This is a genomic window from Micromonospora gifhornensis, from assembly GCF_016863515.1.
Taxonomy (GTDB): Bacteria; Actinomycetota; Actinomycetes; order Mycobacteriales; family Micromonosporaceae; genus Micromonospora; species Micromonospora gifhornensis.
In genome coordinates this window covers 1-57,671 of record NZ_BOPA01000025.1, presented here as the reverse complement: position 1 = coordinate 57,671, position 57,671 = coordinate 1, and the positions used below count along the sequence as shown (strand labels likewise).

The window sequence follows — 57,671 nt, the reverse complement described above, 5'->3', positions numbered from 1 at the left end:
TCGCCGGGGTGACGAACGCGGCGCTGCTCGCCCGGTCCGTCGTGCCGGTGCCGTGGCCACCGACGCTCGCCCGGGTGCTTGTGGTCCTGGCCGTCGGGGCCGGAGCGGGGGCGCTGGCCGCTGCCGTCCTGCGGCTGCACACCGCCGCCCGCGCGGCCGCCGCATCGACCCCGGCACCCGCCGCGACTGTCACTTCCGAGCGGGACTGAACGGGTACGGCAGTTCGAGGCGGTGCCGGGCGAGCAGGTCGGTGTCGCCGAGCAGGTCGGCGGTGGGCCCGTCGGCCACGATCCGGCCGCCGTCGAGGATCACCGACCGGTCGCAGAGTTCGAACGCGTACGGCAGGTCGTGGGTGACCATCAACAGGGTCACCGGCAGGGCGCGCAGGATGGTGGCGAGTTCCCGGCGGGCCGCCGGGTCGAGGTTCGACGACGGCTCGTCGAGCACCAGGATCTCCGGGTGCATCGCCAGCACGGTGGCCACCGCCACCCGGCGGCGCTGGCCGAAGGAGAGGTGGTGCGGGGCGCGGTCACGATGCTCGGACATGCCCACCGCGGCCAGCGCCTCGTCCACCCGGGCGGCCAGTTCCGCCCCGCGTAGCCCCAGGTTGGCCGGCCCGAACGCCACATCCTCGGCGACGGTGGGCAGGAAGAGCTGGTCGTCGGGGTCCTGGAAGACGATGCCGACCCGCCGCCGGATCTCGGCCAGCCGCGCCCGGTCGCCTGTCACCGGCAGCCCGCCGACGGTGACGCTGCCCTCGGTGGCGCTCAGGATGCCGTTGAGGTGCAGCACCAGGGTGGTCTTGCCGGCGCCGTTGGGCCCGAGCAGGGCCACCCGTTCGCCCCGGGCCACTGTCAGGTCCACGCCGTGCAGGGCGACGTGCCCGTCCGGGTAGGCGTACCGGACGCCTCGGACGTCGAGGCTGGGTGCGGTCGATGCCACACCGTGAATCATGTCAGTACGGCGGCGGTGGCGGCGACGGTGCCGGCCAGCAGCGGCACGGTCGCCGCCACCAGCCACTGCCCGGTGGTGGCCGCCCCGGCGCCCTGCCACACCGCCGGCATCCGCCCGGTGTAGCCGCGCGACAGCATCGCCAGGTAGACCCGTTCCCCGCGTTCGAAGGCGCGCAGGAACAGCGCGCCGATGCCGGCGGCGAAGCCGCGCAGCTGCCACAGGAAGCGCGGGTCGTCGCCCCGGGAGATCCGCGCGACCCGCATCCGGCGGGCCTCGCCGACAAGCACGTCGAGGTAGCGCAGCATGAAGGTGGCGATCTGGGTGATGATCTGCGGGCAGCGCAGCCGGTCCAGCCCGACGATCAGGTCACGGGTGGTGGTGGTCGCGGCCAGCAGCAGCGACGCCCAGACCCCGAGGGTGCCCTTGGCGAGGATGTTCCACGCGCCGTAGAGGCCCTCGGTGGAGAGGCTGAGGCCGAGCACGTCGACCCGTTCGCCCGCACCGATGATCGGCAACGCGAACGCGAACAGCACGAACGGCACCTCGATCGCCGACCGGGTGAGCAGCCATCGAGGGCTCACCCGGGCCAGCGCCGCCACCACCGCGACCATCAGGGCGTACGCGCCGAAGGCCCAGAACGCCGCCCGGGGGGTGGCGACCACGGCGACGGTGAACGCCACCATCGCCGCGATCTTCACCTCCGGTGGCAACCGGTGCACCGGCGAGTCGGACTCCCGGTAGAGCACGTGGGCGTGCCCGGCACCCACCGGCGCTACCCCTGGCTCGACGCGGGTGTGCCCGACCGGTCCGCGTCGAGCGGTTCCTGAGTCGGGTCGACCTGTTGCGGGGTCGGGTCGGTGTCGCGCCGACGGAACAGCCAGAACGCGCCGCCGGCCAGGGCGAAGGTCAGCAGGACGCCCAGTACGCCGGACAGCCCGGTGGAGAGGACGTCGTTGTCGATGCCGGCGATGCCGTAGTCGGCGAGCGGCCCACCGATCTCGTGCTCCTTCTCCTGCTGGGCCGGGCAACTGCCGCCGGTGATCTCGCCGTCGGCGTCGACGGTGCAGCCCTCACGCAGCGAGGAGTCCAGCCCGTCCGGGTGCGGCGAGGCGAAGTTGCTGACCACGCCGGCCAGCAGCAGGGCCACCAGCAACCCGCCTGCGAGGAAACCCCAGAAACGCCTCACCGGACACCTCCGACGGCGGGGACGGACGCCGGGCTGACCGGCTTACGGGCGCGCAGCGCGTACACCAGATCGGGTCGGACCTTCGCCACGGTGACCACCGTGGTGGCGGTGATCAGGCCCTCGCCGATGCCGATGAACAGGTGGGACACGGCCATCGTCCCGGCCAGCCCGGCCAGGTTGCCGCCGAGGTCGGCGGTGCCGCCGAGCCAGTACTGCAGGACGAAGCCCATCGCCGCGACCACCACGCTTACCAGCGCGGCGACGAAGGCGGTGACGGCCAACCCGGCAGGGGTACGCGGCAGCACCCGCAGCAGCAGCGCGATCAGCAGGTACGCCACCGCGACCGCGATCACCCCCATGTTGGTGATGCTGAGCCCGAGCATGGCCACCCCGCCGTCGCCGAAGACGAGGGCCTGCACCACAAGCACCACGGCGATGCAGAGCGCGCCGACCCAGGGGCCGACAAGCATGGCGGCGAGCGCGCCACCGAGCAGGTGGCCGCTGACCCCGGCGGTGAAGATCGGGAAGTTGAGCATCTGCACGGCGAAGATGAAGGCGGCGACCAGGCCCGCCATCGGGGCCAGCCGGTCGTCCAAGTCCTGTCGTCCACGGTGGACGGCGAGCGCCATCGCGACCAGGGCGATCACCGCGAAGAGCGCGGCGACAGGACCGTTGATGATGCCGTTCGAGATGTGCATGGCCAGGTTTTCCACGTGACCTCCCACGGGACGGCGGGCCCACGCTCGCCGGCAGACCGAGCGTATTTCCCGTCTCACCTTGTTGCCTATAGATGGCAACAACACAGTTGTGTTAATTCCAGCGGAATGCCGAGCGTCGGGCTGTGCCCTCGGCCTGGGGGAGCCTTTGGCCCGGCCGAGCCCCTCGGCCCGGCTGAGCCCGGCCTGTCGGAGGGAGCCGTTGGCCCGGCTCAGCCCGGTCGGCCTGGCGGTCGGCGAGGTCGGCGCGGCCCGGCGGTATGGTCGGGCCATGACCGCACCCGCCCGCCTCTCCCCCGGTGACCCGGCGCCCGAGTTCACCCTCCCCACCGACACCGGTGACCAGGTCACCCTGGCCGACCTGCGCGGCCGCAAAGTCATCCTGTACGCCTACCCGGCGGCGATGACCCCCGGCTGCACCAAGCAGGCCTGCGACTTCCGTGACTCGCTCGCCTCGCTCCAGGCCGCAGGCTACGAGGTGATCGGCATCTCGCCGGACAAGCCGGAGAAGCTCGCCAAGTTCCGCGAGCGCGACGCGATCACCTTCCCGTTGGCTGCCGACACCGACAAGACGGTGCTGACCGCCTACGGGGCGTACGGCGAGAAGCAGTCGTACGGCCGTACCGTCACCGGTGTGATCCGCTCGACGTTCGTGATCGACGAGGACGGCAAGATCGAGCGGGCGCTCTACAACGTCAAGGCCACCGGCCACGTCGCCAAGCTGCGCCGCGACCTCGGCCTGGACTGATCTGGCGTGATCGACTCCGGCACGGCGCGGGGACTGGCCTAGTGTGATCGACTCCGTTACGGCGTAGTGGGGGTATCGGCCCGACCGGGAGACCGCCACTACGTCGAAACGGTGTCGATCACACCCTCGGAGGCCTCGACAGCGGGCCGGTGCGACGCCCTAGACTCTCAGTGCCGGCGGGAGTGGCGTAACGGCAGCCGCGGTAGGTTTAGGTCCTATTGTCCGAAAGGACGTGGGGGTTCGAATCCCCCCTCCCGCACCAACACCCTCTGCCCTGTCGGGCGCATCACGATCACGGGCGTCGGGCCGGCGACTTGGCGAGGATGTGCAGGTGACCCTGCGTTTCGTCCTCGACCCCGAACTCACGCCGCAACTGCGCGCCGACATCGTCGCGCTCTGGGTGGACGTCACAAACGCGGGCGGCGCGGTCGGCTTCGTGGCACCGGTCACCGCCGACAAGGTGCGGACGATCGCCGACCCGACCCTCGCGGGCATCGCCGACGGCCCAGACCGACTGCTGCTCGGGTACGACGACGACCGACTGGTCGCCATGGCGATCTTCACCGATCCACGGTTCCACCTGAAGCGGCACCTGCGGGTCCTCACCCGGGTGATGGTCCACCCGGACGTTCAGGGACGCGGTGTCGGCGACGCGCTGATGCGTACGGCCGCGCAGATCGGGCGGGACCTCGGGCTGGCGGCACTGCACGTGACGGTACGCGACGGGCTGGGGCTGGACCGGTTCTACCGGCGACTCGGCTACCGCGAGGTGGGCCGGTGGCCCGGCGCGATCCGGGTCGCCCCCGGCGACGACCGGGACGAGATCCTGATGTGGCTCGGTCTCAACGAGGATCAACCCCAGCAAACCACCGCGGACTCGACCCGCTGACCTGAGCATCCCGCCCGACCTGTGTAGAAGTAGCCTCCCGGCCGGGTCCTGACCCGCGCGGATCACCGCCCGGCGGGACCCCGACCACGCGGGTGTGAGATCGGAGAGCGTCCGTAAGCTCGCCGACCAGCGCGGTGCGCGGGCAGGCGGCCGCGGATACGAGCGCGGTCAGGCGCAACCTCGGGGTCCCGCGTCGGGCTGGATCGACGCGAGTGCCACCGCCTCCCGGTCCGGGGCTGCGATCACCGTCGGTGAGGCTGACGCGCCCACCGGTGCCAGCGTCGACGGGGACGGGCGTGCCGACGCGCGGGCGGTCGGCTTCGGGCTGGACGAGGGCGACCTGGGGGCGGTGGTCGAGGCGGGCGCGGTGGTCGACCCGCCCGAGGTGCCGCCGTACATCCGGACCGTGCTGCGCTGGACCTGGCCGGGGGCCATCCGGATGCCGGAGGCGGTGACCCGGTGGCCCCGGATGTCGGTGACCCGGATCTGGAACGGGCCGGGGCCGGCCCCGGAATCGATCAGCCAGTAGTTGTAGCTCTGCCGGCTCGCTGCCCGCCAGTTGCCCGAACTGCCTTGGCGTACCTCGACGGCACGCAACGGATTGCCGTGCCCGGCCACCAGGACCGCGAACCACCACTGCGACGCACCCTCCTTGATCCGGAAGGTGAGCGGGCCGGTCAGCGGCGGGTCGACGACCAGGCGGTAGCTGACGTCGACGACGCCGCGGACCGGGTCGGCGATGCGGGTGAACGCCTCCCTGGACAGGTCGAGGTGTCCGGGTGGGCACTCCGGGCACTGGTCGGCGACCATGACCCGTACGGTGCCCCTGGGTCCGGTGACGTCGAGATATCCGCCGCAGGCTGCGCCGTCGGCGTACTTGTCGGGGCCGAGTGCGACGTAGAGCCGGCCGGCGGGGGCCGTCGGATAGGAGCAGTTGCCGTCCGTACCCGTCGAGTCGTAGAAGGTCGCCTTGCCCTTGCCGACGCTGCCGGCAGCCCGCGGGGCGAGCAAGGCCGGCGGGGCGAGCATGGCCGGTGGGGCCAGCATGGCCGGCGGGGCGACCATGGCAGCCACCGGGGCGAGCGGCGCGGCGGCGTGCTGCGGTCGGATCGGCGCGGCGCAGGCGGGCGCGGCACCGGAGCGCAGCGCCAGGGTGAGGCCGAGGACCGTGGCGACGACGACCACGGCCCCGCCTGCCAGCCAGCGACCCTTGCGGGGACGGCTGGCTGTTGTCCGTGCGGCGGGGCCGTCGGTTCCGTCGGTCACGTGCACCGATGCTGCCCGACGACGGCCATATCGGACAAGCGACCTAAGCGAAAGCTAAGACGGGGTCGCCGACGCTGATCCGGCCGGACTCCAGCGGCACGAGGTTCAGCCCGAACAGCAACTGACGGTCGACGTTGCGGTGCCGCGCGAGGGTGCGCAGCGGCTCCCGGCCGCGTACCCCGGTCTCCTGGTCGGTGGTGGTGACCAGGCAGCGGGCCGACGGACCGGCGGCCCGGAACGCGACGCCGCCAATCCGCAGTTCCCGCCCCTCCCAGCCGTCCTCGGCCCAGGCGGGCGCCCCGTCGACGACCAGGTTGGGCCGGAACCGGGCCATCGGGACCGGGTCCGCGCCGGCCTCGGTGAGCCATTCGCCGAGGGCGGCCAGCGACGCGGTGCTGGTCAGCAGCACCGGGTACGCGTCGGCGAAGCTGACCTGGTCGCCCGGGTCGTGCTTCTTGCGGCCCGGTTCGATGTGCCGGGCCGGCTCGGCCAGCCAGACCAGACGGACCGGCCGGTCGAGCACCTGACCGAGCCAGGCGTCGGCGGTCGGGCCGGCGGGCAACGCGTCGACCCGCAGCACCCGGCGGCGGAACGTGCGCACCTGCACCGGAGGGACGCCGGCCGGCTCCGGGACCAGCAGGTCCGGGTGACCGGCGGCGCTCAGCCGCAGGCCACCGGCTTCGGGGCGGGCGTGCACCCGGACCAGCGCGGTGGTGTCCCGCTGGGTCACTCCGACACCGTCGGCGTCGACAAGCATCCACCGCCGGTCGCCGTCGAGCCCCCACGGCCGCACCTCGGACTCGTCGTGGGTCAGACCGCGACAGCCCTTGACCGGGTACGTGTTGATCTCACTGAGCCGCACCCGGTCACCATGCCACGCCGATGCCGTCCCCCGGGTACCAGTGGTTCGCCGGGGTCTCCCGGTAGGCGAGGAACTTCCGGCCGGTTCGCTCGGCGTGCCGGGCCAGCACGTTGGTGTGGGTGACGTTGTCGGTGAGCAGCATCGCCCCGGGGGCCAGCTTCGGCTCGACGGCCTCGAACTCGCGCTTCTCGTACGACCGGCTGTGGTCGCTGTCGTGCAGGAACAGGTCGACCGGCTTGTCCAACGCGCTTATCGACTCGACCGAGTCACCGATGACCAGGTCGATCACCTCGGACCAGGGCGCGACCCGGGCGAGGTAGCCGGCCTCGGGGTTGATGTCGATGGAACTGACCCGGCCGGGGTGGCCCTCGGCGGCGTTGCGCAACAGGGCGGCGGCCAGGACGCAGCTGCCCAGTCCCTTGTCGACACCGGTCTCCACGATGTGCGCGGGTCGGCGGGCGCGCACGATGGCGTACCACCCGATGCGCCGGGCGTACCGGACCTGCTTGTCGGCCAGGCCACGGCGCGCGGCGCTGCCGATGGTAGAGGCGATGTGCTGGCGCAGCGCGTCGTCCGACTCGATCTCGTCCAGGTACCCGCGGACCTGCGCGACCGGCATGTCACACACCACGCTCACGAACCAGGCCAGGTGGCTACGGCTGAGCTTGGTCAGCTCGTACGTGTAGTTGTGGTGTTCGCGGGAGGCGAGCAGCCATCGGGCCGAGGTGCGCAGCACCTTGGCGTCGTGGCGGGCCACCGTGACCAGCCGCTTCGGGAAAGCGGCAACGGGGGCGAGACGGGTCCGGGCGATGGCCCGACGCAGCTTGACGGCATCCACCGGTGGGTTGTACCAGACCGGCCGAAACATTGGGGTAACAACGGAGGCGAACATTTTCCCGCGCCGCGACAGATACCGGTCGGTCGACCTGATGCAATCTCGGCCCGAGTGTGAGCACGATCGAAAAGCCGGGGCATGCGAGTGGCTTGCACAAATCAGTAGCATCCCCACCATGCGTCAACACCACGGGGATCTCGAACCTGAAACTGCGTTCCTTGCCCGGCCGTCAGCGCCACCGCAGAGCACGGATGAGCAGCCCACGCCGGAGCCGGTGGGCGATCGCCCGAATCGTCGGCGTCGCCGGTGGAAGCGCGTCGGCCTCATCTGCTTTCTGGTGTTGATGCTCGTCGGCGGCGGCGGCCTGCTTGCCGGGGGTCTGTACTACCGCTCGATCGAATCCGGCATCGAACGGGTCGAGGCCTTCGACGGCATCCCCGAGGAGTCCCGCCCGCAGGCCGTGGCGGGGGACGCGATGAACATCATGCTCCTGGGCAGTGACTCACGCGATCCGGACAGCAGCTCAGGATCCCGTACCGACACGATCATCCTGGCCCACCTGCCCGCGGACCGGTCGAGCGCCCAGCTCATCTCGATCCCCCGGGACACCTGGGTGAGCGTGCCCAAGTCACGTGACGGGCGCGGCGGCCGGGACGCGAAGATCAACGCGGCGTACGCCTGGGGTGGCGTGCCGCTGATGGTCCAGACGGTGGAGAAGTTCACCGGGGTCCGCGTCGACCACGTGACGATGGTGGACTTCTCCGGCTTCAAGGAGATCGTCGACGCGCTCGGCGGCGTCGAGATCACCGTCGAGAAGGGCTTCACCTCACGACACTCGCTGAACCCGGGTGGTCGGCGTGAGTTCGTCGCCGGCCGGCAGACGATGGACGGCGCCGCCGCGTTGGACTACGCCCGCGAGCGGTACGCGTTCGCCGACGGCGACTTCACCCGCATCAAGCACCAGCAGCAGGTCATCAAGGCCATCCTGGACAAGGCCGCCTCCGGTGGCACGCTCACCAGTCCCACCAGGTTGAACTCCTTCGTCCGGGCCACTGCCGACTCGGTGGCGGTCGATGAGTCGATGTCCCTGCTGGACCTCGCGATGGAACTGCGCCATCTACGCGGCGGCAACCTCGACTTCTTCACCTGCCCGACGAAGGGCACGGGCCGGATCGGCAGTGAGAGCGTCGTGCTGGCGGACCGGGAGAAGGCGAAGGTCCTCTTCGACGCCGTTCGCCGCGACTCCGTGCCGGACATCGTCGCCGCCGCAAAGTAGGAGCAGGAACTGACGCGCTGACTTGTGGTAAACGGCCCATCCCGGTCGTATCCTGCGGTCGTCCCCTGTGACCTGGCGTCGGCAGGGGGCGCCACGGGGAGGTTTCAACCATGTCGAGCCAGCCGGCGACCCGCCGTTCTGCGCCCATGTCGCGGGTCGGTGACCCAGCCCAACATCGGACAGTCACCCAGCACCCGGGTGACGACCAGGACGAGGAGCTACCGAGCGACTTACCTGCCGCCTCGCAGGCAGCGGCAACGCGCGACCACGGGACGAGGGGGCAGAGCGACCGCACGGAGGTACCGCCCGGTCTGTTGACGACCGCCGTACTGCCCTATGCCCGGTCCCGGACGTCGCCGCGCACGCATTTCCTGCGCGCCTGGATGATGACGCTGCCAGTCGATGTCGCCGCCCTGCTCACCCCCCTGGTGCTCAGCCAGGACTACTGGCGCGGGACGTTGGCGAACGCCGTACTGACGGTGGCGATCTTCACGGCCGGCGGGCTCTACCGACCGCGCCGGCACCTGAGCATCCTTGACGAGTTGCCAAGTCTGTCCGGCCGGCTGCTGGCTTCGGCGGCGGTGGTCGCCATCATCGCGGCCGAACGGCACGAGTCGGTGACCTACGTCGGCGGATTCATGCGGGGCGTCGCCCTCTCGGCGGTACTTGTCATCGTCGGCCGCGCAGTGAGTCGGGCGTTCATCACGCTCGTCCGTCAACGGCGTTGGGTCGAGCACAACGCCATCATCGTCGGCAGCGGCCCGATCGGGCTCGAACTGGCCCGGTTGCTGCGCCGTCATCCTCGGTACGGCCTGCGTTACGTCGGCTGCGTGGACGCGCCCACCCGAGCCGACACCGGTGCCCTCACGGTGAGCGGCAACCTCGACGACCTCGAACATCTGGTACGGCTGCTGGAATGCGACGTCCTGGTCATCGCCGATCCGGACTGCTCTGAGTCGGAACTCATGGAGACCCTGCTCCGCCCCCGCAGCTCTCGCTGTGACCTCTGGGCGGTCCCCCGCCTGTGGGGTTCCCGCTCCCACGGCGGATACCCCGACCACATCGGGGCCATTCCGATCGAGAAGATCGGCGACATCACCTTCTCCGGGCCCAGATGGGCCGTCAAACGGGCCTCCGACATCCTGTTCTCCGCGACCGCGATGCTCGTGTTGAGCCCGCTGCTGCTGCTCTGCGCCCTGGCCACCTTCGCCGACGGCGGACGGGGCATCTTCTTCCGTCAGGAGCGGATCGGCCGCTACGGCAAGCCTTTCCGGGTCATCAAGTTCCGCTCGATGCGGCCAACCGACGACGCCGAGTCGCAGACGAACTGGTCCATCGCCCACGACCAGCGGGTCAGCCTGATCGGCCGGTTCCTGCGCCGCACCTCGCTCGACGAGCTGCCGCAGCTCTGGAACATCCTGCGCGGCGACATGAGCGTGGTCGGACCACGACCCGAGCGGCCGTACTTCGTCGAGAAGTTCTCCGCGGAGTATCCGAGCTACGCGATGCGCCATCGGGTTCCCGTCGGCCTCACCGGCCTCGCCCAGGTCAGCGGGCTGCGCGGGGACACCCCGATCTCCGACCGGGCCCGCTTCGACAACTACTACATCGAGAACTGGTCGCTCTGGCTCGACATCAAGATCGTGCTGCGTACGGTCAGGGAGGTGCTCCGCGCCGGTGGCCGTTGAGCGGTATCTACATGGCGCCGCGCTCCCGGCGGCCCTCGGCCGGTCGACACCGACCATGTCCGAGCCGGACGAGTCGGTTCTGTCGGGCGATTGCGGACGGGTGAGCGGTCGGGTAGAAAGTGCCAGCGGCGCGTAATTCATCGCGCTGCCGCAACTCACGGGGATCAAGTGGAAGAGCTGTCGGTAACCAACCCTGCGCGATCACGCCCGCCGGCGCACGACGAACTGCTCACTGGTTCGTCCGTGGCACTGGTACACGAATGGTTCGGTGTCACCGGCGGCTCGGAAAAGGTGTTCCGCCGGATCACCGATCTCGTGCCGCACGGTGAACGCTTCGTACTGTGGAAGGATCCCGGCGTCGCGGAGGCGAGCCTGCGAGAGTCGTGGCTGGCGCGGACTCCGCTGCGGCGCAGCAAGGCGGTGGCGCTGCCGCTGATGCCGCTCGCCTGGCGAACTCTCACCCGGCAGCGGTTCGACGTGGTCATCTCGTCCAGTCACGCCTTCGCCCACACGGTGAAGATCGGGCCGGAAGCCCGTCACCTGAGTTACGTCCACGCCCCGGCACGGTACCTCTGGAGCCCGGGACTTGACGGCCGGGGCGAGAACCCGCTGCTCGCCCTGCCACGACTGATGCTCCAATCGGTCGACGTACGCCTCAGCCGGCACGTGCACAGCTATGCGGCCAACTCTCGCGAGGTGCAGGGGCGGATCCGGCGCTACTGGGGTCGCGACGCCGTGGTGGTGAATCCCCCGGTCGAGACAGACTACTTCTCGTCCGCGCCGGCAGCCGACCGGGCACAGTCGAGGGACTACCTGCTCGGCGTGGGACGGTGGATCCCGTACAAGAGGTTCGACCTGATCATTCAGATCGCCGAGGCAGCCGGGCTACCCGTGGTGATCGCCGGTTCCGGGCCCGAGGAGGTCAACCTCCGCCGCCTCGCCGAACGCGTCACCGTCCCCGTCACGTTCGAGGTGATGCCGAGCAAGGACCGGCTGCGGCAGCTCTACTGGGGCGCCAAGGCGCTGCTGTTTCCCGTTCACGAGGATTTCGGCATCATCCCGGTCGAGGCACAGGCCTGCGGCACCCCCGTCATCGGCATCAACCGTGGCGGGCTGCTGGAGACGGTCGTCGACGGTGAGACCGGGATACTCACCGACTCGACCACGCCGGACGGGTTCTCGGGCCTGCTGACCCGCCTCGACGACCTGGACGAGAACGTGATCCGGGCCAACGCGTCACGATTCTCCGAGGCGGCCTTCGCCGCGAACTTCTCCGCCTGGGTCCGACATGCCGTTGTCTGACACGCCTACCGCGACCATGCCTACCGCGACGCTTCGATGAGCATGCTGGGCATCTCGATCGTCAACTATTTCGGCGCCGACGACGTGGCCGAGCTCGTGCACACGGTGCTGGCCCGACATGCTGGCTCCGACCTACCGGTCGCCGTGGCGATCGTTGACAACAGCGACCAGCGGCAGGAGCTCGACGAGGTCGCTGAGCAGGCCCGACGACACGGATTGACAAGTCGGGTGTTCCACGGCCACGGAAACGTGGGGTACGCCGCCGGGAACAACCTCGCCGCACGCTGGCTCCTGGAGATCGGCGCAGAGGTGATCTGGGTCCTCAATCCGGACACCCGTGTCGTCGGCGGCGCGCTCTCCTGCGCGCTCGACGTGCTCGACGTCGGCGATCGCGTGATCGCGGCGACGAGCAGCGGCACCGACCGTGCGGGCCCTGCCGATCTCGGCGCGTTGGACCTCTGGACCGGCCGGAGCGGACACCCGCCGTCGGACGGGCAGGTGTCCACCCGCAGGCTCTGCTACGTCGCCGGCCATTCGATGATCATCACGGCCAAGGCGTACGAGGAGTTGGCGGGCTTCTCGGAGGACTTCTTCCTCTTCTACGAGGAGGCGGACCTCGCCGTACGGGCCGCCCAGCTCGGCATACCGCTCACGGCGGTACCGGACCTGCGGGTGGCGCACGCCGGCGGTGCCGCTACCGGCGCGACCTCGGACCTCAGGGCCAAGTCGCTGGTCACGTACTTCCATGCCAGCCGAAGCTGCATGATCTTCTTCCGGAAGCACCACAGGCACCGCGTCCCGCTGGTCGCCGCCGCCCGCCTCGGCTATGCCGCCAAGGCACTGCTGGTGGCGGGTCCAGCGGCCGGGGCAGCGGTCGTCCGCGGGACAGTCGCGGGGCTGCGGGCATGACCCGATCACTGGGTGGCCCGGTCCGCCGGATGGCAGACAGCGCCACCATGATGTACGTCTCCGCGTTGGCGATGTCCGGTGTCGCCATCCTGCTGAGCGTGGCACTTCCGCCGTCCGAACGCGGCCTGCTGGTGGCGACGACGACGAGTGCCGCCATCGGCGTCGCGGTAGGCGGGCTGTCCCTGGAGACGTTCCTGCTGGCACAGGGCCGCCAGTGGCTGGACGAGACGGCGGGACGCCGCAGCCTTGCCGTGTACCTCGCGACCGTGCCACTCACGGCGGTGCTGGCCTGGATCTTCGCGCTCTACTCGGACGCGGCCGTGGCGAGCGTCGCCGCAGCGGGGGCTGCCTGTATCGCGGCCAGCAACGTCCCCGCCGCGGCCGGGCTGACGCTGGGCAGGTTCCTGAGCGTGTACCGGTATCGCGCGGTCTTCGCCGCCGTCGCCCCGGCGCTCTACGTCGTACTGATCCTCGGGTCCGTGCGGGATGCGCAACTGTGGCTGCTGGCCTGGCTCGGCTGTCAGACGCTGATGGCGGTGGCGCTGTGGACACGTTACGGACCCGCCCTGTTCCGGCTGGCCCGACGGCGGTCACCGCCGAGCGAACGACTGACCAGGCTGGGGCTCACCCACGCCGGTGCGGTGGCTCAGGTCTTCACCTACCGCTTCGATCAACTCGCCCTGGCCCGTCATCAGGGACCCGACGCGCTCGCCGTGTACTCGCTGGCGGTGGCGGCGATCGAGTTCACCCAGGCCGGTGCCGTCGTCGCAGCCCAGCGGACCCTCGGCGACCATGCCGACGGATCGGAACGACGGCTGTCCGGCGTCCTGCGTCGGGCGCTCTACCTGACGCTCGGCATGAGCGTCGCGGTCCTCGCAGGCCTGGCCGCGATCGGTGTGCTGACCAGCGGCTACGAGGCTGCGCTCCTGCTCGGCGCCATCCTGGTGGCGCGCAGTGTCGCGGTGACCGTCGGCAAGGTTCTCAGTGCCCGGCTGGTCAACCTCGGCGGGGAGCGGGCCACCGCGGTGGTCGCGGCGGGCACCGCGGTGATCGCGATCGCGGGTTACTCACTGGCTGCCCCCGCGTTCGGTGCCGTGGGCGTCGCGCTCACCTCGGTCGTGCTGTTCGCGCTGCACGCCACGGCCACCGCCGTCGCCCTCAAGCAGCGTCCGGTCACGCCGGTCGAGCCGGTGCCCCAGCCGGATGTCCCGTCCAAGGTAGGTAACAGTGGCTGACAGAGTCGTGGCAGTGATCCTGAACTGGAACTGCGCGGACGACACCCTCCGGTGCCTTCGGGCGGTCCTCGACGGTAGCCAGGTGCCGGACGTGATCGTCGTGGACAACGGTTCCGTCGACGACTCGATCGACCGGCTCGAATCGGCACCAGAGCCCTTCACGCTCGTCAAACTCGACCGGAACCTGGGTTACGCGGGCGGGATGAACGCCGGCCTCCGCAAGGCGCAGAGCATCGGGACGACCTGGGTCTGGCTGCTGAACGCGGACGCCGTGCCGCGACCGCACGCGCTGGCGGCCCTACTGTCACGGGCGGACCGGTTCGCCGTGTCGGCCTCGCTGCAAACCACCTCCGCCGAGCCGACCGACACCCAGGTGGAGCCGTACGTGGTGGCGGCCATGCTGCCGAAGGGCAAGGTCCGCCCGTTCCACTGCGGCGGTTGCGACGCGGGAGTACACGAGGTCGACATGGTCACCGGCGCCTCGCTGCTCCTGCGGCTGTCCCAGGTCGCGGCGATCGGCTTCTTCGACGAACGCTTCTTCCACTACAAGGAGGAGTTCGACCTGGTACGCCGGCTCAGCGACACAGGTGGCCGGGTCGGCTTCGTCTGCGCCTCCGAGGTCTGGCACAAGCGGGGCGGCAGCCTCAGCGGCGCCAGCCCACGAGCCCGCTACTACCACCACCGCAACGAGATCCTGTACATCCGCAAGCACTACGCCCGTCCGGTGCGGCGAATCATGCTCGGCGAACCGATCCACTACAAGAACCTGGCGCGATCGCTGCTGCGAATCGGTGTGGGCGGCCGGGAGCAGCGACGCGCAGCCCTGGCCGTGCTTGTCGGCTACTGGGACGGGATCCGCGGCGTGCATGGCCCCACCGATAGGTTCTGAGTTCGTGCACATCCTGTTCGTGAGCCACTCGTCGGACCTCATGGGCGCCGAGCGGTCACTTGTCGCTCTGGTGCGGGAGGCGGTCGAGGTCCGTGGCCACCGCGTGACAGTCACCGTGCCGGACGACGGTCCACTGCGCGCCGAACTCGTCGACGCGGGCGCGCAGGTGGTGGTCCTGCCGACCACTCTGTGGATGGGCAAGCGCCACAATCCGCTGGTCGGGCTGGTGCGGACAGGTCAGGCGGCGCTTTCCGTTCCCCGTTACCTTCGGTACATCAGGCAGGCGCGCCCCGATCTCGTGGTGACCAACTCGGCCGTGGTGCCGGCCGGCGCGTTCGCGGCCGGCATGGCGCGGGTTCGGCAGGTCTGGACGGTCCGGGAGAGCCTGCTCAGCAACCCGAGTCTGCGGTCGGTGCTGCCGAGACGGATGATCGCCCGGATCATCGCCGGTCGGGCCGACGGCGTGGTCGCGATCTCCCGGTATGTCGCCGGTCAGTTGCGGGACGCCGCCCCGGAAGCCGAGCGGAAACTACGGGTGATCGTGCCGTCGGTCGCGCGCCACACGGAGGTTCCGGTCCGCGAGCCGCGACCGCGCCCGGCAAGCCTGGGCCGGCTACTGCTGCTCGGGCGCTTCACCGCGGAGAAGGGCCAGGCCGACGCGATCAAGGCCCTCGGCCGCTGCGCCCGAGCCGGGCAGGCGTTCGAGATGCGGCTCGCGGGTGTCGGCGATGCCGACGCCGTACGGTCGGTCCGGGCACTTGCCGTGGAACACGAGGTCGGTCACCTTGTCGAGGTGACCGAGTGGGCCGACCAGCCCCACCTGCTCTACCAGTGGGCGGACGCCACCCTGATGCTGTCCCGCAACGAGGCGTACGGCCGGGTGACGGTGGAGTCGCTGATGTCGGGCACACCGGTGATCGGCTATCGTGCGGGCGGCACGATCGAGATCCTTGACGAGGGGGGCGGTCTGCTCGTCCCGCCGGACGCCGACGCACTGGCCGACGCCCTGTTGACACTGGCTGGGGACGAGGCGGCCATGCACCGGCTCCGGGACGAAGCACGGCAGCGCGCCGTCAGCTTGAGCAGCGCCCCCTCCTCGGCGCCGAGCTTCATCTCCTACCTCGAAGAACTTCAAGCGAACCGATCGTGACCAACCCCGCGAAGATATTCGTCCCGGCCGCGGCACTGGCTGTCACCGTCGGTGTGGTGGTGAGCTGGTGGCCCGCCCTGGTGGCCGTCATCGCACTCGTCGCCCTGCTCGGCTGGGGTCTCTGGACACCGTCGCGGCTGAACTATGCGCTCTTCGCGGTGCTGTTCCTCGTACCGGTGACCGCGGACCCGGGTTACCCCACCGAGCCGGTCTGGGTCATCCTGCTGGGCGCGACCCTCATCGCTGGGTTCGGACGCCTGCAAAGGTTCCACCCCGACACCCCGCTCGCCTCGCCCGGGATGCTCGCCTTCGTCGTTCCCGCTGTCGCCGTCCTGGCCGCCCTGGTGAGCTGGAGCGGACCCAAGGATCTCGTCATCTCGCTCGTGCCGTTCGTCTGCTACGCGCTCATCACCTGGCACGTGGTGGATGAGGCCCGGCGCGAGCCGGCAGGCCTGCTCCGGCTCGCCCGGGCCTTCGCCTGGGTCGGTGTTCCGGTCGCCGTCCTGGCGATGTACCAGCGGGTCTCCGGCACATGGCCGCTGCTGGACGGGTGGGCGGTCAGCAACGCGTTCACCTCGACCGCCGGCGAGGGACGCTCCGTGGGAACCGTCGGGCATCCCATCGTGTACGGCGCCTTCTGCCTGATGGCGATGTGCATCGCCATCGCGCTGCGGGGGCGGATGTGGCAGGTGCCGTTCGCGGCCAGTGCGATCGGGCTGCTGCTCTCCGGCTCCCGGAGCGCATGGATCGGGATGGCTTTCGCCCTGGTCGTCTGGTATTTGGGCCAGGAGCGGAAGGTGACCCGCCGAGGGCTCACGATCGTGTTCGCCTTCGCGGTTGCCGGGACGGCGCTGCTCGTCGTCAGGCCGGGCCCGGTACGCGGTGCGCTCGACATACTCACCGCCCGGCTCTCCAACGTCTCGGGGTCGTCGTCCGCCACCGCTCGTTACAGCCGCTACGACGTCGCCTGGTCAGGCCTGTCGGAACGTGTCGACACACTGCTGTTCGGCCTGGGGCCGGAGGCGCACGTCCGGTTCTTCCAGCAGGTGGGGATCGGCGATCATCTGGCCCAGACCTTCGACAACAGTTACCTGACCCTCTGGTACGACTTCGGGCTGATCACCGTCGCGGCCTTCGTCGCCCTCCTGATCGCCCTGTTCGCCACGTCCAGGTCGTTGGCCGCCCGGCTCCTCGTGGTCGGCATCGCCGCCCAGATCTTCTTCTTCGACGTCTACCTGTGGCCCTGTGCCGTCGCCGTACTGATCCTGGCCGCCGGGCTGGCGACCGCCGAGCGATCCGCGTCCGCCGCGGCGGCGCGGCCCTCGACCCGTCCCCACGACACCCTGCTGAGAAGTCCACTGGCGCCCTCTGGTGGGGCTGCCGGAGCGAGTGAGGAATGAACGTGCGGCTATCCAGGTCGTCATCCCCGGCCGAGGAGTCCCACCCGGCATCGGGCCTGTCCCGACACCTGTCCCGGCTCGGTGCCGCCGCCGACAGATCGCTTCTGGTGGCGCGGCAGTGGGCCCAGTTGACCCCCCGCCATCACCTGCGGGCCGTACGCGACTACCGGTTGCCGTTGGTCATCCTGGTCCTGCTCGGTGGTGCGGGCGGCGCGCTGGCGTCCCTGACGCAGACCCCGACGTACAAGGCGAGTGCGCAGTTGTTCTTCTCGCCCAACTTCGACAAGCCGGACGTCCACCAGCTCAACGCCGGGGGTAACTACATCCTCCAGCGGGTCCGGTCCTACAGCGAGATCGCGAACAGCCCGACGGTTGCGGCGGCGGTGACGGATCGGCTGGGGCTCGGCTACTCGCCCGAGGAACTGATGTCGAAGGTGACCGTGACGGGTAAGGCCAGCACGGCCGTACTGGACGTCGAGGTCCGTGACTCGGACCCGCAGCGGGCCCGGGACATCGCCAACACGATCGCGGACGAGTTGCCCGGCTTCATCACCCAGCTCGAACAGCCGACCGAGATCGAAACGCCGCCGATCAAGGTGTCCGTGGTCCGCGCGGCCACCACACCGTCGTCGCCGGAATCGCCTCGACCGCTGGTCAATGTCGGTCTTGGTCTTGCCGGCGGGCTGTTCGTCGGGGTGGGCGCGGCGATACTGCGCTACGCCGGCAATCGCACCGTACGCGACGAGCAGCACGCCGCCGAGGTCGCCGAGCTGACCCTGCTGGGTACCGTCGCGACCGGCCCGGATGTGTCACTCACCGCGCGCGAGGACTCCTCCGCCACCGTCGAGACGTTCCGGCAGATCCGGACGAACATCCGGCTCCAGCAGATCGGCCAGCAGCTGACCAGTCTGGCGGTCACGGGCTGCGGCGCTGATGACGGGCAGGCAGCGGTCGCAGGAGACCTCGCGCTCGCGTTCGCGCGGGCCGGGGAGACAGTGGTGCTCGTCGACGGAAATCTCCGTGAGCCGCAGATCCACAAGTTGTTCGCGGTGCCCAACGAGGCAGGGCTGGCAGCCATCCTGGCCGGTACCGCCGGCATCGACGATGTCATCGTCAAGTGGCGTCCAGATCTTCCCCTCTACGTGCTACCCGCCGGTGGCGTCGAGTCGTCCCCGCCGGAGCAGCTGTACCGGCCCGATCGGCTGGCCAACCTGCTGGAGTCCTTCCGGCTGGGGCGGGTTCTCGTCGTGGTCAGCACACCGCCGCCGCTGTCCGACGTGGAGGCGACGACGCTCGTCAGCGCCACCAGCGCCACCCTTGTCGTCTGCCGCGTCGGGGTGACCCCGGCCGAGCAGCTCAGCGCCACCGGCGGAGTGCTCCGCCGGGCCGAGGCGAACCTGCTCGGTGTGATAGTGACCCGGCCCGCCCGCTAGGCTCGGCGGTGCCGTGTGCCGCAGGCAGACCACCGGGAGGCGAACGCGCGACACCAATCCACTTCGGATCGGCCTGTGCAGGTCGTACGACCCGACATAAGTTGGCATGATGAGCGGTGACCTCGCGATGCTGTTGCGGCGGGCGGGCTTCGGCCCTACGGCTGCGGAGCTGGCGGCCGCCGAGCGGGTCGGCTACTCCGCGACGGTGGAGCGGTTGATGGCGCCCGTCGGGCCGGATCGGGGTGCCGCCAGGGCACCGATCCCCGTTCTCGGGCCGGACGCCTTCGACGATCTCCCGAACCCGACCGTCGAAGAACGGACGAGGGCGGAAGCCCTGCGGATCGAGCACTCCGATGCGATCATCCGATGGTGGCTGGACCGACTGACCGTCGCCGACCACCAGGCCAACGAAAAGCTGCTGTTCTTCTGGCACGGGCACTGGGCGACGTCGATGCGAAAGGTCGGCAGTCCGCAGTTCATGCTCGCCCAGCACATGAAGATCCGCAGCTCACCCAGCTTTCGTACGATGGCCAGGAAGCTGGTTTCCGACCCGGCGCTGGTCTACTGGCTCGACGGGCAGCTCAACACCAGGAGCGCACCGAACGAGAACCTCGCCCGGGAGTTGCTCGAACTGTTCACGCTCGGCATCGGCAACTACACCGAGCAGGATGTCAAGGCGGCGGGCCGGGCGCTGACCGGCTGGAAGACCGACCTGAGTCACCCGGAGAACGCCATCTTCTTTCCGGCCGATCACGACAGCGGGCGCAAGACGATCCTCGGCACCACCGCCCACTTCGACGCGTACTCCCTGGTCGACCACTTGACGGATCAACCGGCCTGCGCCCGCTTCATCGCCGAGCGCCTGTGGTTCCGGTACGTGTCCTCGACCGAACCGATCGCCGCCTCCACCCTGCGGAAGATGGTTGCCGCATATCCGGTCGGCATGCGGATGCTGCGGGTCCTCTTCGAGGACGAGGAGTTCCGGTCGGCGCGTCATCGCGTCGTGAAGCAGCCGGTGGAGTGGCTCGTCGGCGCGCTGCGTCAGTTGCGGATCCGGCCTGCGGACTTCTCCAAGCAGACCCTGCATCAGGTCGTGAGCGGTCTGTCCGGCCTGGGACAGGTGCCGTTCGCGCCGCTGAGCGTGGGTGGCTGGCCGAGTGGAGCCGCTTGGCTGACCTCGGCCGCGGCCCAGGCACGCCTGGGCTTCGCGGACCTGCTCGCCGGGCTCACGCAGATCGACCGGCTGAATCCGGAGGAGTTGGCGAACCTGCTGGCGGTCGAGACCTGGACGAACCGAACCTACCTGGTGTTGCAGCGGGCGAAGAATCCACGACAACTGCTGACCCTCGGCCTCGCCAGCCCGGAATACCTGGTGAACTGAGATGGACACGGTGACCCGACGCAGGTTCCTGCTGGCCTCCGCCGCGGCCGGTGGCGCCGCCGCACTCGCCACCGGCGGAATGGGCCTGGCCCGGCTGCTCGACACGGCCGGCGAGGACGACCCGGAGGCGGCCGGCGGGGGTGACAAGCTGGTCGTGATCACTCTCTACGGTGGCAATGACGGGCTGAACACCGTCGTCCCCTACGCTGACGCGGCCTACCACTCGGCACGACCGGAGCTGGCGTACGAGCCCGAGCGGGTGCTGGCACTCGACGACTCGCTCGGCCTGAATCCGGTGCTTCCCGGACTCAAGCGAATCTGGGACCGACAGCAGTTGGCGATCGTGCTCGGTGTCGGGTATCCCCGCCCGGATCGCAGTCACTTCCGTTCGATGGACATCTGGCAGACGGCCTCGCCACAGGCCCCCGTGGCGACCGGCTGGGTGGGCCGCTGGCTCGACGGTGTCGACGCCCCTCCCGAGGCAGCGGTGAGCTTCGAGCCGGTGCTGCCGCCCTTGCTCGTCGGCGAGACCCGGGTCGGCGCCTGCGTCTCGGTGGACGGGTTGCACCTGCCGCCCGGCATCGATGCCGACACCGTTGCCGCCCTCGGTCAGGCGCAGAGCGGTGAATCATCGCTGCACCTGCGCGCGGCCGAGTCCTACCGGGACTTCCTCCGCGCGGACGAGATCGTCCGCCAGGCCGCGCAGGCCGATCTGCCACCGGACGCGGCGGGACTCCCGCCTCTGCCGGCGACCGCGACAGGTGGTGCGAGTGCGCTGGCTGCCCAGCTCGCGCTCGTCACCCGGTGCGTCGAGGCAGGCGTCCCCACCCGGGTCTACTCGGTCAGCCTGGGCGGCTTCGACACCCACGCCGACGAGTTGGTCGGGCAGGAGTGGCTGTTGAAGCAGCTCGACGAGGCGCTGTCGGCCTTCGTGCAACGGCTGGCCGTGACGAAGGCCGGTCGACGGGTGACAGTCCTGGTGTACAGCGAGTTCGGTCGCAGGGTCAGGGCCAACGCCTCGGACGGCACCGACCACGGCACCGCCGGTCCCGTCTTCGTGCTGGGCCCCGCAGTGGCCGGCGGCCGGTACGGGGAACAGCCGAGCCTCACCGATCTCGACGATGGTGATCTGAAGGCGACGATGGACTTTCGAGACGTCGTCGGAACGCTCATCGGCTCCGTACTGCACGCTGATCCGGCGCAGTACCTCGGCGGCTACCAGCCGACACCACTGCCGCTGTTCCGCGTCAGCCTGTGATCCACAGCCGACTGCCACGGCTCCTCGCCCGGCGCTGCCAGTGATCGGTCGTCATCGACCGGTCACTACCGCATCCGTCTCCTCGCCACCATGATCAAGAAAAGGATGAGCGCGCCGACCAACGCCCCACCCAGGGCGGCGACCAGCCCCACCGTGCGGGCCGAGCCCCCGCCCTGCCCTTCGATCTGCTGCCGGTCGGCCGCCTTCTGGCGGTAGTCCTGAGCGATCAGTTTCGCGGGCGAGTCGTCGGGAACCGCGTCGAAGTGGGCGATGGCGTCCGCGTACCGGCCGCCGAAGTAGGCGTCGAGGCCACTCCGGTACCCCGTGTCGACCGGGCCGAGGGCGTTGCTGACGCCGGCGTCGGTGAGCATCCCGGCCAGGGTCGCCGCGGGTACGACCGCCCGGTTCGCCCCGTCGGGGAGTTCCCGGTCGTTGTCCAGGATTCCCGCCACCCGGCCGCCGGAGTCGATAACCATGCCGCCACGGGAGTGGATGCCGACATCGTCGGTGACCCGGTATCCGGAGACGGCGCCGACGCTGCCGGAGCCGAGCACCGTGACCGGCTTCGAGGCGATGGCGTACGAGGCGGTGAGCGGGTCACGCTCGCTCGTGGCGTAGCCGAGCGTGAACAACGATGCGCCCTGCTGGACATCGGCTGCCGCGTTCAGTTCGGCGACCGGCAGATCCTGCTTGGCGAACTTGACGAGGGCGACGTTACCCAGCTCGGGCTCCCACGTCCGGACGATCTCGCCTGGGATCGCCGGGCTCTCGGTGACGTTGCCCTTTGCCACGTTGAACTGGCCGAACAGCCGTACCTCCGGTTCCTGGTCGGCACCTACGCCGCCGAGAACCGTGGCGTTGAGCCGCTTCGCCACGAAGTCGTCGAGGTCGGCGGAGTCGAGCTCACCCTCCTCGATAAGCGTCCGACCCAGGGAGTACAGCGCGTTCTGTCGCGCGGTGTCCGCCGCCGGCCGTACGCAGAGACCGTTGGTGAACGCGTGCCCGTCGGCCTGGACGACGAATCCGCTGCAGCGCCGTTTGAAGGTGACGGGTGCCGCCCGCAGTGGCGTACCGGAACTCTTGTCCCGCAGGTACCCGGTCACCACGACCTCTACATAGACCAGAGCTGGAGCAGCGATCGCCACCGCTCGTTCCTCGTGGGTGTAGGGCGGCGGTGTGGCCTTGTCGCTGCCGGTCGAACCCACCCAGACGAACAGGCCGCCGGCGGCGGCGAGGACGACGAGCACCAGTGCGGCGATTCCGACCAGCAGCCCGACGGGACTCCGCCGGGTCTCCGAGGGCTTGATCCGGCGGGCCGGTGCCGCGAAGGGGTCTGCGGGCGCCGGCTCGTTCGGCGTGGACGGAAACGCCGACACCAGGGCACCGCTGGGCGGGGCGGAATCGGGCGCCGGGACGGGACTGCCCGACACCGGGTACGCGAGGAACGGCGCCTGCTGCCCGGGAAAGGACGTCGGTCCGACAGGCGTCGGCGACTGGGGCATGCCGGACACCGACGCAGGAGCACCGGAGACCGACGCAGGGACACCGGAGGTCGGCTGTGCAGGGGCGGGGAACTGTTGTGGGACGGCGGGAGAGGGTTCCGGGGTCGGCGGAGCGGAAACGGGCGGCCCGGACGTGGGTGCCGGCGTGTATTCCACGTTGAGCGCTCGGAACAGCTTCTCCGCCGCCGGGCCGGCTTCCGGGCCGTACGCGACCCACGGGGCGGCCGCCGAGAAGTCGGCGTACACGAAGGGGGTTCCGCCGGGGGTCTGGGCGAGGTGGTTGACGATCCCGGCGAAGGCCTCCCGCCAGCCGGGGGCGGCGGCCACAGTGGCGTCCAGGACGGCGACGGTCACGAACCGGCCCTGCTGGTCGAGGGCCGCCCAGGCTTTGCCGACCGGCGATCCACCCAGCAGATGGGTGTACCGGTAGGGGCCGTCCGGTTGCATGGCAACTCCTCTGCTCAACCGCCGTGCGGATCCTACCGAGCCATCGCACGTCAGCCTGGCCGCCGGTGACCGCACCCAGGGACATCGCCACGAATACGCAGCTCACCGGCGGGCAATGAGTTCGACCACTTGCCTGCTGAAAGTTTTGATGCATAGAGTCTCGGAATGAATGAAGGGGCTGCCATGGCGCCGACCGAGCGGGTGGTCGGCCTGTTCGACGGCGTCCGACTCACCCCGACCCAGCGACGCATCGCGCACTGCCTGGTGCAGCACGCCCCCGCCGTCGGCTACCTCTCCGCCGCCGAGGTCGCCGAGTTGGCCGGCGTCAGCCAGCCGTCGGTCACCCGCTTCGCCGTCGCGCTGGGCCACGACGGCTATCCCGCGCTGCGGCGGCGGCTGCGCGAACTCACCGCCGCCGCGCCCGGCCCGGCCACCGCCGGCAACGAACTCCAACAGGCGGTACGCGCCGAGATCGGCAACCTGGACCGGCTCGCCGAGCAGCTCACCGACCGGGAACGGTTGGCCGAGACCGGTCGACTCCTGGCCGCCAGTCGCCCCCTGCCGGTGCTCGGCCTGCGGGCCGCCGCCCCGCTGGCCGCGTACTTCGCGTACTTCGCCGCAAAGGTGCACCCGGACGTGCGGGTGCTCGACGACGGGGGCAGCCTGCTCACCGACCGCATCGAACAGGCCGCCGAGGCCGGGGCGAGCGCCCTGCTGGCCCTGGTGCTGCCCCGCTATCCCCGGGAGACCCTGGACGCGTTGCGCGAGGCGCGCGCCGCCGGGCTCACCGTCGTCGCGATCACCGACTCGCCGGTCAGCCCGGCGGCCGAACTCGCCGATGTGGTGCTGCCCGCCGCGGTCGGCACCCAACTCGTGTTCGACCTGCACACCGCCCCGATGACCCTGGCCATGGTGCTGCTCCAGGCGATCTGCGACGCCGCTCCGGCCGAAACCCAGCGGCGGTTGGAGGCGTTCGAAGCCTCCGCCGCCCGTCGCCAGTTGTTCCTCGGTTAGGAGGAGACACACCATGACCCACACAGCCCCCGGCCCTGTCCGGGCCGCCCGAGGCCAGAAACGCACCGCCCGTGGTTGGCCGCAGGAGGCGGCCCTGCGGATGCTGATGAACAACCTCGACCCGCAGGTCGCCGAGCGCCCGGACGACCTGGTCGTCTACGGCGGCACCGGGAAGGCCGCGCGGGACTGGCCGTCGTACCACGCCCTGGTGCGCACGCTTACCGACCTGCGTGACGACGAGACCATGCTTGTGCAGTCGGGCCGGCCGGTCGGGGTGATGCGGACCCACGAGTGGGCGCCCCGGGTGCTGCTGGCCAACTCGAACCTGGTCGGTGACTGGGCCACCTGGCCGGAGTTCCGCCGGCTGGAGCAGCTCGGGCTGACCATGTACGGCCAGATGACCGCCGGATCGTGGATCTACATCGGCACCCAGGGCATCCTCCAGGGCACCTACGAGACGTTCGCGGCGGTGGCCGCCAAGCGCTTCGACGACACCCTGGCCGGCACGCTGACCCTGACCGGCGGCTGCGGCGGGATGGGCGGCGCGCAGCCGCTGGCGGTGACCATGAACGGCGGCGTGTGCCTGATCGTGGACGTCGACCGCAGCCGGCTGGATCGCCGGGTGCACGACCGCTACCTGGACGAGGTCGCCGACGACCTGGACGACGCGGTGCAGCGGGTGCTCGCGGCGAAACGGGACCGTCGGGCGCTCAGCGTCGGCGTGGTCGGCAACGCCGCCACCGTCTTCCCCGAGCTGCTGCGTCGGGGCGTACCTGTCGACATCGTCACCGACCAGACAAGCGCCCACGACCCGCTGTCGTACCTGCCGGTGGGGGTGGAGTTGGACGACGCGCGGGACTACGCGGCGGCCAAGCCTGCCGAGTTCACCGACCGGGCTCGGGAGTCGATGGCCCGGCACGTCGAGGCGATGGTGGGCTTCCTCGACGCCGGTGCGGAGGTCTTCGACTACGGCAACTCGATCCGGGGCGAGGCCCGCCTCGGCGGGTACGAGCGGGCCTTCGACTTCCCCGGCTTCGTGCCGGCGTACATCCGGCCGTTGTTCTGCGAGGGCAAGGGACCGTTCCGGTGGGCGGCGCTCTCCGGCGACCCGGCCGACATCGCCGCCACCGACCGGGCCATCCTCGACCTGTTCCCGGAGAACGAGTCCCTCGCTCGGTGGATCCGGTTGGCCGGTGAGCGGGTGGCCTTCCAGGGCCTGCCGGCCCGGATCTGCTGGCTCGGCTACGGCGAACGCGACAAGGCGGGCGTACGGTTCAACGAGATGGTCGCCTCGGGTGAGCTGAGCGCCCCCGTGGTGATCGGCCGGGACCACCTGGACTGCGGCAGCGTCGCCAGCCCCTACCGGGAGACCGAGGCGATGGCCGACGGCTCGGACGCGATCGCCGACTGGCCGCTGCTCAACGCGCTCGTCAACACCGCCAGCGGCGCGTCCTGGGTGTCCATCCACCACGGCGGCGGGGTGGGCATCGGCCGCTCCATCCACGCCGGTCAGGTCTGTGTGGCCGACGGCAGCGCGCTGGCCGGGCAGAAGATCGAGCGGGTGCTCACCAACGACCCGGCGATGGGAGTGATCCGGCACGTCGACGCCGGCTACCCCACCCCGCACACCGACGTCCGCATCCCGATGGCGGAGCAAGGAGGGGCCCCTTGTTAACGCATACGGTAGAGGAAGGGCCCCTTCTTAACAGGTTCCGCACGCTGTGGGACGAGATCGCGCCGATCGGCCGTGACCCGCGCAGCGGCGGCTACCTGCGCTACGCCCTCACCGAGCCGGAGCTGCGGCTACGGGAGTGGTTCCGGACGCAGGCCGACGAGCGGGGCATGCCGGTCACCGAGGACGGCAACGGCAACCTGTTCGCCTGGTGGGGTGACCCGGACGCGGGTGACGCCGTGTTGACCGGCAGCCACTTCGACTCGGTGCCGCACGGCGGGGCGTACGACGGGCCGCTCGGCATCGTCAGCGCCTGGCTGGCCGTGGACGAGCTGCGCGCGGCCGGGGTCACCCCGTCCCGGCCGCTTGTCGTCGCCGCGTTCGTCGAGGAGGAGGGGGCCCGCTTCGGCGTACCCTGCCTGGGGTCGCGGCTGCTCACCGGGCAGATCGACGTCGAGCGGGCGGGCGCGTTGCGCGACGCGGCCGGGGTGAGCTTCGCCGAGGCGTTGGGTGCCCGGCCGACGGGCGGCGACCCGACGCTGCTGGGCCGCTTCGGCACCTTCGTGGAACTGCACGTGGAGCAGGGCCGCGCGCTCGTCGAGCAGGACGCGCCGGTCGCGGTGGCCACCGCGATCTGGCCGCACGGCCGCTGGCGCTTCGACGTCACCGGCGAGGGCAACCACGCCGGTACGACCCGGATGGCCGACCGCCGCGATCCCATGCTCACGTACGCGTTCACGGTGCTCGCCGCCAACAAGGAGGCCCGGCTGCGCGACGCGCACGCCACGGTCGGCCGGGTGACGGTCGAACCGAACGCCACGAACGCCATCCCGTCGCGGGTCACCGGCTGGCTGGACGCCCGCGCCGCCGAACCGGAGACGCTCACCGGCCTGGTCGAGGCGGTCCACACCAAGGCTGTCGAGCGGGCCCGCCGCGACGGCACCGAGATCACCCTGACCGAGGAGTCGGCGACCCCGCTGGTGTCCTTCGACAACGGGCTGACCGACCGGCTGGCCCGGCTGCTGGACGCCCCGGTGCTGCCCACCGGCGCGGGCCACGACGCGGGGGTGCTGGCGGCGCACGTACCGACGGCGATGCTCTTCGTACGCAACCCGACGGGGGTGTCGCACTCCCCCGCCGAGTCGGCCGACGACGTCGACTGCGCCGCCGGGGTGGCCGCCCTGGCTCGGGTGTTGAAGGAGCTGACCCGATGACGACGACGCGTTGGCTCGCCGAGTACGCCTGGTTGCCCGAGCGGGCCGCGCCGACCCCGGAGGTGTTGATCGAGACGGTCAACGGCCGGATCACCGCAGTCACGCCGCTGTCGCCGGGCGGCCCGCCGGACGCCGGGGTCGACGTGCTGGCCGACGCCGTCCGGCTGCCGGGGGTGACCCTGCCCGGACTGGCCAACACCCACTCGCACGCCTTCCACCGGGCACTGCGCGGGCACACCCACGGTGGGCGCGGTGACTTCTGGAGCTGGCGCGACCAGATGTACGCGGTGACCGCCCACCTGAACCCGGACTCCTACCTGGCGTTGGCGCGGGCGGTCTACGCCGAGATGGCCCTGGCCGGGATCACCTGCGTGGGCGAGTTCCACTACCTGCACCACGGTGCCGGCGGCACCCCGTACGACGATCCGAACGCGATGAGTGCGGCGCTGGTCGAGGCGGCGGCGCACGCCGGGATCCGGCTGACCCTGCTGGACACCTGCTACCTGACCGCCACAGTGGATGGTCAACCGTTGACCGGGTCGCAGCTGCGTTTCGGTGACGGTGACGCGTTGCGCTGGGCCGACCGGGTCTCCGCGTTCACCCCCGACGGCAGGCACGCCCGGCTCGGCGCGGCGATCCACTCGGTGCGCGCGGTGCCCGCCGAGCAGCTCGCCACGGTGGCCGGCTGGGCGCACCGACGGGACGCGCCGCTGCACGTGCACCTGTCGGAGCAGCCGGCGGAGAACGACGCCTGCCGGGCGGTGCACGGGCGTACCCCGACCGGGTTGCTGGCCGACCACGGCGTGCTCGGCCCCGCCACCACGGCGGTGCACGCCACCCACCCGACCAGCGGCGACGTCGGCCTGCTCGGGGAGAGCCGGACCGGGGTCTGCCTCTGCCCCACCACCGAACGGGACCTCGCCGACGGCATCGGCCCGGCCCGCCGGATGGCCGACGCCGGCATTCCGCTCAGCCTGGGCAGCGACAGTCACGCCGTGATCGACCCGTTCGAGGAGGCCCGCGCGGTCGAGTTGGACGAACGGCTGCGCACCCGCAAGCGGGGGCACTTCGCCCCGGCGGAGCTGTTGCACGCGGCGAGCGCGGCCGGACATGCCGCGCTGGGCTGGACCGACGCCGGGCGGATCGCCGTCGGTGGCCGCGCCGACCTGGTCACCGTGCGGCTGGACAGCGTACGCACCGCCGGGGTCGCCCCGGCCGGGCTCTGGTTCGCCGCCGGCGCCGCCGACGTCACCCAGGTGGTGGTGGACGGCCGGGTCCTGGTCCGCGACGGCCACCACCTCACCGTCGACGTCCCCCAGGAACTCGCTGACGCCATGGCGGAGGTGACTGGTGGTTAGTCTGCTGGTGTACAACATCGGTGAGCTGGTCACCAATGTGGCGGGCACGGGTGAGGGCGGGCCGCTGGGCATCCAGCGACGCGCGGCGGTGCTCGTCGAGCAGGGCGAGGTGGTCTGGGTCGGTCCGACCGGCGACGCTCCGGCCGCCGACCGACGCATCGACGCCGAGGGCGCGGCGGTGCTGCCCGGCTTCGTGGACAGCCACGCCCATCTGGTCTTCGCCGGGGACCGGGCCGCCGAATTCGCCGCCCGGATGGCCGGGCAGCCGTACACCGGCGGCGGCATCCGGACCACTGTGCGCGCCACCCGCGCCGCCTCCGACGACGAACTGCGCGCCACCGTGCGCCGGCTGCGCGCCGAGGCGTTGCGGCAGGGCACCACCACGATCGAGATCAAGAGTGGGTACGGCCTGACTGTCGCCGACGAGGCCCGCTCGCTGCGGATCGCCGCCGAGGTCAGCAGGGAGACCACATTCCTCGGCGCGCACGTGGTTCCCGCCGAGTACGCCGACCGTCCCGACGAGTACGTCGGGCTGGTGTGCGGGCCGATGCTTGTCGCCGCCGCGCCGTACGCCCGCTGGATCGACGTGTTCTGCGAACGGGGCGCCTTCGACGCCGACCACGCCCGCGCGATCCTCGCCTGTGGACAGGCCCTGGGGCTCGGCGTACGGGTGCACGCCAACCAGCTCGGCCCCGGCCCGGGGGTGCAGCTCGGGGTGGAGTTGGACGCGGCAAGCGTGGACCACTGCACCCACCTGACCGACGCCGACATCGACGCGCTGGCCTCGACCCGGTTCGACTGCATGTGCCACGACGGCGGACACACCACCACCGTCGCGACCCTGCTGCCGGGTGCCGAGTTCTCCACCCGGTCGCCCTACCCGGACGCCCGCCGACTGCTCGACGCCGGTGTCACGGTGGCGCTGGCCACCGACTGCAACCCCGGCTCGTCGTACACCTCCTCGATGCCGTTCTGCATCGCGCTTGCCGTACGCGAGATGCAGATGACCCCGGCGGAGGCGGTGTGGGCGGCGACCGCCGGTGGCGCGCGGGCGCTGCGCCGCGGCGACATCGGGGTGCTGCGGCCCGGCGCCCGGGCCGACCTGATCATCCTCGACGCCCCGTCCCACCTGCACCTGGCCTACCGGCCGGGGGTGCCACTGATCCGCCAGGTCCTGCACAACGGAGTACCGCGATGACCGTGACCATCCAGCCCACCGGGATCTGTCCCGCCGACGTGCTCGCCGTGGCCCGGGGCGCCGCCAAGGTCGTCCTCGACCCGGCCACCCTGGACGCCATGGCGACCAGTCGGTCCATCGTGGACGGCATCGAGGCCGCCGGTCGCCCGGTGTACGGCGTCTCCACCGGTTTCGGGGCGCTGGCCAACACCTTCGTGGCCCCCGAACGCCGCGCCGAGTTGCAGCACGCGCTGATCCGCTCGCACGCCGCCGGGGTCGGTGCGCCGATGCCCCGCGAGGTGGTCCGGGCGATGATGCTGCTGCGGGTCCGCTCGCTGGCGCTGGGCCACTCGGGTGTCCGCCCGCTTGTCGCCTCGGCGCTTGTGGACCTGCTCAACCACGATGTCACCCCGTGGGTGCCGGAGCACGGCTCGCTGGGTGCCTCGGGCGACCTGGCCCCGCTGGCGCACTGCGCCCTGGTGCTGCTCGGCGAGGGCTGGGTGCTCGGCCCCGACGGTCAGCGGCTGCCCGCCGCCGACGCGCTGCGCCGGGCCGGGCTGGCCCCGATCGAGCTGGCCGCCAAGGAGGGGCTGGCGCTGATCAACGGCACCGACGGCATGCTCGGCATGCTGCTGCTGGCCGTCGACGACGCGGCGCACCTGTTCACCATGGCCGACGTGACCGCCGCGCTGGCCATCGAGGCGATGCTCGGCTCGGACCGGCCCTTCCTGCCGGAACTGCATGCCATCCGCCCGCACCCCGGGCAGGGCCGCTCGGCGGCCAACATCCACCGGCTGTTGCAGGACTCGGCGGTGATGGACTCGCACCGCGACGACGTGGACCACGCCGTGCAGGACGCCTACTCGATGCGGTGCGCCCCGCAGGTGGCCGGCGCAGCCCGGGACACCCTGGACTTCGTGCGTACGGTGGCCGGGCGGGAACTGCTGTCGGTGGTGGACAACCCGGTGGTGCTGCCGGACGGCCGGGTCGAGTCGACAGGTAACTTCCACGGCGCCCCGCTCGGGTTCGCCGCGGACTTCCTGGCCATCGCCGCCGCCGAGGTCGGCGCGATCGCCGAGCGCCGGGTGGACCGGCTGCTCGACGTGACCCGCTCCCGTGACCTGCCAGCGTTCCTCTCCCCCGACGCCGGGGTGAACTCCGGGCTGATGATCGCCCAGTACACGGCGGCCGGGATCGTCGCGGAGAACCGTCGGCTGGCCGCACCCGCCTCGGTGGACTCGCTGCCCACCAGCGGCATGCAGGAGGACCACGTCTCGATGGGCTGGGCGGCGGCCAAGAAGCTGCGTACCGTGCTGGACAACCTGACCAGCCTGCTCGCGGTGGAACTGCTCGCCGCCGTACGCGGACTGCAACTGCGGGCCCCGCTGACCCCGTCACCGGCCGGTCGGGCCGCCATCGCCGCCCTCGGCGAGATCGCCGGCGAGCCCGGCCCGGACGTCTTCCTCGCCCCGCTCATGGAAGCCGCCCGCGAGGTGGTCGCCACCCCCACCCTCCGCACCGCCATCGAACGCGAGATCGGCACCCTCGACTAGCTCCCCGGACCTCGGCACCGTCGGGATCTTGGTACGGCAGCGCCCCTCCAGGGGCGGTTTCGCACCAAGATCCCGATGCTCAGCGGGACTTCGCGGGGCGGCGGACTTCGGCGGGGTCAGGTGGGCACCGGACCTGGGCGGGGCGGCGGACTTCGCGGGGTCAGAGGACCTTGGCGACCAGGGCGGCCAGTTCGCGCAGGGCCTTGCCGCGGTGGCTGATGGCGTCCTTCTCCTGCGGGGTCAGCTCGGCGTTGGTGCGGTCCTGACCGTCACCGAGGAAGATCGGGTCGTAGCCGAAACCGCCGTCGCCGCGCGGCGCACGCAGCAGCCGACCCTGCTGCCGGCCGTCCACCAGATGCTCCTTGCCACCGGGCAGCACCAGCGCCACCGTGCACACGAAGGAGGCGCCCCGGTGCTCGTCCGGCACGTCACCGATCTGGTCGAGCACCAGTTGCAGGTTGGCCTCGTCGTCCCCGTGCCGACCGGCCCAGCGGGCGCTGAACACCCCCGGCATGCCGTTGAGCGCGTCCACCGCCAGCCCGGAGTCGTCCGCGATCGTCGGCAGCCCGGTACGCCGGCAGCCCTCCCGCGCCTTGATCAGCGCGTTCTCGCCGAAGGTGAGCCCGGTCTCCGGCAACTCCGGGTACGCCTCGACGTCGTCCAACCCGACCAGGGCGATCCGGTGCGCGCCGAGCGCGCCGTCGAGAATGCGCTGCAACTCGATGAGCTTCTTGCGGTTACGGGTGGCGAGCAGCACCTTGTTCATAGAGAACCACCTTTCGTTCGCGACTGCGGGGCTCGCAAGCTCACTCCTCGCGCTTCACAGGGGCGACCTTTCGTTCGCGACTGCGGGGCTCGCAAGCTCACTCCTCGCGCTTCACAGGGAGCTGAGAGCCTTTCGCTGGGCTTCGGCCAGGTCCAGACAGCCGACGGTGGCCAGGTCGAGCAGGGCGTCCAACTGGTCGCGGGCGAACACGCCGGCCTCACCGGTGCCCTGCACCTCGACGAAGTCACCGGTGCCGGTGCAGACGACGTTCATGTCGACCTCGGCGGCCACGTCCTCGTCGTAGCACAGATCCAGGCGCGGCTCGCCGGCGACGACACCGACGCTGATCGCGGCCACCGACCGGTGCATCACCTTCTCCGGGGTGCCGGTCAGGGCCTTGCGGGCGGCGAGCCAGCTGACCGCGTCGTGCAGGGCCACGTACGCCCCGGTGATCGCGGCGGTCCGGGTGCCGCCGTCGGCCTGGAGCACGTCGCAGTCGAGCACGATCGAGTTCTCGCCGAGCGCCTTGAGGTCGATGGCGGCGCGCAGGCTGCGGCCGATCAGCCGGGAGATCTCGTGGGTACGCCCACCGACCCGACCCTTGACGCTCTCCCGGTCCGAGCGGGTGTTGGTGGCCCGGGGCAGCATCGCGTACTCGGCGGTGACCCAGCCGAGCCCGGAGCCACGACGCCAGCGGGGCACCCCTTCGGTGACGCTTGCCGTGCAGAGCACCCGGGTCGCACCGAACTCCACAAGCACCGATCCCTCGGGATGGGTACTCCAGCTTCGGGTGAGGGTCACCGGACGGAGTTGGTCGGGCTGCCGCCCGTCAGGTCGCGCCATGCCTGCACCCTATGTGGTGCCGTGATCGAACCGTCCCCCGGTGCCCGTCCAGCGGTTCAGATGTCGTACGTGGCGCCGGGGCGGACCACTTCCAGCGGCCCGGTGTACGCGGCGGCGGCGGAGGCGACGGTGTGCGCCTCGCTGCCCCAGGCGGCCACCAGATGGGTCAGCAGCAGCCGACCGACGCCCGCCTTGGCCGCCGCCTCGCCCGCCTCCCGGCCGGTGAGGTGCAGATCCGGTGGGTTGTCCACGCCGTCGAGGTAACTCGCCTCGCAGAGGAACGTGTCCGCGTTCTGGGCCAGCCTGATCAACGCCTCGCAGGGCGCGGTGTCCCCGGAGTAGCAGAGCACCCGGCCGTCGTGCTCCAGCCGCACCCCGTACGTCTCGATCGGGTGCAGCACCCGGTCGACGGTCACGGTGAACGGGCCGATCGGGAAGGTGCCGGGCTCCAGTGCGTAGAACTGGTAGACGTCCTCGACGCTGCCGCCCTCCTGCCCGTACGCGGTGGCGAGCCGTTCCGGGGCGCCGGCCGGAGCGTAGACCGGCAACGGCGGGTACGGGCCGTCCGGGGCGTACCGGCGGACCACCACGTACGACGTGGCGTCGAGGATGTGGTCGCAGTGCAGGTGAGTCAGGAGGATGGCGTCAGGGGCGTGCAACCCGACGTAACGCTGCAGGGTGGACAGCGAGCCAGGGCCGAAATCGATCAGAAGCCGGAAGTCCTCGGCCTCGATCAGGTAGGCCGAACAGGGGGACTCGGGTCCGGGGAAGCTGCCCGCACAGCCCAGGACGGTCAATCGCATCGAGTTGTCTCGCTGTCACGGTAGGTGGTGATCTTCCGGGCCACCGCTCCGGCGGTGATCACTACCGACGCGTACGCCACGCTGCGCAGCCTACGCCCGCCGATGCGAAGGCAAGAATGATCCGCTGGAAGTTGTCACCAACGTGACACCCACCCCGGCCATCCGATCGAGTCGACGTTGGCTGAGTGGCCAGTCAGTCCAGGCCGACGGACGAGGGCCACCGGCGGTACGCCGATGGCCCTCGAACTCGTCACTTTCCGCACAGGTCAGGCCCAGAGCTGCCCCTCCAGGGCCTCCTCCGCGTCGGCGAGGGTGCCGCCGTACGCCCCGGTGCTCAAGTACTTCCAGCCGCCGTCACTGACCACGAACGCCACGTCGGCGCGGCGACCGTCACGGACCGCCTCGTGCGCCACGGCCAACGCCGCGTGCAGGATCGCCCCGGTGGAGAAGCCGACGAACAGCCCCTCGACCTCGACCAGCTGCCGGGTCCGCAGCACCGCGTCCCGGGTGCCCACGGAGAACCGCCGGTTGAGCACGGTGGCGTCGTAGAGCTCCGGGACGTATCCCTCGTCGATGTTGCGCAGGCCGTAGACCAGTTCGCCGTAGCGCGGCTCGGCCGCGACGATCTGGATGCCTTCGACCTTCTCCCGCAGGTAGCGGCCGGTCCCCATCAGGGTGCCGGTGGTGCCCAGCCCGGCCACGAAGTGGGTGATCGTCGGCAGGTCGTGCAGCAGCTCCGGGCCGGTCGTCTCGTAGTGCGCCCGCGCGTTGGCCTCGTTGCCGTACTGGAAGAGCATCACCCAGTCCGGATGCTCGCTGGCGATCTGCTTGGCGGTGGCGACCGCCTGGTTCGAGCCACCGGCCGCCGGCGAGAAGATGATCTCCGCGCCGTACATCCGCAGCAACTGCACCCGCTCGGTGGAGACGTTCTCCGGCATCACGCAGACCAGCCGGTAACCGCGCAGCTTCGCCACCATGGCCAGGGAGATGCCGGTGTTGCCGCTGGTCGGCTCCAGGATCGTGTCGCCCGGGCGGAGCTTGCCGGACTCCTCGGCGGCCCGGACCATGAACAACGCCGCCCGGTCCTTGATGCTGCCGGTCGGGTTGCGGTCCTCAAGCTTGGCCCACAGACGCACCGGCGGCGCCCCCTCGGGCACCGTCGGCGACAGTCGGGGCAGGCCCACCAGAGGTGTGCCGCCGCAGGCGTCCAGCAGGCTCTCGTACCGCGCCATCGCCGCTCGCCTCAGCCGGCGGTGACGGGCGTACGGCTGTGCTGTGCGATCGCCGCGGCGGCGGCGCCGTGCTGTGCGATCGCCGCAGCGGCGGCGAAGCCGAACGCGCCGCCGGCCACGGCCGGCAGGATGGTGACGCTGTCGCCGTCGGAGAGCTTGGCGTCCAGCGCGCCGAGGAAGCGTACGTCCTCGTCGTTGACGTAGACGTTGACGAAGCGGTGCAGCGCGCCCGCGTCGGTGACCAGCCGCGCCCGCAGCCCGGCGTGCCGGGAGTCAAGGTCGGCGAGCAGGTCGCTCAGGGTGTCGCCACTGCCCTCGACGACCTTCGCGCCGCCGGTGTAGCTGCGCAGGATGGTGGGGATGCGAACTTCGATGGCCATGATGTCTTACTCCTTGATCAGGTGTGCTCGGTGACGTGCCGGAAAGGGTGTGCGGGGCTGGGATCAGCTGTCCGAACACTCGTAGTCGACCGTCGCCGGGCTCTGCCCGAACATGTAGGACTGCACGGCGTGCGGATCCACCCCGGCGTCGAGAATCCGCACCGGCTCCTCGGTCACCACCCCGTCCACGATCCGGAAGGAGCGAATCTCCTCGGTGTCCGGTTCCCGGGTGGAAACGAGCAGATAGTGTGCGCCCGGCTCGCCGGCGAAGGCGATGTCCGTACGTGACGGGTACGCCTCTGTGGCGGTGTGCGAGTGGTAGATGACGACGGGCTCCTCGTCCCGATCGTCCATCTCCCGCCAGACCCGCAACTGCTCCATCGAGTCGAACTCGTAGAACGTCATCGAGCGGGCGGCGTTCTCCATCGGGATGTGCCGGGTGGGCTTGTCGCTGCCGACCGGGCCGGCGACCACGCCACAGGCCTCGTCAGGGTGATCCCGACGGGCGTGGGCGACGATCGCGTCAACGATCGACCGGTCGATGGTCAGCACGTCGCCAAGCCTAGCGCCCGCCGCTGGCGATCCGCGAGGCGGCGCGGGTCACACTCACTCGATCAAGGCGTTGAGCAGGGATTCCTGGAGGTAGCCGAGGTATGCGTAGACCGAAAGCTGGAACACCCGGCTGGAGGAGGGATCTTCGGCCACCGCGTCGTCGAGCTCGGCGCCCAGGTCCGTCCCGTCCTTGATCTCCAGCCGTACGCCCATCGCCAGCCGGGCGTCGTTGAGTGCCCGCAGCCACGCCTCGGCCGCCTCGGCGTCCAGGAGTACCTCGCCACCGCCCTCGCCGGGCAGCGCCGCCAGAATCGCCCCGGCCTGGTCGATTTTCGCGGTTTTCAGGTCACCTTCGGTGTATCTGCGGAACTCCGCGGTCCCCGCCGCGTCGTCCGGATACACCTCGGGGAACAGCCGGCACACCACCGGATCGGTGTGGTCGAACCCGTCGGTGAGCAGGCCGACCACCTCGGAGGCGACCTTGCGCAGCACGCGTACCTCGTCGACGGCCAGGCTGGCGACGTACCGGTCGCCCTGACGGCGGAACATGCTCACGACCGGTCCACCGTCGCCCAGAGCCCGTACGCGTGCAACTGCGAGGCGTCGTGTTCCATGCGTTCCCGGGCACCGCTGGAGACCACGGCCTTGCCCTTGTGGTGCACGTCCAGCATCAGCTGCTCGGCCTTCTCCCGGCTGTACCCGAAGAGCTTCTGGAACACCCAGGTCACATAGCTCATCAGGTTGACCGGGTCGTCCCACACGATCGTCACCCACGGCCGGTCCGAAGCCGGCACCTCATCGGTGGCCGGAGTCTCGACCGGTGCAACCTGTGGAGCCGCCATGCCCCCCATCGTGCCACCGGATCGGCGGAACCGAGGAACCGGAACGCCGGACCGCCTTCCGGCAGCGCCCGCGGACACCCCGTCGGGGCCGCCGACCGGGTGCCCCGACGGGCGGTCAGGCGAGCAGGATGCCGTGTTCGGCAGCATCGGACAGCACCGTGCCGAGCGAAATGCGGGTCGCCTCGAAACGGCGGGCAACCTCTCGGGACAGTTCCAGTTCGATCTCGCGCAGGGCGCGCTGGGCCCAGGCCCGGGCCGCATCCGGGTCGTTGTTCGCCGGAGTACGCCAGTGCTGCCAGCAGCCACCCGACAGCGCCACCGCCACCGGCGGAAGCACCTCGCTGCGGGCCGGCCCGGGGTACGTCGACAGCGCGTCGATCGCTGCGGCGCCGCTCAGCCCCGCGACACCCGCGGTACTGGTGATCAGCAGCACCCGCTCCAGCTCCGGCCCGGCGGTGTGCTCCGGCATGCTCCAGGCGACGGCCTGGTAGATCCGCTGCCGGACGCCGGCCGCCAACGGCCCGCCGAAGAGCCGACCGGCGATGTCGTCGACGAGCACCCGTACGGCGTGGTCGCACTGCGCGGTGGCCAGCAGCGACAACGCCTCCATCTCACGGTCGACCAGTTGGGGCAGGCCGGCGCAGCCGCCGCCGAAGAGGACGTCCTGCACCACGCGCAGGTGCACCTTGGCCAGCTCCAGCGCCAGACACTGACGGATCCGCTGGGCGGCCGCACGCGACTGCCGGTCGAGTTGTTCGGACCAGGCCCCCGGGTCCGCCACCACTGGCACCCGACCGTGCGTACCGGGCAACTCCGGTGGCTCGCCGCTCGCACGGCACAGCCCTTCGTCGGCGGCCCAGGCGACCATGGCGCGCTTCAGGTCGGCCGCCTCGCCGTTGATGATCGGGAACCAGCGGGCGTCGGCCAGTCCCGGCACGGCGGCGAGCAGTGCGGCCCGGCATGCGTCGACGGCGGCCGGATCGATCGTGGGGCTCCCACCGGTGCCCGGGGTGACCGCGAAGAAGACCCGCACCGGGGTTCCCGCGATCTCGGCGAGCAGGTCCAACTCGGCGGAGCTGAAGGACTGGTCCGCCGCGATCACGAAGAGCAGGGCACCGGCGCGACCGACCGCGTCCAGCAGGATCCGTTCGCCGGCCGGGCCCATCGTCGCGGTGTCCGGCGTGTCGACCACAGCGAAGTGCTTCAGCAACGGCTCGGGGAGGTTCAGCTCCACCCGGCGCGGCGGCCGGGCCAGGGCCGGTCCCACCGTGGGCAGGTCCACCCGGTACGAGTGCGACTGCCGGTAGCCGGGCACGAAGGCGGCCCGGGTGGGCTGTAGAGCATGGCGTACCATCAGCCAACTGCCGGCCAGTGTGGTGAGCATGGCGGCGTCGAGTTCCAGCAGCGCGGCGAGCACGTTGGTGCGGCCGGCGCCGGCCGGACCGGCGGCGATCACCGCGAGCGGCTCGCGCGGGCTGGTGGCGCTGACCCCGAGGCGTTCCGGAAACGGACCGGCGCCCGATGGGCGAACCGCGCCGTCGGTCGTACCCAGGCGATGGAGAGGGCCCGGCTTCATCAGGCGGCGGCCTCCGTGGCAAGGCGACCGGCAACACCGGCCGCGTGAACATCCGGTGGCGACATCCGGATGCCGGAAGAGTACGGCCGCCAGCGTCGTGAACGAGACAGATCGGGTACTCAGCGGTAACTGTGGCACTACTCAACTTCACCCGCTCGGGCTACCGGCCGGCGCGCAGTAACGTCGATATGCTGCGCGGATGACTCCGTGGAGCTTCGTGGGCCGCACGATGGAACTCGACCGCCTACATGCGGCAGTGACCGGCCCTCAGGGACGGGGGATGTTCTTCAGCGGCAGCGCCGGCATCGGCAAGAGTCGCCTGCTGCGGGAGGGCATGGCCGCCCTGCCCGCCGAGAACTACGCGGTCTGGTGGATCGCGGCCAGCGCCACCACTGCGGCGATGCCCTTCGGTGGCCTGGTGCAGGTCCTTCCCGTGGAGCAGCCGCAAGGGCTCTCGCCCGCCGGCATCCTGCGGTGGGCGGTCGACGTGTTGCAGCAGCAGGCCGCCGGTCGACGGATCGTGCTCGCCGTCGACGACGCGCATCTGCTGGATCCGCCGTCGGCGGCCCTGGTGCACCTGGTGGCCCGTTCCGAGAACGCCTGCGTGGTGGGCACGCTGCGCGACGGTGAGCAGATCCCGTTGCCGATCAGGGCACTGTGGACGGACGGGCTGGTCGAGCACGCCGAGCTCAGCCCGTTGGCGCCGACCGAGACCGCCGGGCTGCTCGCCGCCATCCTCGGTGGCCCGGTCGACGGCGGCTCGTCGGACCGGCTCGGCCGACTCAGCTCCGGCAATCCGCTGCTGCTGCGCGAGCTGGTGCACGCCGCCCAGGGCAGCGAGGAGCTCACCAGGCGGTACGGCATCTGGACCTGGACCGGGCGGCTGGAGCTCGCCCCCAGCCTCACGGATCTGATCGACATCCGGATCGGCCAGCTCAACCCCGGAGTGCGCACGGTGGTCGAGTTGGTCGCCTTCGGTGAGCCGCTCGGGCTCCAACTGCTCTACAAGGCCGCCAGTCAGACCGATGTGGAGACCGCTGAGGAACGTGGACTGATCACGATGGTCAAGTCCGACCGGCGGCTCGACGTCCGGCTGGCCCATCCGCTCTACGGCGAGGTGGTACGCCGGCAGTGCCCGGTCAGCCGGACCCGTCGGTTGCAGGCGGACCTGGCCGAGTTGTTGGAGAGCGTCGGTAAACGGCGACGTGAGGATCTGCTGCGGGTGGCGGTCTGGCGACTGGACTCCGGCACCGCGCAGGATCCGTCGATGCTTGTCGCCGCCGCCGGGCAGGCGTTCGCCAGGTACGACGTACCGCTGGCGACCCGGCTGGCGCGGGCGGCGCTCGACGCCGACGGCGGCTTCAACGCGGCGGAACTGCTGGCCACCATCCTGATGTTCGCCGACCGGCCGGCCGAGGCGCTCGGTGTGCTCGACGCCGTCGCTCCCGACAGCGACGACGAGGATCGGCTCAGCCGGTGGCTGACCGCCCGCGGCATGGTCAGCTACTGGGGGCTCAGTCAGGAGTCGACGGTCGAGGAGATCGCCGAGCGTGGCGCCAGCCTGACCGATCTCGCCGCGCAGGCCCGGATCCGCGCCTTCGAGGGGATCATGCGTCTGCACCGACTGGACGCGCCGGCCGCACTGCGACTCGCGCAGGGCGTCCTGGACCGGCCGGCGGCCAGCACCGCCGCGCGTGAGCTGGCCCGGTGCACCATCGCCCACCTCCAAGCCGTGCAGGGTCAGCTGTGCCGCAGCGCCACGGCGGTGGACCTGGTGCAGGCGAAGGCGGCCAGTTGGCGGGCGGACATGCCGTACCTGCAACTCGCGGTGGAGCTGGCTCGGGGCACCCGGCTGGCGCTCTCCGGCGACCTGGCCGGCATCGACCGGCTGGTCGCGGACGAGTTCGCCGACCTGGCCGACGCGGGTGACTTCCGGCTCGGCAGCGGATATCTGGCGATCCTGCGGGCGTACGCGGCACGGCTGCGCGGGCGCAGCGACACCGCCCTGCAGGCCGCGCTCGGCGCCTGCGCGATCCTGGCGACCAGCCGGGTGTACGCCGGCTTGGCCCAGGCCGAGCGGGCGCAGGCCGCCGCCCTGCGCGGTGACGCCCGGCAGGCGGCCGAGGCGATGGCCGAGGCCGACCGGATCCACGCGCCGAACATGGCGGTGCTGTACCCGTGGCTGGAGCAGGCCCGGGCGGCGGCGCTCGCCGTCGGCGGTGACCTGCCCGCAGCCGTGGCACACCTGCACGACCTGGTCGGTCGGTTGCGTGCCCACGGTTTCACCGGGCACGAGGTGCTGGCCCTGCACGACCTGGTACGCCTCGGCCAGGCCGGCGCGGCGACCGGCCCGACCTGTTCCGACGACAACCGGCGTACCGTCGCCCAGCGGTTGGCGGAGCTGTCGGAGCGGGTCGACGGGGATCTGCCTCCGCTGCTGGCCCGGCATGCGCGGGCGGCCGTCGAGGGCTCACCCGAGCAGTTGCTCTCGGTCGCCGACAACTTCATGGACCTGGGGCTGGCCCTGCCGGCCGCGGAGGCCGCCGCAGGGGCCGTGCACCTGCTGCGGCAGCGCCGCTCGCCGGACATCGGCGTGGCCAGCGAGCGGCTCGCCGTTCTGCTCGGCTGCTGCGACCTGGTGCAGACCCCGGCGCTGCGGGCGGCCACGCCGGCGCTGACCGAGCGGGAGTGGCAGGTGGCCCGGCTGGCGGCGGACGGCGAAACCAGCCGGGCCATCGCCGAACAACTCTTCCTCTCCGCCCGGACGGTGGAGAACCACCTGCAACGGGTGTACACCAAGCTCGGGCTCAACGGTCGTGCGGAGTTGAGGGCGGCATTGCGGACGATCCCGGGGCACGACGGCACGCCGAGCACCTGAACTCTAGGCTGAGGGCGTGCACACCCTTCGTCCCGCGCTGTTGACCGATCACTACGAGCTGACAATGGTCAGCGCCGCCCTGCGGGACGGCACAGCGCACCGGCACTGCGTCTTCGAGGTGTTCAGTCGCCGGTTGCCCGCCGGGCGTCGCTACGGCGTGGTCGCCGGCACCGCGCGGCTGATCGAGCTGATCCGCCAGTTCCGCTTCGACCCGGCCGAGATCGACTTCCTGCGGCGTACCGGCGTGGTGGACGAGCCGGCCGCCGCGTGGCTGGCCGACTACCGGTTCACCGGGGACATCGACGGGTACGCCGAGGGTGAGTTGTTCTTCCCCGGATCGCCCATCCTCACCGTCTCCGGCACCTTCGCCGAGTGCGTGGTGTTGGAGACGGTGGTGCTGTCGGTGCTCAACCACGACTGTGCGGTGGCCGCCGCCGCGGCCCGGATGGTGACCGCGGCCCGAGGTCGCGCCCTGATCGAGATGGGGTCCCGCCGGGCGCACGAGGAGGCCGCGGTGGCGGCGGCCCGTGCGGCGTACCTGGCCGGGTTCCAGTTCACCTCCAACCTGGCCGCCGGGCAGCGGTACGGCATCCCCACCGCCGGCACCGCCGCGCATGCGTTCACCCTGCTGCACGACGACGAGCGGACCGCGTTCGCCTCGCAGGTCGCCACGCTGGGCAGCCAGACCACGCTGCTGGTCGACACGTACGACATCAGCCAGGGCATCCGCAACGCGATCGAGGTGGTCGGGCCGGAGTTGCGGGCGGTCCGGATCGACTCCGGGGACCTGGCGGTGATCGCCCAACAGTCCCGGGAGTTGCTGGACTCGCTCGGCGCCACCGAAACCAAGATCATCGTCTCGGGTGACCTCGACGAGTACGCCATCGCCGCGCTGGCCGCCGAGCCGGTCGACATGTACGGCGCGGGCACCTCGGTGGTGACCGGCTCCGGCGCGCCCACCGCCGGCCTGGTCTACAAGCTGGTCGAGGTCGAGGGACGCCCGGTGGTGAAGCGGTCCGAGCAGAAGGCCACCATCGGCGGGCGCAAGGTCGCAGTGCGCCGGCACAAGCCGACCGGCACCGCCACCGAGGAGGTCATCGTCCCGCAGGGTGTGCCGGATCGGCACCCGAACGACCGGCTGCTGCAACGGTCGTACCTGACCGGCGGCGAGGCGGTGGCCCTGCCGACGCTTGACGAGTCGCGGGATCACCTGCGGCAGTGCCTGATCTCCATCCCGTGGGAGGGCCTGAAGCTTTCCGCAGGTGACCCGGCCATTCCGGTCACCGTGGTACCGACCGAGTGAGAGGAGCAGGTCCATGGCCAACGCCCTGATCATCGTTGACGTGCAGAAGGACTTCTGCGAGGGCGGCTCGCTCGCCGTCGCCGGCGGCGCGGGGGTGGCCGCCGGGATTTCCCGGTTGCTGGCCAGCGAGCCGCACCGCTGGGATCACGTGGTGGCGACGAAGGATTACCATGTCGATCCCGGCGCGCACTTCGGCGATCCGCCGGACTTCGTGAGCACCTGGCCACAGCACTGCGTGGTGGGCACTCCCGGCTCGGAGTTCCACCCCGAGCTGGCCACCGACCGGGTGGAGGCCATCTTTCACAAGGGCGAGTACGCCGCCGCGTACTCCGGTTTCGAGGGCCATGCCGGGGACGGCGAGACTCTGGCCGACTGGCTGCGCCGGCACCAGGTCGACCGGGTCGACGTGGTCGGCATCGCCACCGACCACTGCGTACGCGCCACCGCCCTGGACGCCGCGCAGGAGGGCTTCGCCACCACCGTGCTGCTGGACCTGACCGCAGCCGTCGCTCCGGACACCCTCGACGTCGCGCTGCGGGCGTTCGAGGGAGCCGGGATCACCACGCACGGCACCCCTGTGATCAGGGCCGCATGATGCGCTAATTCGTTGGCGGTCGCCGCCGCACAGGTCAAGGATGACCGGCGGAGGTACGGACCGACGTGAACATGAAGCCTTACCGGGAGGCGCTCGCCCTGCCCGGTCTGCGGTCGCTGCTGCTGGTGGCGATCCTGGCCCGGGTGCCGTTGACCGCGACCGGGATCACGCTGACGTTCTACGTCGTACAGGATCTCGGGCGCGGCTACGGCGCGGCCGGGCTGGTCGGCGCGGCGATCACCGTCGGTGCGGCGATCGGTGCTCCGCTGCTCGGCCGGCTGGTGGACCGCCGTGGGCTGCGGCCCGTCCTGGTCCTCACCGTGGTGGTCGAGGGGATCTTCTGGTCCACCGCGCCGATGCTCTCGTACCCCCTGCTGCTGCCCGCCGCGTTCGTGGCCGGCCTGCTGGCGCTGCCGATCTTCTCGGTGATCCGGCAGTCCATCGCCGCGCTGGTGCCGGTGGAGAAGCGACGCCCGGCGTACGCGCTGGACTCCATGTCGGTCGAGCTGTCCTTCATGATCGGCCCGGCGCTCGCCACGGTCGGTGTCACCACCATCTCGGCCCGCCTCACGCTCTACCTGGTCGGTGCCGGCATCGTCGTCTCCGGTGTCGTGCTGTGGTTGCTCAACCCACCGGTACGCAGCGCCAGCGAGGCGACCGTCGGGCCGCAGCCGAGGCTGGCCCGTCGGCAGTGGCTCACCTCCCGGATGGTCGCCGTCTTCGTGGTGAGCGCCGCGGCCACCCTGGTCCTCGGCGGCAGCGACGTGGCGATCATCGCCGCGCTACGGGAGAACGGCGACACCGCCTTCACCGGCGTGGTGCTCGCGGTCTGGGCGGTCGCCTCGCTGGTGGGCGGCTTCGCCTACGGCGCCGCCCGCCGCTCCTTCTCACCGGTCGCGCTGATCGGTGTGCTGGGCCTGCTCACCATCCCGGTCGGGCTGGGCGGTTCACACTGGTGGCTGCTCGCCCTGGCGCTGATCCCCGCCGGCGTGCTCTGCGCACCGACTCTCGCCTCGACCTCCGACGCGGTCAGCCGCCTCGCTCCGGCGACCGTCCGCGGCGAGGCGATGGGCCTGCACGGCTCCGCGGTCACCCTCGGCATGGCCGTCGGCGCCCCACTGTCCGGCGCGATCATCGACGCCTCCAGCCCGCTGTGGGGCTTCGCCGTCATCGGCGCGATCGGCGCCCTGGTGACCCTCGCCGTGCTCCCCATCGAACTGCGCCACCGCCGCGCCGACGCGGCCGCGATCATCACCGCCACCACCGACGAGGCCGCCCCGCAACCCCTCACCCACGCCTCCGCCTGACCCCCCTCCCTCCCCCGGCCCCCGGCCCCGGCCCCCGGCCCCGGCCTCCGGCCCCCCACCCCACCCGCCCACCGCCTGCGCCCGGATGCCGGTGTCAGGCAGGACCTGCAGCTCTCTCGCCGAGCCCACGATCACGGAGCGACCTGGCGACCTGGCGACCTGGCGACCTGGCGACCTGGCGACCTGGCGACCTGGCGACCAAGATCGTTACCTTCCGTGGCCACCCTCTCCAACCCCACAGCCCTACTCACCTCCTTTGCTCTGCTTCAACCCACGCACAACTTCGCTCTCCGTGGTGATCGGTAGGCCAACCATCCTGGACGCCAATCGCAAAAGCACAGGTGAAGAGCTATTGCGTGGGTTGAAGCAGAGCAAAGGGCTTGCAGGTGATGGAGGGTGGCACGAGAAGAACATCACGCTCTGCAACAAGGCGCGATGGCGCCCGCAATTACCCGCGGTGATGTTCGAAGCAGGTCTCGGCACTGAGGTGACGCAATACGGCGGCGTGGATCAAGTGCCTGGAAGACCTTGGCTGCCGACGGTGCCGGGCCGCATCGGAAAGGCTGCGCTGGGGGCAAGGCAGGGAGGTCCAGGCAGTGTGAGGGCCAGGCAGTGAGGGCGAGACGTCGGAGGGCAAAGCGTCGGGGGCCGAGAGAGAGGGTCGAGGGAGAGGGCCGGGGAGGGACAACAAGAACGGGCGCCGGCCCTGGTGGGGGCGGCGCCCGTTCTTTGGGTACGGAGGGTCAGCGGCGGTCGATGTCGCTGGCCACGTCCTCGGTGTAGCTGGCGCCACCGTCGGACTCGCTGGTCAGCGGCTTGGAGCCGCCCTCGGGCGGGCCGGCGATGGTCTGGCCGGCTGCCAGCTCGGGGAACTTCGCGTCGAAGGCGGGGCGCTCGGAGCGGATCCGCGGCATCCGGTCGAAGTTGCGCAGCGGCGGCGGGGAGCTGGTCGCCCACTCCAGCGAGTTGCCGTGGCCCCACGGGTCGTCGACCTCGACCACCGGGCCGGCCTTGTAGGCCTTCCAGCAGTTGTAGAGGAACGGCAGCGTGGAGATACCGGTGATGAACGCGCCGATCGTGGAGATCATGTTCAGCGTCGTCCAGCCATCGATGGCCTGGTAGTCGGCGTAACGCCGGGGCATGCCCTCGTTGCCGAGCCAGTGCTGCACCAGGAAGGTGGTGTGGAAGCCGATCATGGTCAACCAGAAGTGAATCTTGCCGAGCCGCTCGTCGAGCATCCGGCCGAACATCTTCGGGAACCAGAAGTAGATGCCGGCGAACACCGCGAACACGATCGTGCCGAAGAGCACGTAGTGGAAGTGCGCCACCACGAAGTACGAGTCGTGCAGGTGGAAGTCCAGCGGCGGGGCGGCCAGCAGCACACCGGTCAGACCACCGAAGAGGAAGGTGACCAGGAAGCCGATGGACCAGAGCATCGGCGTCTCGAAGCTGATCTGGCCGCGCCACATGGTGCCGATCCAGTTGAAGAACTTCATACCGGTCGGCACGGCGATCAGGTAGCTCAGGAAGCTGAAGAACGGCAGCAGCACCTGGCCGGTGGCGAACATGTGGTGCGCCCACACGCTCATCGAGAGGCCGGCGATGGCGATGGTCGCGGCGACCAGGCCCTTGTAGCCGAAGATCGGCTTGCGGGAGAAGACCGGGATGATCTCGCTGATGATGCCGAAGAACGGCAGCGCGATGATGTAGACCTCGGGGTGCCCGAAGAACCAGAACAGGTGCTGCCAGAGCATCGGCCCGCCGGTGTCCGGGCTGTAGACCTGGGCACCGAGCAGACGGTCGGCGGCGAGCGCGAACAGCGCGGCGGCCAGCAGCGGGAAGACCAGGATCACCAGGAGGCTGGTGACCAGCATGTTCCAGGTGAAGATCGGCATCCGGAACATGGTCATGCCGGGGGCGCGCAGGGTCAGGATCGTGGTGATCAGGTTGACCGCGCCGAGGATGGTGCCCAGACCGGAGATGGCCAGACCCATCACCCACATGTTCCCGCCGACGCCCGGGGCGTGTTCGGTGGTGCTCAGCGGGGTGTAGGCGGTCCAGCCGAAGTCGGCCGCTCCGCCCGGGGTGAGGAAGCCGGCGGTGGCCATGGTTCCACCGAACAGGTACAGCCAGTACGCGAAGCTGTTCAGCCGCGGGAACGACACGTCCGGCGCGCCGATCTGGATCGGCACGATGTAGTTACCGAACGCGAACACGATGGGCGTCGCGAAGAACAGCAACATGATCGTGCCGTGCATGGTGAACAGCTGGTTGTACTGCTCGGGCGACAGGAACTGCAGCCCGGGCCGGGCCAGCTCGGCCCGCATGATCAGGGCCATCAGACCACCGATCATGAAGAACACGAACGCGGTGACCATGTACATGATCCCGATTTGCTTCGCGTCCGTGGTCCGCAGCATCCGCGCGATGGCCGACCCCTTGACCGGCTCCCGGACCGGCCAGGGCCGGGTCACGACCGGCTTGGGTGCGACGGTGGTCACGAGTGGCCTCCGGTTCTGGGTTGTCCCGCTCGGCACGCTGTCGGGGCGGCCGTCATCCGCAAGGAGGATAGTCCCCGGCAGGTGGCAGCGCCGCGTGGGGTCACCGGGCGTGGATCACAAGGGGCCGAGTAGCAACCGATAGTGCTCGCCGAAGATGCGGTCGCCGCGTCCGCGCAGCAGCGGATCGCGCAGCGCGGGCGGTACGTCGCGGGTGCGGTTGCGGTCACGGGTCCGATCCCGCACCCATCGGGTACGCGGCCGGCGGCGACTCTCGTACGCGGTGAGGGCGGCCTCCACGCTGTTCGCGGCGTGCAGCGACTCGGCGAGCACCACCGCGTCCTCCAGCGCCATCGCCGCCCCCTGGGACAGGGTCGGTGCGGTGGCGTGGGCAGCATCACCCACCAGCAGCACCCGGCCCCGGTACCAGCGTCCGAGTTCGACCTCGTCGGTGGTCGAGACGTGCACCTGGTCGAGTGCGTCGAGCACCTCCGGCACCGGCCCGCCGTAGTCACCGAACAGTTCCACGAGCCGAGCCCGGGGATCCGCCGGCACCTCGGTGCCGGCCTCGTCGGCGTAGCAGTGCAGTCGGCCGGCGCCGATCGGCACCACGAGGAAGCCGCTGCGCTGCCCGAGCAGCGCCGTCCACTCGTCGACCGCCGGGCCGTCGCGCACGATGCTGCGGTACACCACCTGCCCGGCGGGTCGGGGCGGGCCGCCGAGGGCCGCCAGAGCGCGGATCGAGGAGCGTGGCCCGTCCGCGCCGATCACCAGGTCGTACTCCGACCAGGTGCCGTCGACGAAGGTGACGCCGACGCTTGTCGGCAGCAGGTCGATGCTGCACACCTCGGCGCCGTGCCGGACCGCGCCGCCGGCTCCGCTGAGCAGCACCCGGTGCAGGTCGCAGCGGGACAGTGCCCGACATTCGCCGACCCCGGCCCACAGCGCGTCGAGATCAACCTCACAGAGCGGCAGCCCGGCCGCGTCGAGGAAGCGTTGCCGGTGGATGACCTGACCGAAGGGGCGGACCGGGCCGTCGAGATCCAGCCGCTGCAGCGCCCGGGCGGCGTTGCCGGGTAGGTAGAGACCGCCGTCGTCGAGCTCGTTCGACGGCGCCTTGTCGGTGACATCCGGCCGGAAGCCGGCCAGGCGCAAGGCCCGGGCCACGGAGAGACCGGCGATGCCTGCGCCGACGACAAGGATGCGCAGGGGGGAGCCACGCATGGGGGTGTACGCCTCCCGGAGGGGAATCGGAACGCGTCGGAGGCAAGACACTACTCGGCGCAATCGCCGCACACCAGAGGCAATCGGATTCACCACCGGCGCTCACCGATGGGCCGCGCCGCTCTTCAGACCCCTCCCGATCCGACCAAGGGACAGCGGCGACGCACCGCTCGGACGACGCCTGACACACCTCACTTTCCACCTCATTCCCCCTCGTCGGTTGCGTCAATTGGTCGAGGGATGTAAATGTGACGATGAACATGGGAGCGCTCCCGGACCCCACCACCCGTCGGCGTTCCCCCACCGCTTCGGTCCGCACCTCCCGTCCCCGGCGTCCCTGCGACGCCGCAGCGCAAGGAGCACCCATGAGACGTACCCTGCGAGCCCTCGCGGCCGCCGGCCTGCTCGCCGCGAGTTCGATCGTCGCCGTGGCTCTCGGCGGCACCGCCGCCGCCGACACGGTGATCTGCGAGCAGTACGGCAGCACCGTGATCCAGAACCGCTACGTGGTGCAGAACAACAAGTGGGGCACCACCGCCCAGCAGTGCATCAACGTCACAAGCAGCGGCTTCGAGATCACCACCCAGAACGGCAGCAACCCGACGAACGGCGCCCCGACGGCGTACCCGTCGGTCTTCCTCGGCTGCCACTACACCAACTGCTCCCCCGGCACCAACCTGCCGATCCAGGTCAGCCAGATCAGCAGCGCGACAAGCAGCATCAACTACCGGTACGTGAGCAACGCCATCTACAACGCCTCGTACGACATCTGGCTGGACCCGTCGCCCAAGCGGGACGGGGTGAACCAGATGGAGATCATGATCTGGCTGAACCGGCAGGGCTCGATCCAGCCCATCGGCTCCCCGGTCGGCAACGCCAACATCGACGGCCGCAACTGGGAGGTCTGGCGGGGCAACAACGGCGGCAACAACGTCATCTCGTACGTGGCCCCGTCGGCGATCAGCAGCGCCAACCTCAACCTGCTGGCCTTCATCAACGACACCCGTAACCGGGGTGCGATCACCAACTCCTGGTACCTGACCAGCATCCAGGCCGGCTTCGAGCCGTGGCAGGGTGGCGCCGGGCTCGCGGTGACCAACTTCTCCGCCGCGGTCAACGGCGGCGGCAACAACAACCCGCCGCCCGTCACCACGCCCCCGCCGTCGGGTTCCGCCGCCTGCGCGGTGAAGTACACGGGCAACTCGTGGAACAACGGCTTCACCGCCGACGTGCAGATCACCAACACCGGGTCGAGCACCATCAACGGCTGGACGCTCGCGTACTCGCTGCCGTCCGGTCAGCAGGTGACCAACTCCTGGAACGCCACGGTGAGCCAGAGCGGATCGTCGGTGACCGCCCGCAACGTCGGCCACAACGGCACGATCCCGCCCGGCGGCACAGCCAGCTTCGGCTACCAGGGCACCCTGAACGGGGCGTACGCCAACCCCACCAGCTTCACCCTCAACGGCACCGCCTGCTCGCGCTCCTGACCAGACCGGCCGGGGGTGCGGCGGTTGCCGCGCCCCCGGCACGGTTCAGACCGTGCCGAGGGCGTCGATGTCGCGCATCTCCTCGGCGGTCAGCGAGAAACCGAAGACGTCGGCGTTTGCCCGGATCCGCTCCGGGGTCACCGACTTCGGGATGACCACGATCTCGTGGTCGAGGTGCCAGCGCAGCACCACCTGGGCCGGCGAGACGTTGTGTGCGGTGGCGACCCGGACCAGCACCGGGTCGGACAGGTCGCTGGTCTTGAACGGGCTGTACCCCTCCAGCACCACCCCACGGTCCCGGTGCTCGACGTGCCGCTGCCGGTCGTACAGGAACGGGCTCCACTTGATCTGGTTGACGGCCGGGTTCTCCTCGGTGGACTGGATCAGCTCGTCGATCTGCCCGGTGCTGAAGTTGCTCACGCCCACCGCGCGGGCCAGCCCTTCGTCGCGCGCGGCCAGCATCTCCCGCCAGACCGGGATCAGCGCTCCCGGGTCGCTCGGCGGCCAGTGCACCAGCCAGAGGTCGACGTGGTCGACGCCGAGGGCACGCAGGCTCTCCTCGATGGTCCGCCGTTCCTGGCCGACGCGCTCGGGCGGCAGTTTGGTGGTGAGGAAGACGTCCTCCCGACGCAGTCCACTCTCCCGTACCGCCCTGCCGACCTCCTCCTCGTTGCCGTACATGGTGGCGGTGTCGATGTGCCGGTAGCCGGCGTCCAGCGCGGCGAGTACGGCCTTGAAGCCGGCCTCGCCGGTCGCCTGCCAGGTGCCGAAGCCGAGCAGGGGGATCCGGACGTCGCCGGAGAGAAGTGCGGTGGGATGGTGGGCATGCTCCATACTGCCCGTTTTACCCCTGATTGCAGCTACCTCGTGCGGGAACGGAGACGCCAGCCGGATCGCAGGCGGCAACCGGCACCCCATCGGGGTGGGGACGGGCCGAACCGGGCACAACCGGCCGGCGTGGCGGAGAATGCGGGTGTGGCTGACCGGCCCGCACTGGCAGACCCCGCCGTGGTTTCCGGCACCGCGGCGCGTCGCATCGAGGCGAGCTGAGACGGCGAGGAGCATCGTGTACCTGACCCATCTCGAATGCCCGGGCTGCGGCCGGGAACACGACGCCGACGTACCGCAGAACCTGTGCGACTGCGGCTCGCCGCTGCTGGCCCGCTACGACCTGGCCACGGTCGCCGGGGTGCTGCAACCGGAGCGGTTCGGGTTACGTCCGGCCACCCTGTGGCGCTACCGGGAGTTGCTGCCGGTGGCCGACCCCGCCCACGTCACCACCCTCGGCGAGGGGTGGACGCCGATGCTGCGCGCCCCGACGTACGGCGCCTGGATCGGCGTGGACGAACTGCTGGTCAAGGACGAAGGGCTGACCCCGACCGGCTCGTTCAAGGCACGCGGGGCCGCCGTGGGCGTCAGTCGCGCCCGCGAGCTGGGCATCCGCCGGATCGCCATGCCGACCAACGGCAACGCCGGTGCCGCCTGGGCCACCTACGCGGCCCGAGCCGGGCTGGGCGCGATCATCGCCATGCCGGTGGACGCGCCGAGCATCTGCCGCCGCGAGTGCGTGGCCGCCGGCGCTGACCTGCGCCTGGTCGACGGCCTGATCGGCGACGCCGGGCGTCAGATCGCCGCGCTGGTCGGGGCCTCCGCCGGCACCATCTTCGACGCCGGCACGCTGCGCGAGCCGTACCGGCTCGAAGGCAAGAAGACGATGGGGTACGAGATCGTCGAACAGCTCGGCTGGCAGGTGCCCGACGTGATCATCTACCCGACCGGTGGTGGGGTGGGCCTGATCGGCATCCACAAGGCGCTCGGCGAGCTGCGCGAACTGGGCTGGGTCGAGGACAGCCTGCCCCGCCTGGTGGCGGTGCAGTCCACCGGCTGCGCGCCGATCGTCCGGGCCTTCGCCGCCGGGGAGGACCGGGCCGATCCCTGGCCGGACGCGCACACCGTGGCGTTCGGCATCACCGTGCCCGCACCGCTGGGCGATCAACTGATCCTGGCCGCGCTACGAGCCAGCGCCGGCACCGCGATCGCGGTCGATGACGCCGAGATCCTGGCCGACCTGCGCGACTTCGCCGCCCGGGAGGGCCTGCTGCTCTGTCCGGAGGGGGCCGCCTGCCTGACCGCCGCCCGCAAGCTGCGGGCCGGCGGATGGATCCGCTCCGGGGAACGGGTGGTGGTGCTCAACACCGGGGCGGGTGTGAAGTACCCGGACACGGTGGATGTCTCCGACGTGCCGGTGCTGCCCCGCTGAGGCCGCTCACTTCCCGTCCGACTCGGTCAACCGCCACGCGGCGTTGATCAGGCCGATGTGCGACAACGCCTGCGGCGTGTTGCCCAACTGCGCCCCGCTGTCCAGGTCGATCTGTTCGCTGAGCAGCCCCAGATCGTTGACGTGGCCGGAGATCTGCTCGAACAGCCCCGCCGCCCGCTCCCGCTCCCCGGCCATCACCAGGCACTCCACCAGCCAGTACGAGCAGAGCAGGAAGCCGCCGGGTTCGTCCTGCCAGCGGCGGATCAGTCCACCGGGACCGCTCAACTCCCGCTCCACGGCCGCGATGGTGGCCCGCATTCTCGGATCGTCGGCCGGCAGGAAGCCCATCACCGGCAGGTACAGCGCCGAGGCGTCCAGGTCCGGCGAGCCGAAGGCGACGGTGTACACCCCTCTGCGTTCGTCGAAGCCCTCACGCAGCACCGTGGCCCGGATCTCGTCCCGGATGGCCGCCCACCGGCGCACGTCGGCACGTTCCCCGAGGTGCGGGGCGAGTTGCACCGCCCGGTCCATCGCCACCCAGCAGAGCACCTTTGACGACAGGTAGTGCCGCTCCTGGTCGCGCGGCTCCCAGATGCCCCGGTCCGGCAGCCGCCAGGTGGCCGCGACCTGCTCGGTCAGGCCGACGACCATCTCGAGCATCTCGTTGTCGAACTCGTCGCCGAGGTGATCACGCAGCAGCCAGGCCGCCGAGACGATCTCGCCGGGCACGTCCGACTGTCGCTGCCGCCAGGCATCGTTGCCGACGCGTACCGGCGTGCTGCCCGCATAGCCGGCGAGGCGGGGACATTCGTGCTCGTAGACGTCGCGTTCGCCTTCCAACCCGAACAGCACCGGGATCGGCTCGGCGCCGATGCGCCCGATCGAGCGGGTCGCCCAGGCGAACAGCCGCGACGACTCGGTCGGGCAGGCCGCCACCCACAGCGCGCGCAGTGTCATGGCGAAGTCCCGCAACCAGGCGAAGCGGTAGTCGTAGTTGCGGTCACCGCCGATCACTTCCGGCAGGGAGGTGGTCGCCGCCGCGGTGACCGCGCCGCTGCGGGCGTACGTCAGGCCGGTGAGCACCGTCGCACTGCGGCGGACCAGATCCTGGTAACGGCCCTCGTACTGGTGCAGCTCGCGGAACGCCTGCCAGGCCTGCACGGTGTCGGCCACGGCGGCGACCGGGTCCAGTTCGGCCGGAGGATCGCTGTAGGCGCCGCCGTACGCCAGGTCGAACCCGAGTACCTGTCCCTCGGCGATCTCGAAGGTCTGTCGTACCCGGTCGTCATCGGCGCGCAGCCGCAGGCCGTGGCAGCGCAGCACCAGGTCGACCGAGCCGGCGACGGCCAGCACCGCGCCGTCGGCCCGTTCCTTCAGGTACGGCGCGGTCAGGTTGTACTGCGGTCGCGGCCGGTACTCCACGGTCATCGGCACCCGTCCGGACAGTCCCTCGACCACGCGCACCAGCACCGCAGGTGAGTTCATGCCGAGTTCGTGAGCCCGCACCCCCGGCTCGCCGGCCAGCGCGTCGGTGACCGCGACACTGCCCTCCGGGGTGTCGTGCACGGTGCGCAGGACCAGCGTGTCCGGCAGGTACGACCGACGCACCCGGTGCCCGGCGGACCCGGCGGCGGCCGGTGCGAGCCGCCAGTGGCCGCCGCCGGGGTCGAGCAGTCGCGCGAAGACCGACGGGGAGTCGAACCGCTGCGGGCACCACCAGTCGACCGATCCGTCCGTGCTCACCAGCGCGCTCGAACGAAGGTCGGAGAGGAACCCGTAGTCGGAGATCGGCGGCTGCATCCGGTCTGCGTACCCGGTCTCCGGGACGCTTCACGTCGGAGCCGGACCGGTGCCGGCCGATGCCGAGAGACTCCTGTCTTCGGTCAGGAGGTCGGGGGTTCGTCCTTCCCGGCAGCCTCGGCCGCGTCGGCCTCCTCCTTGGTCCGGTGCACCGCCTGGTCGGCATGCTCCGGCGGACCGTAGACGGTGTAGAGCACCAGCGGGTTCGGGCCGGTGTTGACGAAGTTGTGTTTGGTGCCGGCCGGTACGACCACCAGGTCGCCCTGCACGACCTCACGCTTCTCGCCGGCGACCCGGGCTTCGCCGGTGCCGCTGACGAAGGTGAGGATCTGGTCGATGCCCTCGTGGACCTCCTCGCCGATCTCACCACCGGCGGGGATAGTCATGATCACCAGCTGGGTGTTCTTCCCGGTCCACAGCACGCGGCGGAAATCCGGGCTCTTCTCGGCGACGGTCGCGATAGTGAAGTGCTCCATGCCTGGGCACATACCCCGTCAGCGGCCCTGCCACGCCGGGACTGGCAAATGGTGGAAATGACCACGGATCGAGGGTTTGCCACGCCATCGAACGGGGATCGACACCACGGCCGGCAAGCTCCGGCGATGCCAGGTCCCCGCTGACGTACCGCCGTTGGGCTGCGGTGGCGGGAGACGGCCGAGCGCGGCGACGTTTCGATCTCCTGTCGAACGGCGCCGCGCGCTCGTGTGCGCCTACCGGCCCGGCAGGTCAGGAGAGTACGGCCAGGTGGAACGGTCGGTCGGCGGAAACGCCGGCGCTGTCGTGGGTGGTCACGAATACCGCGTTCGGGATGCCGGTGCGGCCGGCGACGGTGATCTGCCCGGTCGGTGCGAGGCCGATGCTGCCGGACAGTCCGACCGTGCCGACGCAACTGGCCCCGGTCACGTCCTGGTCGAACACCACCTGGTACATGCCGGTGCCGAGGCGGTTGGCGGTGGCCGCTCCCAGCCCGCGAACCAGCACCCCCTGGGCGTTGACGACCGCGAACAGCACCCGGGCGGTCAGTGGCATGCCGGCACCGGCACAGGTGGTGTGTTCGGCATCAGCACGGTCCGTCGCGCCCTCCTTGGGCACGGGTTGCACCCATGACCTGCTTCTTGCTTTCGCGCTGGACATCAGACTCCTCTCCGGCCGGCCGCCGCCTTGACGGGATGTGTGGTCTGAACGGAAACCAGTTGTTCCTCCCAGCCGTCCGGCCGGGAGGTTCAACGCTGAATAGAGGGTCAGGCGCGCCCCGACACGCCTCGCCTTTCCGGGGCGACCAGGGACAATCGCACCGTTTCCGTCTTCCGAAGGTATGTCGCTCCACCGGCTGGCAGCCACGCGAGGAGCTGTCCGATCAAGGACACCAACCCGAGATGATCACGCCCTTGACCTGGGCGTACGCCCTAGTCGTCGGTCTCCAGGACCGGCACGCCGCCCTGACAGCGCAGCGACAACTCGTGCTCTCCGGTCGGGCCGACGAACGTCACCTCGGCGTCGTCGTCGGGCCCCCGGTCGTAGTCGTCCACCCGGTAGCCCTGCCGCGGCGTCCAGGACACCAGGTACACCCCACCCGGCACGCACTCGGCGACGACGCTGCCACCGGGACTGCTGAAGCTGCGCCGGCTACCCGCGTCGGTGCTCGGGCTCACCGTGCCGGGCACACTCGTCGGCGTACCGCTCGGGTCGGTCGGCGTACCGCTCGGGCTCGGCGGGGCGGCGGTCGGGTTGGCGGACGGGACGACCGGCGGCGGCTCGGCCAGGGCCCGGGCCACCTCCTGTTGGCTGCGCACACCGCCGGGCGTCCCGGTGAGGCTCTCCCCCACCAGTTGGATCGCGGCGACCCCGATCAGCGTGGCGACCACCGCGGTGGCCAGCCATCCGGCGGCGGCGAGGAAGGTACGACGGCCCATGACCCGACTATCCCCGATCGCCGGTTGGGATGAGCTTCGGGCAACCCTAAGAGTGGGTTAACGCGACCGGCCGTGCGGCGCTGACAGGGATACTCTGCCTGCTGTGGCCCGCCTGCTGCTGATCGAGGACGACCTGACCATCCGTACGCCACTGGTGCGGGCACTGCGTGAGCGGGGCCACGCGGTGGCGGCCGCGTCGACCGCGATGACCGGTCTGCGCGACGCCCTCGACGACCGGCCCGATCTGGTCGTCCTCGACCTCGGCCTGCCCGACCTGGACGGCCGGGAACTGCTGCGGATGCTGCGGGCGGTCAGCGCGGTGCCGGTCATCGTGGCCACCGCCCGCGACGACGAGCGGGAGATCGTCCAGGTCCTCGACGCGGGCGCCGACGACTACGTGGTCAAACCGTTCACCGCCGCCCAACTCGACGCACGGGTACGGGCGGTGTTGCGCCGTGGGCCCGGCGGACCGGCCGACGAGGACCCGACCCTGGTCGTCGGGGGCCTGCGGATAGATCCCCGCTCCCGGCAGGTCAGCCTGGACGGCGCGCCGGTCGAGCTGACCCCCCGCGAGTTCGACCTGCTGCGGCACCTGGCCACCAAGGTCGGTGAGGTGGTGACCAAGCGGGAACTGCTGACCGAGGTGTGGCAGATCCCCTACGGCGGGGCGGACAAGACGGTCGACGTGCACCTGTCCTGGCTGCGCCGCAAGCTCGGTGAGAACGCCCAGCAACCGCGCTACCTGCACACCGTACGCGGAGTCGGGGTGCGCCTGGTCGCCCCGGAGGTGGGCGGGTGAGGGCGCGGCTGGCGCTGCTGGTGGCGGCGGTGAGCGTACTCATCGTGATCGCCTTCCTGGTGCCGTTGGCGCTGCTGCTGCGTACCGCCGCCGAGGACCGGGCCACCGTACGCGCCACCGGGGACGCGCAGAGCCTCGCCACGGTGGTCGGCACCGCCGACCCGGACACCATCCGGCTGACCGTCGACCAACTCGTCGCCGAGTCCGGTCGCCCGGTCAGCGTGTTCCTGCCCGACGGCACGGTGCTCGGCTCGCCCGCCGAGCCCACCCCGGCGGTGCAGTTGGCCGGGCGAGGTCAGAGCCTCACCGCCGATGCGTCCGACGGCCGGGAGGTGGTGATCGCGGTACAGGGCCGAGCGGACGGCACGGCGGTCATCCGCACGGTCGTGCCGTACGCCGAGATGACCGCCGGGGTGGGGCGGGCCTGGCTGGTGCTGGCCCTGCTCGGGGTGGTGCTGGTGCTGATCGGTTTGGCCGTGGCCGACCGGCTGGCCCGGACCCTGGTCCGGCCGATCGGTGAGCTGTCGGCGGTGTCCCACCGGCTGGCCAACGCCGAGTTGGACGCCCGGGTGCAGCCGGCCGGGCCGGCGGAGCTACGCGAGGTGGGCGGCGCGCTCAACCATCTGGCTGGCCGGATCCAGGAGTTGCTGCTGCAGGAGCGCGAACAGGTGGCCGACCTGTCCCACCGGCTGCGGACCCCGCTGACCGCGCTGCGGCTGGAAGCGGAGTCACTGCGCGACCCGCAGGACGCGGCCCGGATCACCGAGGCGGTCGACGGGCTGGAACGGGCCGTGACCGGGTTGATCCGGCAGGCCCGCTGGCGTACCCCGGCCGACGGTGCAGTCGCCACCGACGCCGTGGCGACGGTGGCCGAGCGGGTCGCCTTCTGGTCGGTACTCGCCGAGGACACCGGCCGCGCGGTCGACCTGAACCTGGCACCCGGTCCGCTGCCCGTCGGGGTACCCGCCGACGAACTGGCGGCGGCGGTCGACGCGCTGCTCGGCAACGTCTTCGCGCACACCCCGGACGGCACCGCCTTCGCGGTACGACTCGCTCCCACCGGTCACCACGTCGCGCTCACCGTCGCCGACGAGGGCCCCGGCATCGCCGCCGACTCCGTCCGCCGAGGTGCCAGCCAGGCCGGGTCGACCGGCCTCGGCCTGGACATCGCCCGCCGGGCCGCCCAGGCCAGCGGCGGTCGCCTAGAACTGGGTGAACGCCCCGGCGGCGGCGCCGAGGTGACCCTCCTGCTCGGCGCCCCCAGACCCTGACCTCGGGGTTGGTGCGTGATCGACT

Annotated in this window: 52 protein-coding genes and 1 tRNA gene (1 of these 53 running past the window's edge); 29 read left to right on the top strand and 24 right to left on the bottom strand. The window is 71.0% G+C overall.

Annotated features, from left to right (window positions below):
• On the top strand, positions 1-209 hold the 3' portion of the coding sequence (locus tag Vgi01_RS18365; protein ID WP_239089038.1) for a hypothetical protein. It extends 901 nt beyond the left edge of the window; 209 of the gene's 1,110 nt are visible here — the last part of the coding sequence; its start codon lies off the left edge, out of view; the stop codon is at positions 207-209.
• Here Vgi01_RS18365 and Vgi01_RS18360 read toward each other — a convergent pair.
• From Vgi01_RS18360 to Vgi01_RS18345, 4 genes are read right to left on the bottom strand one after another with little or no spacing between them, the layout of a single operon-like run.
• Entirely contained in the window at positions 190-954 is a 765-nt protein-coding gene (locus Vgi01_RS18360) for an energy-coupling factor ABC transporter ATP-binding protein (protein WP_102659423.1), read from the bottom strand. The two genes, Vgi01_RS18365 and Vgi01_RS18360, sit on opposite strands and share 20 nt — an antisense overlap.
• Positions 951-1,721 (bottom strand): cobalt ECF transporter T component CbiQ, encoded by a 771-nt coding sequence (gene cbiQ, locus Vgi01_RS18355; protein WP_204291834.1) that lies wholly within the window; start codon positions 1,719-1,721, stop codon positions 951-953. The genes Vgi01_RS18360 and cbiQ overlap by 4 nt, the downstream gene beginning before the upstream one ends.
• Positions 1,722-1,726: 5 nt before the next feature.
• Positions 1,727-2,140 carry a PDGLE domain-containing protein gene (locus Vgi01_RS18350; protein WP_204291833.1) on the bottom strand — a complete coding sequence of 138 codons (414 nt, stop codon included), beginning with the start codon at positions 2,138-2,140 and terminating at the stop codon, positions 1,727-1,729.
• On the bottom strand, positions 2,137-2,853 hold the full coding sequence (locus tag Vgi01_RS18345) for an energy-coupling factor ABC transporter permease (protein WP_204291832.1): 717 nt from the start codon (positions 2,851-2,853) through the stop codon (positions 2,137-2,139). Before Vgi01_RS18345 ends, Vgi01_RS18350 begins: the two co-directional genes overlap by 4 nt.
• A 274-nt stretch (positions 2,854-3,127) precedes the next feature.
• Between Vgi01_RS18345 and bcp the strand changes: the two genes are divergently transcribed.
• The 3 genes from bcp to Vgi01_RS18330 all read left to right on the top strand — a co-directional run bounded on the left by bcp (position 3,128) and on the right by Vgi01_RS18330 (position 4,493).
• Entirely contained in the window at positions 3,128-3,604 is a 477-nt protein-coding gene (bcp, locus tag Vgi01_RS18340; RefSeq protein WP_102659435.1) for a thioredoxin-dependent thiol peroxidase, read from the top strand.
• 176 nt (positions 3,605-3,780) lie between these two features.
• A tRNA-Leu gene (locus tag Vgi01_RS18335) sits at positions 3,781-3,866 on the top strand.
• Between the two features lie 69 nt (positions 3,867-3,935).
• A complete protein-coding gene (locus Vgi01_RS18330; RefSeq protein ID WP_204291831.1) occupies positions 3,936-4,493 on the top strand; it encodes a GNAT family N-acetyltransferase in 558 nt (185 codons plus the stop codon).
• Positions 4,494-4,661: 168 nt separating this feature from the next.
• Here Vgi01_RS18330 and Vgi01_RS18325 read toward each other — a convergent pair whose 3' ends face one another.
• From Vgi01_RS18325 to Vgi01_RS18315, 3 genes are read right to left on the bottom strand one after another with little or no spacing between them, the layout of a single operon-like run.
• Positions 4,662-5,759 (bottom strand): expansin EXLX1 family cellulose-binding protein, encoded by a 1,098-nt coding sequence (locus tag Vgi01_RS18325; RefSeq protein ID WP_239089036.1) that lies wholly within the window; start codon positions 5,757-5,759, stop codon positions 4,662-4,664.
• Positions 5,760-5,802: 43 nt separating this feature from the next.
• On the bottom strand, positions 5,803-6,621 hold the full coding sequence (locus tag Vgi01_RS18320; RefSeq protein ID WP_102659418.1) for an MOSC domain-containing protein: 819 nt from the start codon (positions 6,619-6,621) through the stop codon (positions 5,803-5,805).
• 4 nt (positions 6,622-6,625) lie between these two features.
• A complete protein-coding gene (locus Vgi01_RS18315; protein ID WP_204291830.1) occupies positions 6,626-7,459 on the bottom strand; it encodes an O-methyltransferase in 834 nt (277 codons plus the stop codon).
• A 340-nt stretch (positions 7,460-7,799) separates the two neighbouring features.
• Between Vgi01_RS18315 and Vgi01_RS18310 the strand changes: the two genes are divergently transcribed.
• The 11 genes from Vgi01_RS18310 (at position 7,800) to Vgi01_RS18260 (ending at position 21,377) form a co-directional block, all read left to right on the top strand.
• Positions 7,800-8,732: an LCP family protein gene (locus Vgi01_RS18310; protein ID WP_239089043.1), complete on the top strand. Its 933-nt coding sequence runs from the start codon at positions 7,800-7,802 to the stop codon at positions 8,730-8,732.
• A 383-nt stretch (positions 8,733-9,115) separates the two neighbouring features.
• Positions 9,116-10,420 carry a sugar transferase gene (locus Vgi01_RS18305; RefSeq protein ID WP_204291828.1) on the top strand — a complete coding sequence of 435 codons (1,305 nt, stop codon included), beginning with the start codon at positions 9,116-9,118 and terminating at the stop codon, positions 10,418-10,420.
• Positions 10,421-10,663: 243 nt separating this feature from the next.
• Positions 10,664-11,722 carry a glycosyltransferase gene (locus Vgi01_RS18300; RefSeq protein WP_239089035.1) on the top strand — a complete coding sequence of 353 codons (1,059 nt, stop codon included), beginning with the start codon at positions 10,664-10,666 and terminating at the stop codon, positions 11,720-11,722.
• Between the two features lie 36 nt (positions 11,723-11,758).
• Positions 11,759-12,631, top strand: a complete 873-nt coding sequence (locus Vgi01_RS18295) for a glycosyltransferase (RefSeq protein ID WP_204291827.1) — start codon at positions 11,759-11,761, stop codon at positions 12,629-12,631.
• Positions 12,628-13,866, top strand: coding sequence for a lipopolysaccharide biosynthesis protein (locus Vgi01_RS18290; RefSeq protein WP_204291826.1), 1,239 nt, complete (start codon positions 12,628-12,630; stop codon positions 13,864-13,866). Before Vgi01_RS18295 ends, Vgi01_RS18290 begins: the two co-directional genes overlap by 4 nt.
• Positions 13,859-14,755: a glycosyltransferase family 2 protein gene (locus Vgi01_RS18285; protein ID WP_204291825.1), complete on the top strand. Its 897-nt coding sequence runs from the start codon at positions 13,859-13,861 to the stop codon at positions 14,753-14,755. Before Vgi01_RS18290 ends, Vgi01_RS18285 begins: the two co-directional genes overlap by 8 nt.
• Before the next feature lie 4 nt (positions 14,756-14,759).
• A complete protein-coding gene (locus tag Vgi01_RS18280; protein ID WP_204291824.1) occupies positions 14,760-15,905 on the top strand; it encodes a glycosyltransferase family 4 protein in 1,146 nt (381 codons plus the stop codon).
• Positions 15,902-17,305, top strand: a complete 1,404-nt coding sequence (locus tag Vgi01_RS18275) for an O-antigen ligase family protein (protein ID WP_204291823.1) — start codon at positions 15,902-15,904, stop codon at positions 17,303-17,305. The genes Vgi01_RS18280 and Vgi01_RS18275 overlap by 4 nt, the downstream gene beginning before the upstream one ends.
• A 2-nt stretch (positions 17,306-17,307) precedes the next feature.
• Complete coding sequence (locus tag Vgi01_RS18270) at positions 17,308-18,738, top strand: tyrosine-protein kinase domain-containing protein (RefSeq protein ID WP_204291822.1); 1,431 nt, start codon at positions 17,308-17,310, stop codon at positions 18,736-18,738.
• Between the two features lie 109 nt (positions 18,739-18,847).
• The gene (locus tag Vgi01_RS18265; RefSeq protein ID WP_204291821.1) at positions 18,848-20,119 is read left to right on the top strand and encodes a DUF1800 domain-containing protein; all 1,272 of its coding nucleotides are present in this window, start codon (positions 18,848-18,850) and stop codon (positions 20,117-20,119) included.
• A 1-nt stretch (position 20,120) separates the two neighbouring features.
• Positions 20,121-21,377 (top strand): DUF1501 domain-containing protein, encoded by a 1,257-nt coding sequence (locus tag Vgi01_RS18260; RefSeq protein ID WP_204291820.1) that lies wholly within the window; start codon positions 20,121-20,123, stop codon positions 21,375-21,377.
• A 65-nt stretch (positions 21,378-21,442) separates the two neighbouring features.
• Here Vgi01_RS18260 and Vgi01_RS18255 read toward each other — a convergent pair whose 3' ends face one another.
• On the bottom strand, positions 21,443-23,326 hold the full coding sequence (locus Vgi01_RS18255) for a trypsin-like peptidase domain-containing protein (RefSeq protein ID WP_204291819.1): 1,884 nt from the start codon (positions 23,324-23,326) through the stop codon (positions 21,443-21,445).
• 165 nt (positions 23,327-23,491) lie between these two features.
• On the opposite strand from Vgi01_RS18255, the gene Vgi01_RS18250 reads away from it, so the two are divergent.
• From Vgi01_RS18250 to hutH, 6 genes are read left to right on the top strand one after another with little or no spacing between them, the layout of a single operon-like run.
• A complete protein-coding gene (locus tag Vgi01_RS18250) occupies positions 23,492-24,340 on the top strand; it encodes a MurR/RpiR family transcriptional regulator (protein WP_102659410.1) in 849 nt (282 codons plus the stop codon).
• 13 nt (positions 24,341-24,353) lie between these two features.
• The gene (hutU, locus tag Vgi01_RS18245) at positions 24,354-26,015 is read left to right on the top strand and encodes a urocanate hydratase (RefSeq protein WP_204291818.1); all 1,662 of its coding nucleotides are present in this window, start codon (positions 24,354-24,356) and stop codon (positions 26,013-26,015) included.
• Positions 26,009-27,226 (top strand): allantoate amidohydrolase, encoded by a 1,218-nt coding sequence (locus Vgi01_RS18240; RefSeq protein ID WP_204291817.1) that lies wholly within the window; start codon positions 26,009-26,011, stop codon positions 27,224-27,226. Before hutU ends, Vgi01_RS18240 begins: the two co-directional genes overlap by 7 nt.
• Positions 27,223-28,584, top strand: coding sequence for a formimidoylglutamate deiminase (locus tag Vgi01_RS18235; RefSeq protein WP_204291816.1), 1,362 nt, complete (start codon positions 27,223-27,225; stop codon positions 28,582-28,584). Before Vgi01_RS18240 ends, Vgi01_RS18235 begins: the two co-directional genes overlap by 4 nt.
• Positions 28,577-29,782, top strand: a complete 1,206-nt coding sequence (hutI, locus tag Vgi01_RS18230) for an imidazolonepropionase (protein ID WP_204291815.1) — start codon at positions 28,577-28,579, stop codon at positions 29,780-29,782. The genes Vgi01_RS18235 and hutI overlap by 8 nt, the downstream gene beginning before the upstream one ends.
• Positions 29,779-31,314, top strand: coding sequence for a histidine ammonia-lyase (gene hutH / locus Vgi01_RS18225; protein ID WP_102659405.1), 1,536 nt, complete (start codon positions 29,779-29,781; stop codon positions 31,312-31,314). The genes hutI and hutH overlap by 4 nt, the downstream gene beginning before the upstream one ends.
• A gap of 160 nt (positions 31,315-31,474) precedes the next feature.
• Here the strand turns inward: hutH and rdgB are convergent, their stop codons facing one another.
• From rdgB to Vgi01_RS18180, 9 genes are all read right to left on the bottom strand, one after another.
• Positions 31,475-32,080: an RdgB/HAM1 family non-canonical purine NTP pyrophosphatase gene (gene rdgB / locus Vgi01_RS18220; protein ID WP_013731868.1), complete on the bottom strand. Its 606-nt coding sequence runs from the start codon at positions 32,078-32,080 to the stop codon at positions 31,475-31,477.
• 111 nt (positions 32,081-32,191) lie between these two features.
• Positions 32,192-32,923, bottom strand: coding sequence for a ribonuclease PH (gene rph, locus Vgi01_RS18215; protein WP_204291814.1), 732 nt, complete (start codon positions 32,921-32,923; stop codon positions 32,192-32,194).
• 56 nt (positions 32,924-32,979) lie between these two features.
• On the bottom strand, positions 32,980-33,726 hold the full coding sequence (locus tag Vgi01_RS18210) for an MBL fold metallo-hydrolase (RefSeq protein ID WP_102659403.1): 747 nt from the start codon (positions 33,724-33,726) through the stop codon (positions 32,980-32,982).
• 266 nt (positions 33,727-33,992) lie between these two features.
• Complete coding sequence (locus Vgi01_RS18205; protein WP_102659402.1) at positions 33,993-34,958, bottom strand: PLP-dependent cysteine synthase family protein; 966 nt, start codon at positions 34,956-34,958, stop codon at positions 33,993-33,995.
• A gap of 11 nt (positions 34,959-34,969) precedes the next feature.
• Positions 34,970-35,338 (bottom strand): MoaD/ThiS family protein, encoded by a 369-nt coding sequence (locus Vgi01_RS18200; RefSeq protein ID WP_102659401.1) that lies wholly within the window; start codon positions 35,336-35,338, stop codon positions 34,970-34,972.
• 63 nt (positions 35,339-35,401) lie between these two features.
• A complete protein-coding gene (locus tag Vgi01_RS18195) occupies positions 35,402-35,890 on the bottom strand; it encodes a M67 family metallopeptidase (protein ID WP_102659400.1) in 489 nt (162 codons plus the stop codon).
• A gap of 54 nt (positions 35,891-35,944) precedes the next feature.
• Positions 35,945-36,439 (bottom strand): DUF2017 domain-containing protein, encoded by a 495-nt coding sequence (locus Vgi01_RS18190; protein ID WP_193386308.1) that lies wholly within the window; start codon positions 36,437-36,439, stop codon positions 35,945-35,947.
• A 2-nt stretch (positions 36,440-36,441) separates the two neighbouring features.
• Positions 36,442-36,732 carry an ATP-dependent Clp protease adapter ClpS gene (gene clpS, locus Vgi01_RS18185; protein ID WP_102659399.1) on the bottom strand — a complete coding sequence of 97 codons (291 nt, stop codon included), beginning with the start codon at positions 36,730-36,732 and terminating at the stop codon, positions 36,442-36,444.
• Positions 36,733-36,847: 115 nt separating this feature from the next.
• On the bottom strand, positions 36,848-38,308 hold the full coding sequence (locus tag Vgi01_RS18180; RefSeq protein WP_204291813.1) for a P-loop NTPase family protein: 1,461 nt from the start codon (positions 38,306-38,308) through the stop codon (positions 36,848-36,850).
• 199 nt (positions 38,309-38,507) lie between these two features.
• Between Vgi01_RS18180 and Vgi01_RS18175 the strand changes: the two genes are divergently transcribed.
• The 4 genes from Vgi01_RS18175 to Vgi01_RS18160 all read left to right on the top strand — a co-directional run bounded on the left by Vgi01_RS18175 (position 38,508) and on the right by Vgi01_RS18160 (position 44,391).
• Positions 38,508-41,186 (top strand): LuxR C-terminal-related transcriptional regulator, encoded by a 2,679-nt coding sequence (locus tag Vgi01_RS18175; protein ID WP_204291812.1) that lies wholly within the window; start codon positions 38,508-38,510, stop codon positions 41,184-41,186.
• 16 nt (positions 41,187-41,202) lie between these two features.
• Positions 41,203-42,489, top strand: coding sequence for a nicotinate phosphoribosyltransferase (locus Vgi01_RS18170; protein ID WP_204291811.1), 1,287 nt, complete (start codon positions 41,203-41,205; stop codon positions 42,487-42,489).
• Positions 42,490-42,502: 13 nt separating this feature from the next.
• On the top strand, positions 42,503-43,084 hold the full coding sequence (locus tag Vgi01_RS18165) for an isochorismatase family protein (RefSeq protein ID WP_204291810.1): 582 nt from the start codon (positions 42,503-42,505) through the stop codon (positions 43,082-43,084).
• A 71-nt stretch (positions 43,085-43,155) separates the two neighbouring features.
• The gene (locus Vgi01_RS18160; RefSeq protein WP_204291844.1) at positions 43,156-44,391 is read left to right on the top strand and encodes an MFS transporter; all 1,236 of its coding nucleotides are present in this window, start codon (positions 43,156-43,158) and stop codon (positions 44,389-44,391) included.
• Positions 44,392-45,134: 743 nt separating this feature from the next.
• On the opposite strand, the gene ctaD is transcribed toward Vgi01_RS18160, so the two are convergent.
• The gene (ctaD, locus tag Vgi01_RS18155) at positions 45,135-46,892 is read right to left on the bottom strand and encodes an aa3-type cytochrome oxidase subunit I (protein WP_102657761.1); all 1,758 of its coding nucleotides are present in this window, start codon (positions 46,890-46,892) and stop codon (positions 45,135-45,137) included.
• A gap of 114 nt (positions 46,893-47,006) precedes the next feature.
• A complete protein-coding gene (locus Vgi01_RS18150) occupies positions 47,007-48,113 on the bottom strand; it encodes an FAD-dependent monooxygenase (RefSeq protein ID WP_203220100.1) in 1,107 nt (368 codons plus the stop codon).
• Between the two features lie 365 nt (positions 48,114-48,478).
• On the opposite strand from Vgi01_RS18150, the gene Vgi01_RS18145 reads away from it, so the two are divergent.
• Positions 48,479-49,603, top strand: a complete 1,125-nt coding sequence (locus Vgi01_RS18145; RefSeq protein ID WP_102657763.1) for a glycoside hydrolase family 12 protein — start codon at positions 48,479-48,481, stop codon at positions 49,601-49,603.
• Between the two features lie 45 nt (positions 49,604-49,648).
• Here Vgi01_RS18145 and Vgi01_RS18140 read toward each other — a convergent pair whose 3' ends face one another.
• Entirely contained in the window at positions 49,649-50,437 is a 789-nt protein-coding gene (locus Vgi01_RS18140; RefSeq protein ID WP_204291809.1) for an aldo/keto reductase, read from the bottom strand.
• A gap of 232 nt (positions 50,438-50,669) precedes the next feature.
• Here Vgi01_RS18140 and Vgi01_RS18135 point away from each other — a divergent pair, with 232 nt between their 5' ends.
• Entirely contained in the window at positions 50,670-51,863 is a 1,194-nt protein-coding gene (locus Vgi01_RS18135; RefSeq protein ID WP_204291808.1) for a threonine synthase, read from the top strand.
• A gap of 6 nt (positions 51,864-51,869) precedes the next feature.
• On the opposite strand, the gene Vgi01_RS18130 is transcribed toward Vgi01_RS18135, so the two are convergent.
• From Vgi01_RS18130 to Vgi01_RS18115, 4 genes are all read right to left on the bottom strand, one after another.
• Entirely contained in the window at positions 51,870-53,663 is a 1,794-nt protein-coding gene (locus Vgi01_RS18130) for a glycoside hydrolase family 15 protein (RefSeq protein ID WP_204291807.1), read from the bottom strand.
• An 83-nt stretch (positions 53,664-53,746) separates the two neighbouring features.
• Positions 53,747-54,139 carry a cupin domain-containing protein gene (locus Vgi01_RS18125; protein WP_102657767.1) on the bottom strand — a complete coding sequence of 131 codons (393 nt, stop codon included), beginning with the start codon at positions 54,137-54,139 and terminating at the stop codon, positions 53,747-53,749.
• A gap of 250 nt (positions 54,140-54,389) precedes the next feature.
• On the bottom strand, positions 54,390-54,764 hold the full coding sequence (locus Vgi01_RS18120) for a hypothetical protein (RefSeq protein ID WP_013731847.1): 375 nt from the start codon (positions 54,762-54,764) through the stop codon (positions 54,390-54,392).
• Positions 54,765-55,069: 305 nt separating this feature from the next.
• Positions 55,070-55,576, bottom strand: coding sequence for an RAD23 family protein (locus Vgi01_RS18115; protein WP_204291806.1), 507 nt, complete (start codon positions 55,574-55,576; stop codon positions 55,070-55,072).
• 103 nt (positions 55,577-55,679) lie between these two features.
• Here Vgi01_RS18115 and Vgi01_RS18110 point away from each other — a divergent pair, with 103 nt between their 5' ends.
• Both Vgi01_RS18110 and Vgi01_RS18105 read left to right on the top strand, forming a co-directional pair.
• On the top strand, positions 55,680-56,375 hold the full coding sequence (locus tag Vgi01_RS18110; protein WP_102657769.1) for a response regulator transcription factor: 696 nt from the start codon (positions 55,680-55,682) through the stop codon (positions 56,373-56,375).
• Positions 56,372-57,646, top strand: coding sequence for a sensor histidine kinase (locus Vgi01_RS18105; RefSeq protein WP_102657770.1), 1,275 nt, complete (start codon positions 56,372-56,374; stop codon positions 57,644-57,646). The genes Vgi01_RS18110 and Vgi01_RS18105 overlap by 4 nt, the downstream gene beginning before the upstream one ends.
• Positions 57,647-57,671 lie beyond the last annotated feature (25 nt).

Bases quoted from the DNA above. Each gene is read 5' to 3' on its own strand.
- Vgi01_RS18305 (WP_204291828.1), top strand. From the start codon at position 9,116: ATGATGACGCTGCCAGTCGATGTCGCCGCCCTGCTCACCCCCCTGGTG.
- rdgB (WP_013731868.1), bottom strand. From the start codon at position 32,080: ATGAACAAGGTGCTGCTCGCCACCCGTAACCGCAAGAAGCTCATCGAG.
- Vgi01_RS18295 (WP_204291827.1), top strand. From the start codon at position 11,759: ATGAGCATGCTGGGCATCTCGATCGTCAACTATTTCGGCGCCGACGAC.
- hutU (WP_204291818.1), top strand. From the start codon at position 24,354: ATGACCCACACAGCCCCCGGCCCTGTCCGGGCCGCCCGAGGCCAGAAA.
- Vgi01_RS18115 (WP_204291806.1), bottom strand. From the start codon at position 55,576: ATGGGCCGTCGTACCTTCCTCGCCGCCGCCGGATGGCTGGCCACCGCG.
- Vgi01_RS18160 (WP_204291844.1), top strand. From the start codon at position 43,156: ATGAAGCCTTACCGGGAGGCGCTCGCCCTGCCCGGTCTGCGGTCGCTG.
- Vgi01_RS18360 (WP_102659423.1), bottom strand. From the start codon at position 954: ATGATTCACGGTGTGGCATCGACCGCACCCAGCCTCGACGTCCGAGGC.
- Vgi01_RS18175 (WP_204291812.1), top strand. From the start codon at position 38,508: ATGACTCCGTGGAGCTTCGTGGGCCGCACGATGGAACTCGACCGCCTA.
- Vgi01_RS18235 (WP_204291816.1), top strand. From the start codon at position 27,223: ATGACGACGACGCGTTGGCTCGCCGAGTACGCCTGGTTGCCCGAGCGG.
- bcp (WP_102659435.1), top strand. From the start codon at position 3,128: ATGACCGCACCCGCCCGCCTCTCCCCCGGTGACCCGGCGCCCGAGTTC.
- Vgi01_RS18145 (WP_102657763.1), top strand. From the start codon at position 48,479: ATGAGACGTACCCTGCGAGCCCTCGCGGCCGCCGGCCTGCTCGCCGCG.
- Vgi01_RS18205 (WP_102659402.1), bottom strand. From the start codon at position 34,958: ATGGCGCGGTACGAGAGCCTGCTGGACGCCTGCGGCGGCACACCTCTG.
- Vgi01_RS18250 (WP_102659410.1), top strand. From the start codon at position 23,492: ATGAATGAAGGGGCTGCCATGGCGCCGACCGAGCGGGTGGTCGGCCTG.
- Vgi01_RS18255 (WP_204291819.1), bottom strand. From the start codon at position 23,326: ATGCAACCGGACGGCCCCTACCGGTACACCCATCTGCTGGGTGGATCG.
- hutH (WP_102659405.1), top strand. From the start codon at position 29,779: ATGACCGTGACCATCCAGCCCACCGGGATCTGTCCCGCCGACGTGCTC.
- Vgi01_RS18200 (WP_102659401.1), bottom strand. From the start codon at position 35,338: ATGGCCATCGAAGTTCGCATCCCCACCATCCTGCGCAGCTACACCGGC.
- Vgi01_RS18310 (WP_239089043.1), top strand. From the start codon at position 7,800: ATGCTCGTCGGCGGCGGCGGCCTGCTTGCCGGGGGTCTGTACTACCGC.
- Vgi01_RS18165 (WP_204291810.1), top strand. From the start codon at position 42,503: ATGGCCAACGCCCTGATCATCGTTGACGTGCAGAAGGACTTCTGCGAG.
- Vgi01_RS18130 (WP_204291807.1), bottom strand. From the start codon at position 53,663: ATGCAGCCGCCGATCTCCGACTACGGGTTCCTCTCCGACCTTCGTTCG.
- Vgi01_RS18125 (WP_102657767.1), bottom strand. From the start codon at position 54,139: ATGGAGCACTTCACTATCGCGACCGTCGCCGAGAAGAGCCCGGATTTC.
- Vgi01_RS18180 (WP_204291813.1), bottom strand. From the start codon at position 38,308: ATGAAGCCGGGCCCTCTCCATCGCCTGGGTACGACCGACGGCGCGGTT.
- Vgi01_RS18290 (WP_204291826.1), top strand. From the start codon at position 12,628: ATGACCCGATCACTGGGTGGCCCGGTCCGCCGGATGGCAGACAGCGCC.
- Vgi01_RS18265 (WP_204291821.1), top strand. From the start codon at position 18,848: ATGAGCGGTGACCTCGCGATGCTGTTGCGGCGGGCGGGCTTCGGCCCT.
- Vgi01_RS18140 (WP_204291809.1), bottom strand. From the start codon at position 50,437: ATGGAGCATGCCCACCATCCCACCGCACTTCTCTCCGGCGACGTCCGG.
- Vgi01_RS18260 (WP_204291820.1), top strand. From the start codon at position 20,121: ATGGACACGGTGACCCGACGCAGGTTCCTGCTGGCCTCCGCCGCGGCC.
- Vgi01_RS18210 (WP_102659403.1), bottom strand. From the start codon at position 33,726: ATGCGATTGACCGTCCTGGGCTGTGCGGGCAGCTTCCCCGGACCCGAG.
- Vgi01_RS18190 (WP_193386308.1), bottom strand. From the start codon at position 36,439: ATGTTCCGCCGTCAGGGCGACCGGTACGTCGCCAGCCTGGCCGTCGAC.
- rph (WP_204291814.1), bottom strand. From the start codon at position 32,923: ATGGCGCGACCTGACGGGCGGCAGCCCGACCAACTCCGTCCGGTGACC.
- Vgi01_RS18150 (WP_203220100.1), bottom strand. From the start codon at position 48,113: ATGCGTGGCTCCCCCCTGCGCATCCTTGTCGTCGGCGCAGGCATCGCC.
- clpS (WP_102659399.1), bottom strand. From the start codon at position 36,732: ATGGCGGCTCCACAGGTTGCACCGGTCGAGACTCCGGCCACCGATGAG.